Origin of the sequence: Streptomyces sp. Ru72, from assembly GCF_002920635.1 — a bacterium.
In the GTDB taxonomy this organism is placed as follows: Bacteria; Actinomycetota; Actinomycetes; order Streptomycetales; family Streptomycetaceae; genus Streptomyces.
Window position 1 is genome coordinate 1 of the sequence record NZ_PQSR01000021.1, and the last position, 57,671, is coordinate 57,671.

Here is a 57,671-nt window from a genome sequence, read left to right on the forward strand (position 1 = left end):
ACATTGCCGGCTGCTGATCCGACCGCAACCGGAGAAGCGGCGAACTCGCTTTCTACCGCTGCTTCTCACCGCGTCCGGTGCCGCTGTGCGACCTGGTCCGTGTGGCCGGGCGGCGCTGGACGGTGGAGGAGACGTTCCAGGCCGGAAAGGGCCTGGTCGGACTGGATGAGCATCAAGTCCGCCGCTGGGCGTCCTGGCACCGCTGGGTCACCCTCGCGATGCTCGCCCATGCCTTCCTGGCCGTCACCGCAGCCGCTGGACGCCGTAACCATCCCACGCCCGACGACCTGATCCCCTTGACCAGCAACGAGGTCCAGCACCTCTTCAGCGCGCTGATCAGCCCCGTCCACGACCTCGCGCACCGACTCCTCTGGTCACACTGGCGGCGGCAACACCAGGCCCGCGCCCGTGACTCTCACTATCGACGGCAAGCGGCCGCCCGACTATGAAGATCACGATCTACGGCTGGAGTACTAGAGCGACCGAAGAGCGTAGCCGAGGTCAGGGCCGTAGTTGCCCCAGCACTGGATATCACCGGTGTCGGACACAAGGTCACCGAGATACCAGTCGCCGTTGTCTGCCCGCACCGCGCAGAGCCCCTCCACATTGATCGCGCAGTCGGCTTGGAGAGGTTCGCCGTGCAGGGTGACGGTGCCGAGGGTGGTGAGAAACTGGGCTTGTGGGCAGCCGGTGACGCGCTGAATGTCAGCCATGGTCCAGGGTTCGGGGAGCCGCTCGTCGCGGGGCTCGGTAGCGGGGAGCAGTTCCACTACGGCATGGCCGAGGCGTGGCCGGATCCACTCACCGTCGCGTTCTGTGCCGAGCACACCGCCGAGGAAGGCCATCTCGAGTGTGCCGGTGGGCGTCTCCCAGCGGAACGGGACGCGGGAGATGTGCGAAGGGAAGTCCCTCTCGTCGGTGGTTCCCGGGCCGAACGACTGCTTGGGAGACGGTCCATCGTCGGTGTATCGGTGGGCGAAGAAAGCATTGATCCAGCCAGTGACTTTATCGCCGCCGGACGCCGACTCCCACTTGTAGAGCGAACGCCAGAACTCCTGGTCGACACCCCACCCCGAGGCCGTCGCGCCGATCGAGTCCAGCACCGGGTGCAAGGCGGCGAACCACGGCCGCAGGGCTTCGAACCATCCTTCCAGCTCCCGCACCCGACCCGCCAGCAGGCGCCAGTCTCGGTCCGTGCCCTCCAGCCGGATCCGGGGAATGCCGCAGAGCGAGGTCCATCGGAAGCGGTAGTACGGGCTGACCACGTCCATCAGCGCCACGAGTGCGGCCGTGGCGTCGGCGGAGGTGGTGGTCGAGAAGGCGGGCTGGAACAGATCGGCTACATCGTCGCCGATGCGGGCACGCAGGGGCTGTTGGACCAGGTTGATCGAGCGCTCCCAATCCAGCGGGGCCAGGTCGTCGCGGACGGCGATGGTCTGCCGGTGTCCCGGCGTTTCAGTGAAGAGTCCCGCGTATGTGGCGGAGTTGAGACGGACGTGGACGGCTACCTCGTGCACGACGGCGTACCAGAACAGGTCGGGGGAGAGGCTCAGTGGCAGGTGAGCCTTGAAGCACAGGTGGACGGCGCGCAGCAGGAGGCTGGAGGTGGGCTCCCTGGTCTTCGAAGCGTCGGTGGACCAGCCGACAAGGCGATCGGTGCTGCGGTGGTGGAAGCGCGCCTGGTCGCGGAGCACAGCCCGCAGGAAGCGCTCGTTGCCGAGTTCGGTGAGCTCGGAAGCGAGCCGAGCGGCCTCGGCGTCTTCAGCGAGCGGCAGGTCTATCTCGAAAGCCATCCGTACCCCCCGGAAACCATGATCTGCGCTGATCGTAGTGGCAGTTCAGGGCAGGATTGGGGACGCGGCACCCGTCTTCCGGATCTTCCGGTCACCCGAGCTTGCCCAGGGCCTCTTCCACGAGGGGCGGATGACGGGCCGGATGGGCGGGAGAGGCGGCGCCGCCAGTCGGGGACCGGGGCAGCGCACCGCCGGAAGGCGTCCGCTCCGGTCGCCGGACGGGCCCGCCGCCGACGGCTGCGCCGCAGTCGACGGCGGGCCCGGCAGCGCGGTGAAAGTGCTGCGGAGCTGGCGGACCGTGCCTGGCGGGCGCTACGGCAGCTTCACGAACGGCGCCAGGAAGGCGCGGGCGCCCGGGGTGTCCAGGCGGTATGACACGTTCGTCGCGTAGCACGGGCCGTCGCCGGTGATCGTGGTGGCCGCGAGCACACTCCGGCCGCCGATCACGGCGAAGTTGGGGCCGCCGGAGTCGCCGTAGCAAGCGCCGCCGTTGCCCTGGGGTGCGGTCATCGCCAGGCGGACCCATGCGTCGTTGAGGGCGTCGAAGGTGACAGGCGCCTTCATCCGGACGCCGCCGCCGGGGTGGGTCTGGCCGCCGGGGCCGCGCTGGGCCTCCTGGGTGCCGTATCCGGCGACGAACCAGTCGGTGGAGTTCAGCGCCTGCGGGCCGAGCGCGCCGAGCTGGTTGGCGGTGGGCAGCGTGGCCGGAGTGAAGGACCAGCGGGCCTTGACTTTGGCCGCGGGCAGCTCGATCACCGCGATGTCGTGCGGGTCGGAGGCGGGCCCGGGGTAGTCGGGATGGCTGTGGGCGGTGCCCTGGATGGCGATGGCGCCCGCCTGCGCGGCCGGATCGCCTGGATACTTCTTTGCGGCGGCGTCGAGGCCGGCCTGCACGTCCTGGTCCAGGGAGACGTAGAACTTCACGTTGTCGGGCCAGTCGGTGGTGCAGTGCGCGGCAGTCAGGAACGTGTCCGCGTCGATCATGGTTCCGGAGCAGACCCAGTCGACCCGGTCGGGTGTCGTGGGGTCGCCGTCGTCGTCCCAGGTCGCGACCAGCGCGCCGACCTCGGTGCGCTCGGGTGCGGGTGTCGCGTTATAGGAGTTGATGGCCGACGACGGCAGAGCGGTGGCCAGCACGGCGGCACAGGCTGCGGCGGTGACGGCGGACGCACGTAGGGCGGTCAAGAGAAACCCTTCTACCGATGGGACGGGGTGTTCTCCTGTGGGGGGTGGAGCAGCGCCAGTGAAGCGCCTTGGAGCGGTCGCGACAAGAGCACGCCCGCCTCTTCCAGGGTTTTCCCTCTGCGCGATGCACTGCGCGCCAGCCCGGCAGCCGACGCCCGCACGTCATACCCGAGCCAGAACCCAGTTTCTCGGGTAAGTACTCACATTCGTGACCGGCCGTGCACGGTATCTCGGCGGCAGTCCCGGCACGAGATCCGGCATTGGAGGACACTCCCGAAGCCGATTAGCCCGTTGCCGTCCGACGGCGTCAGGATCGCCGCGAACCGTTCCGCCACGTCCTCGAGGTGCGCAAGGGTCCGGTGGACTGTGTACGACGCCGTCTGTGGACTGTGGTGTTCCTTCGGCAAGCGGGAGGCCCACCCACCTTGTGGTCTTCACCGTGGTGGCTGTGCCACTTTCCGGGGAGCCGTTCCGAGTCGACCCGGGGAGACGTTTCACTGCGTCAGACAAGATCGATGTCAGTGACTTCGGATGTCACTCCCCACTGTCAGTGCCGGGTGGAAGACTGGCGGGCATGATCGAACCGAACCCGAAAGCGGACCTTCTCCGATACCTGCAAGAGGGGCGTGATGCCCTGGTCTGGAAGCTCGATGGGCTCTCCGAGTACGACATCCGCCGTCCGCTGACCCCCACGGGCACGAACCTGTTGGGGCTGGTCAAGCATGTGGCCGGCGTGGAACTGGCGTACTTCGGCGACACGTTCGGACGGCCGTTCTTCGACGAGGAGCCGCCGCCCTGGTGGTATACCGAGGAGCCGGAATCCAACTCGGACATGTGGGCCACTGCAGAGGAGTCACGGGAACAGATCGTCGGGCTGTATCGGCAGGCGTGGGAGCACTCCGACAGCACAATCGCGACGCTGCCGCTTGACGCGATGGGTCACGTCCCGTGGTGGCCGGAGGAACGACGAGAGGTGACACTGCACCACGTCCTGGTACGCGTGATCTCCGATACTCAGCGACACGCCGGCCACGCCGACATCGTGCGAGAGCTCATCGACGGATCCGTCGGATATTCGCAAGGCAAGGACAACATGTCACCAGGGGATCAGGCATGGTGGGAGGACCACCGGAACCGACTGGAGCGCGTGGCCCGGGAAGCAAACGGCTGATCTCGCCCTGCTGCTGACCCCCCTCTTCTGGCGGTGCTGCCGCCGCCTCCACCGACGTTACGGCGCAATGCCGAACACTTCCTGGCCTTCGTCGGCATCGCCGCAGCCCTCATCTGCCACCGTCGAATCAAGCCTCCTTCGGCGACGACCGGGAACCGGCCGTCCTCCAAAGCCAGGGACACGCGGGGCTCCTTGCCGATGTTTCTGACCTTGACGGAGCCGTGAACCAAACCGATCCACCACCGGGAGTTCTGGTAGACGAACCAGACAGGCGTGACGTGGGCAGAGCCATCCGGACGCACGGTGCACAGCCAGACGTTCTTTTCCTCGGCCGCCAAGCGCAGACGGACGGCTGGCCCTGGCTCGTTCAGAAGATCACTCACTCCACTATCGGACCGGCAGACGTGATGCGTCCGTGACGCATTTCGCGGTCGGTGCCCGCGAGGGCCTAGGTGCCGCCACGACGGGTGAGGAGGCGTTGGTGCCGCCGTGGTCGCCCCAGCCGGAAGCGCCGCAGGTGTCGTGGACCGCGACGCCGGTGGCCGGGCCGGCGACCGGCGACACGTCCGCGACGGTGCGGTGGGAGCAGCCCGTGTCCGACTGCCGGGAAGACTTGGCCTCGCCGGCGGAGCACCCGATGCCGTGCCGCCGGTGCTGTCGGTGCACCATGCCGGCTCGCTCCAGCCCCGGGAGGTGCCCGAGCGGACGAGCGAGGTGCCGACGACCGCCGTGACGTGCGGGGGAGGAGGCCGGGTATACGGTGCCGTAGCCGTCGTCCCCCGCGCTGACGCTGATGGACACGGGCGGGCGAGTTCCCTCGGGACGGGGCGGTTCAGCCGCTGAGGAGAACCGTCGCGTATCCACGGGCCGACGTCCCCGTGTGCGTCAGCACCCTGATCACCGGGGTCGCGCTCGGGGCCGGAGGGTTCCGCCGTGGCCGTGCCGCTACTTGAGCTCGGCGGCGGTGTAGAAGCCGCTCACGACGAGAACAAGCTTGTAGTTGGCCTTGTCGACGCTCGTCGGCTGCAGCAAGTAGGCGGGCACGGTCTTGACACCGTTGTTGTAGCCGTATCTGTTGTTTATCTGCAGCGGCTTCTTGTTGAGTATGTCGACGACCATGTCTGAGGCGGCCTGGGCGAGCTGGCGGACGTCCTTGTAAACGGTCTGCGACTGCTGACCCGCGATGATCGACTTCACCGAGGGCAGTTCGGCGTCCTGACCGGTGATGACCGGGAAGGGCTTGCTGCCGGAACCGTAGCCGTCCGACTTCAGCGCGGACAGGATGCCGATGGAGATGCCGTCGTACGGCGACAGGACCGCGTCGACCTTCTTGCTCCTGTACGACCTGGTGAGGATGCCGTTCATGCGCTTCTGCGCGGTCGGCCCGTCCCAGCGCAGGGTGGTGACCTGGTTGAGCGCGGTCTGGCCGGACTGGACGACCAACTGCTTGTTGTCCAGGTACGGCTGCAGGAGGTGCATCGCGCCGTCGAAGAAGTATTTGGTGTTGTTGTCGTCGGGAGAGCCGGCGAACAGCTCGATGTTGTACGGGCCCTTGCCGTGATCCAGGTCGAGTTTGTTGATGATGTAGGAGGCCTGGAGCCGGCCGACCTGATCGTTGTCGAAGGAGACGTAGTAGTCGACGTTCTTGGTTCCGAGGATGAGCCGGTCGTAGGAGATCACCGGGATGTGCGCGTCGGCAGCCTGTTGGAGCACGCCGTTCAGCGATTTGTTGTCGATGGCCGCGATGATGAGCGCATCGACGCCCTGCTTGATCAGGTTCTCGATCTGTGAGACCTGGGTGTCCGGGTCGTTCTCGCCGTAGACCAGCTTGCTCTCGTACCCCTTGGCCTTCAGGTCTTCGACCATGCTCTTGCCGTCGATGATCCAGCGCTCGGAGGACTGGGTCGGCATGGCGATGCCGATGGTGCCGCCCTTGGGGCTGCCCTCGCTGGTCTGGCCGGAGCCGCAGGCGGACAAGGTGAGGGCGAGGGAGGCGGCTCCGGCGATGGCGGCGAGGGCGGCTCTTCGGTTGTGCATGGGGATCGTTCCTTGTTCTTCTGGTCGTTGCGGAGGATGACGGCGTTATCGGATGCCGGTGGGGAGACGATGGAGCGGGGGACGGGCAGCCGGCGAGCAGGTCGAGAGCGCCTCAGTCGGGCCGAACCTGCTTCCGCGCGGTGTCAAGATTCCGGTCCCGCAGATGGTGCTGTACGGGTAGACACCACCTGGACGCCCTGGACAGGCCGAATCTCAGACAGAGCGGTGCGCCGTGGCTCGATCAGCTCGGCGACCTCGAAGATCCTTACGTAGCTGCCGCGTGAACAACCGGCGGGTCGCGGAGCCATGATGGCAGGTCAGGTAACCCGGCGCGTTGCTTGAGCTGCTGCTCGGACACCTCGGTGTCCCACAGATCGCCGATCAGTGTGTCGGTGCGGCCCTGCGTCCGGGCCTCTCCGAGGCTCGTGATTGCTTTGCCGGTGTGCACCTGTACGCACGTCAGGCTGCGCCACCGCGCATCAGTCGCGTGTGTGCTTATTCCAGTGATACGCAGGACACTTGCCTTTCAATCGTTCGGGATATCGACAGATGTTCGGAATGTTGGCTGGACACTAAGAGGGGGTGTGCGGGGTGTCAACGGGGCGAACAGGAACGGTTATGGAAAGGTGTTGGAGATCGCGTACGGTCCCCAACAGGACGACGATGCCCGTCGGTTCGGCCGTCGGCGCGCGGTCGCCGAAGCCGGCACCGCGCCCGCCCTGCCGCCGGCCCTGCTCGCCGACCACGGTCGACAAGTCGTTCGCGTACAGGCCGCCGGACGGCAACCGCATGTGCGCCGCCTACCGGGGCGAGGCCAAGCTCGACGCCCGCGACGCTACGTCGTCGCCGACACCGCCCGCCTGCGAAGAAGCCATGGTCAATGCCGGTTGCAACCGGTGGAGGCACCGTCAGCAGGCGCGGATCGTGGGAGTCGGCCTCGCGTATGTCGGGACCCGCTGTCTGGGCTACCTGCGCCGGTACCGCTACGGTACGCGCGTCTGCGCCGGAGGCTCGGGCGTGAATGCCGGCCGCGGCATCACGCTCGACACCACCTGCTTCACCAGCAGCAATCGCTCCACATCCCGCAGCCGCATGCGCCACGAACGTAGGCACAAGCAGCAGTGGATGCGCTACGGAGACCGGTTCGCCTACATGTGCCTCGGAGCAGGAAGCAATCCATGCCACAACCGTTGGGAACGCCGCGCCGGATGGAGGGACCGGGGGGAGGGGCACAACTGCTGAACCGGTCCCGGCCACTACCGAAGTGGATTCCCTTCGTGCTGCTCGGGTCGGTACTCGGCCTGGCTCTTCTCAGCGCTGTCGGTGTCCGGGTGTACGGGGTCCGCAACATGTCCGACCCTCAGACGCCCCTCCTCGTCGGTATCCGCGTCGACGGATCCCGCATCTCGGTCAAGGCACCCACCTGCCCCACGGACAAGGTCGGGACCGTCGAGGTGTACGACAGTGACTCCGACAAGCTGCTGTGGCGGGCAAGCGGACCGAAGACACCAGAGGACGAACAAGGAGCGGTCACGCTCTGGAAGGCAGACGATTTCTCGAAGGCGGGGCCAAAGGCACAGCCCAAGACCCTGCCGACGAACCTCGACATCTCCGTCACGTACACCGGCACCAAGGACGGGGCAGGAGACACATTCAACGTCCCCAGGGTCGAATCCGCGCACATCCCCGAAGAGCAGTACTGGACGTACGACGGTCCCAAGACGGCTGCACAGCTCGATGCGCAACTCAAGTGCGGCGACCGTACGTGACAAGGAGGCCGATACCGTAGGCAGCAGTCCGCAGCCGTCAGGACGCGGTGGAGCGCGGAACAAGTCGCCTCAAGCGCCACCGCGCGGTGGCGACGAGGTGCGGCAAACTCGCCGTCCGTTACGAGGCGACCGTGCTGGCCGCGGCCAGCAACGAGTCGCTGTGACCAGCACGGTGGAACGCGCCCTGACTCCGATTGTCGCGCGATGGTCCGAGATCGCGGTCGTGGCTCCCGCCGCGAAGCCGGAGCCCGTATGGGAGCGTTGACAGCTGGAGGTCGGACAGATCTGGGCCGTCGGTCTTCCGTGCTTTCTCAGCCGACGTGGAGGATACGAAAACGATCGGGTTCCGCCGGGTCCCGATCAACGACTTGGATCGGTGTCCAAGCCTGTTGCCACACATTGCTGCCCGGCGTGCGGGAGAACCGGATCGGCCCGCGGGTGCCCTCGACCGCCACGCGCGGCCATGACTCGGCGATGGCCGCCCGGTCCGTGCCGTGGGAACGCAGCACCTCGGCGAGGACGGTGACGGCGTCCCAGCCCTCGAAGGCGACGAAGGAGGGCGCTTCGCCCAGCCGCTCGCGGAGCTCCTTCCCGACGCGTTCGCCGAGCGGACCGAGGCGCTTGGGCAGGTAGCGCAGGAACGGGATCCCGGCGCCGTCCTCGCCCAGCGCCGCGGCCCATGCGGGGAACTCTGGTTGTCCGGCCGGAGCGCCGATCAGGATCTCCGCGAGCCGCCGGTCGCCCCGGAGGGCCCTGACGATCGGCACCGCCGGCTCCGGATGGCCGACCAGCAGGAGGAGCACCGTCGCGCCGTGGTCGACGAGAGCGTCGCACAGGGCCTCGGGGGTGAGCGCGTTCGTGTCGAGTTCGACGACGGTGCCGCCGCGGGGAGCGAGGTGGTCCCGCAGGACGCGGGTCCCGGACGCCCAGTAGACACTCGGCTGGGTCGCCACGGCGATCCGACTCCGGCCCGCGCCGAGGAGGAAGTCCGCGTAGATCCGCCAGCCGTGGGACTGGGCTGGGGCCAGGCGCGCGACCCACTCCGTCGGCTCCTCGGTGAGCGAGTCGAGCACCGCGGACGAGCAGAGGAACGGCACGCCGAGGGCGTCGGCCCGGGCGGCGGCGGCGCGGGCGACGACGCTGTGGTATTCGCCCGCCACGGCGGTCACGCCCAGGGCGGCCAGTTCCTCCACGGCCGCCGCGGCCCGCTCCGGGTCGGCCGCGGTGTCCCGGACCACCAGCTCCAGTGGTCTGCCGTCGATTCCGCCCTCGTCGTTGACCTCGCGAACGGCCAGGTCGAGTCCTGCGAGCAGGTGTCGGCCCGCCTCGACCCAGCCGGGCCGCGTCAGCGGCACGAGAGCGCCCAGACGGACGGACGACTCATCCATGTGCTCGGCTGCGGATGGCGAAGGTGGCATGTTCATCGGCTGGCGTCTCCCTTGGGACGATGCGGTCGCACTTCGCCGGATCGCGCGCCGGCCCGGGGCCGGCGGTTCGCGTTCGTCACGTCTCGCTGCGGCGGGCGCGCCCGGGTGATCATGTCGGTCATTGGATCCACGACCATCGCCCATAGGCAACCGACTGTTCGTCCGCCGAGCCGTCATGCTTCGTCGTCATCGGCACCCACGAACGAGCGCCTGTACCGCAGAAGGGTCACCTCTGAAACGTGCTTCTGGTACTGCAACGGCGTTTCTTCTGAGTGCTGGGCAGTTTTCAGGAGGTGGCCCGCGTTGCAGTACCAGGCGGGTCAGGGCGTGTATCCCACCCAGGAGTGAGCCGGGGTGGAGGAGTCACAGGTCCACTGGGTGGAGTCGGCTCCGTTGTCCAAGCTGCCGCCGTAGATCGTCAGGCACAGACCGCTGTTGCCGTTGACGAGCATCGAACCGCCGCCGGCGGCCCCGGTCACCCGAGTCCACTGCTGTGCGGTGCTGCCGTTGCACACCCACTGTGTGGCGTTGGCTCCGTTGGATGTGCTGGCACCGTAGATGGTCAGACAGCGGTCGCTCTGGAAGTTGCGGATCTCAGAGCCGTTCCAGTACCAGTCCTCACCCGAGTGGCCGTTGCAGTCCCACTGCACCACGGCTTGACCGACCTGTAGGCCGGATCGGAAGACATGGCGGCGATGGAACTGCTGCTGTCAGGAAGGTAGTGCAGCTTCAACTGCGCGACGGCGGCCGAGTCGACGGGAGCTATGGGGGTGGCGGCGTACGCCGTCCCTGCGCCGCCCGCGCACAGACCGGCGAGCAGTATCGCGCCGAACGCAGCGGACCTGAGCGAGCGCAACGCACGACGTATGGTAAAGCGATCAGCCTTTGTCACCTGACGGAGCTTAACGGTTTGGGTCAGCACGCCAAGCCCGTGAACCGGCACCGCAGTCGACGCCGAGGCAGGCGTCGCCCGGCCGCATCGTCCGGCCGTACGCTCCTCACAGGTCTTGTGTGCGCTACGGCCAAGGGGGAGCGTCGGCATGGACGTCGAGCCGGGTACCGGTCGTCCTTCGACCACCGGGGTGCGCGTGTTCCGGGAGCTCGGAGACGACTCGGACGAGATCGCTCTCGCTGGTGCTGTGACCGGGAAGGTTCGCCGGGTTGGCGGCTGGGGCGGTCGGATGGGCGGTCGCCCGGGCGGTCCGCATCATGGCGAGGGTGTCCACGTCGTTCGCCACAAGACGATCTTGGACGCCCTCGTTCTCGTCTCCGCAGGCACCCCTTGGGCCACACCACCAGGAGGAACCAGTGTCATACCCGCAACCGCTCACCCCCGAGGAGAAGCTCGCCGCCGCGAAGAAGCAGCTGAGCCTCCCGCGTATCGTCGTGATCTGCGGCTCTACCCGTTTCATGACCGAGATGACCGAGGCAGATCTGCGGGAGACCAAAGCCGGAAAGATTGTCGTCAAGCCGGGTTGCGATATGAAGTCGCCGCACGAACTTTGGTCTGATCCTGTCGAGGCCGAGGCGCTGAAGGTCCGACTCGACGATCTGCACCGGGCGAAGATCCGGCTCGCTGATGAGGTGCTCGTAGTCGGCGACTACATCGGAGACAGCACCCGAGCCGAAATCGCCTACGCCCGGTCGCTGGGCAAGCCCGTGCGGTTCACGCACCCCGAAGTCACCCCCGACGCCTGACCGCCCACCCCCACCGAAGCCAGGGCTCACCTCCGCGACCTCGCCACCAACCTTGCCCACCACTATGCGCCGTCACCAACGTCCTGACCCGCAACAGCTGATTGGGAGACGCGACGCGATCGCTTTGTCTCCTCCGAAATGGACAAGGCGCGCCCGGTGCGGCGTCATCGGCAGGTCGAGTCTCCCTTCGAACTCTTCATCGCGACGAACGCTGGTCGGGGTCCAGAGCCGGCAAGGTGCTCGGCTCGTGAAACTGGTACTGACTGAGCCGGTGATACTCACCGCCGGCTCGCAGTAGCTGCGTGTGCGTTCCCTTCTCCACGATCCGGCCGTCCTGCAGTACGACGATGACGTCGGCGTCGCGGATGGTGGAGAGCCGATGGGCGATCACCAGGCATGTGCGGCCATGCCGCAGCCGCGAGGTCGCCCGTTGCAGGAGGAGCTCGGTGCGGGCATCAACCGCACTGGTGGCCTCATCCAGGATCAGCACGGCTGGGTCAGCGATGAACGCGCGCGCGATGCAGATCAGCTGTCGCTCGCCCTCGCTCAGGCATCCGTCCGCACTGTCGACCACCGTGTCGTAGCCCTGTGGAAGAGCGTTCACGATGTGGCTGACACCACAGACCTGAGCGGCCTGCTCGACCTGCTCGAGTGTGGCATCCGGCCGCCCGTAGGCGATGTTGTCGCGAATGGTTCCGCCGAACAGCCACGGCTCTTGAGGAACAAGCCCGATCTCGGAGCGCAAAGCGTCCCGTGACGCCGAGGTGATGTCTGTGCCGTCGACGAGAATGTGTCCACTGCCAACGTCGTAGAACCGCATCAGCAGGTTCATCAGGGTCGTCTTCCCGGCGCCCGACGCGCCGACGATCGCCGCGGTCCGCCCCGGCTCGACGACCAGGTCGAGGTCCTTGATGGTCAGCTCGCGGTCGTAGCCGAACGATACGTGCTCGAACGTGATCCGGCGCGGCCGAACGACCGGCAGCCGTCCCTGGCTACCAGGGTCCTCCTCCGGCTCGTCGAGTAGGGCAAACACGCGGGCAGCCGACGCGATACCCGACTGGATTAGGTTGGACATCGAGGCGAGCGTTCCGAGTGGCTGTGAGTACTGCCTCGAGTACTGGACGAACGCAACGACTCCGCCCAGGGTCAGCTGCCCGCTGATCACACTGAAGGCACCGACGACGCAGAGCAGGACGTAACTCAGGTTGCCGATGAACAGCACCAGCGGGGCGATGAGGCCGGACACGACCTGCGCGAGATGGCTCGCCTTCTTCAACTCGGCGTTCCTGTTCGCGAACGTCTCGCGGAACGCGCCTTCGCGGTCAAACACGGTGACGAGTTCGTGGCCGGAGTAGGACTCCTCGATATGCGCGTTGAGTTCTCCGGTCAGTCGCCACTGGTCGCCGAATAGCCGTTGGCTTCGCTTCGCCACCGCGGTCCCGACGGCGAGGGTCAGCGGTATCGAGATCAACGCAAGCAGTGTCAGCAGTGGTGAGATGATCAGCATCATGGCCAGTACGCCGACGACGGTGAGCAGGGCGAAGAGCAACGCGGTCAGCGTCTGGCTAAGAGGTCCTAACAAAGGTGTTGGACGTGGCGGTAAGTGATGAGGCAGGTCGCGAGGCCGAGGAAGGCTTCGTGGATGTCGTCTCGCCGTTCCCATCGGATGCGCAGGCGACGGAAGCCGTGGAACCAGGAGATGGTGCGTTCGACCACCCAGCGGAAGACGCCCAGGCCGGAGCCGTGCGGTTGGCCGCGTTCGGCGATCACTGGACGGATGCCTCGCTGCCAGAGCAGTCGCCGGTACTTGTCGTGGTCGTAGCCGCGGTCGGCGAACAGCATGTCGGGCCGTCGTCTGGGCCGGCCCACGACGCCAGCCACGGCCGGGATCTTGTCCAGCAGTGGCAGCAGCTGGGTGACGTCGTTGCGGTTGCCGCCGGTCAGCGACACCGCGAGCGGGATGCCCTGCCCGTCGACAAGAATGTGGTGCTTGCTGCCCGGACGTGCTCGGTCGACCGGGCTGGGACCGCTTTTGGGCCCCTGCGGGCCGCCCGGACGTGGGAGGAGTCGATCACCGCCCGCGACCAGTCCAGCTTCTTCGCCGACCGCAGCTTCTTCAGCAGCACCACATGCAACTGGTCCCACACACCCGCCTCGTTCCACTCGGCCAGGCGCCTCCAGCAGGTCATGCCCGAGCCGAAGCCCAGCTCCTGGGGCAGGTACTCCCACTGGATCCCGGTGTGCAGCACGAACAGGATCCCGCACAACGCCTGCCGGTCCGGCACCCGCGGTCGGCCCGCCACCAGCTTCGGCCCCGGCTTGGGCAGCAACGGCTCGATGAGCGACCACAGTTCGTCCGACACAATCCACGGCCGTGACTGACGCTTCCCCACGACCCAACCAACGAGCAGACAAGCCGACAGTTACTTGATCAACAACTTCTGTTAGGACCTCTAAGCGAGGTCGCGATGTTATCGATGTCGTTGGTCATCCGTGACAGTAGCTCGCCGCGCGAAGAGCCGTTGAGGTAGCGGACCGGCAGCCGATTCAGCTTCTCCTCGACGTCGTAACGCAGAGTCTGCATGGTACGAGCGATCGCACTGTACTGGATATTCTGCTGGGAGAATCCCGCCAGGGTACCGAGGCAGAGCTCGGCGTCAGTGGCGTCCGGCCTGGCCAGCCGCAGATTGCTTGCGACCGTACCTCTGAAAAGCAGCGAACGTTGCGGAACGATCGCGAGCTGGCTGCGCAGCACAGTGGGATCGATGGTGCGCAGGTCAACGCCGTCCAGCCGGACGGATCCGGATGTTGCGTCCTGAAGTCTCGCGACGATCGACAGCAGGGTCGTCTTGCCGGCACCCATCGATCCGACGATCGCCACCGTGCTGCCGGGCTCAACCCGTAGGTCGATGCCGGACAGGACGTCAGCATCGGCGCCTGGGTACCGCAGCGCAACGCCGCGCAGCTCCAATTCACCGCGCATCGGGAACGGGCTGGCGGGTACGCCCGACGGCCGGAGCATGGGGGTGGAGTTGAGCACCGCCTGAATACGTTCCGCCGCGACCATCACGCTTGGCAACATCATCACCCCCGAGGCGGCCATCATGGCTGCCCCAAGGATCAGGCCCAGGTAAGTGACGTAGGCGGTCAGACCGCCGATCAGCAGATGTCCCGACTCGACCCGGTGGCCACCGAACCACACCACGGCCACGATCGACAGATCAGTGATCAGCATGACGGCCGGAACGAACGTCCCTCTCAGCCGCCCCATCGACCGGGTTGCCACCGTCAGCTCGTTGTTCACCTGCCCGAACCGCTCGGCCTCGAAGCGCTCGCGGGTGAACGCGCGAATCACCGTGAGACCCATCAGCTGCTCACGCAAGACCCGGTTGATCGCATCCAGGCGGTCCTGCATCCGGCGCGACACCCGTGTCATCCAGCGAAGGATCACCGCCAACGCGGCACCCAGTATGACAACTGCCACGACGATCAGAAAGGACAGGCCGGCATCCGCACGCAACGCCATATAGGCCCCGCCCAGCATCGTGATCGGTGCGGCGACCACCACTGTGCCGAAGGTGAGCAGGAGCGCCTGTATCTGCTGCACGTCGTCGGTGCTGCGAGTGATCAGCGTCGGCGTGCCGAAGTCCTGATGTTCCCGGCTGGAGAACGTGGCGATCTTGTCGTAGACGTCTGACCGCAGGTCGTGCGCAGCGTTTGTGGCTGCGCGCGTTCCAGCATAGGACGAGACCACCGCTGCCAGCAGCTGGACGATACTGACGACCACCATCCACCCGCCGGCCGTCCAGATGCGCCCGACGTCCGTGCGCAGGAGGCCGTTGTCGATCAGATCCGCATTGATCGTCGGCAGATACAAGGTGGCGGTGACGCTGACCAACTGGAAGACGATCACACCTGCGAACCACCTTCGATGCTTGGCAAGCTGAGCACGGACCAGACGCATCTGTCAACCTTTCGTAGGAGGTGCTCAGGCGATGACGAAGCTGGGGTGCAACAGTCCGGCGGGGTCGTACTTACGGGCAAGCTGCAGCAATCGGTCACGACGCTCGGCGTCGAACGGTTCTGCGGCGGTGCGTTGGTCGGGTCGTCCGAAAGTGAAGTTCGGCGAGCTGCCTACGGCGGTCCCGGACCAGCCGGCCAACAGTTCATCCTGCAGCGCCCGCGCACCTGCCACGTCCGACTTGGTTGTCGGGTCTACCACACCCACCACACACAGCAGGTACATCGCCTCGCGGTGGCTGACTGCGTTCGGCACCCTCGGCGGAGTGGACAGCGCCCCACCGAGATGACGAACCGAAATGATGGAGCGAACCGACCGGCCTGGCGCCGACGCGGCGATGGCGTCGCGGAGGCGTTCCTCGTCGACCGCCCGCAACAAGACGTTGTCGCCGACATACGCATGCGGCTGATCCGGTTCGCTGAAGACAATGTCGGACCGCGGGTACGGGATCTCCTGCAATCCGTCATACGCAGGTTTCAACGCCCGCAACGGGGCCACCAACTCGTCTGCCTCCGCAGCCGAACCCAGGTAAGCGATCTGGACATGGGCCATGTGCCGCTTGGAAACTTCAAGCGTGGTCATCGCCGAGGTCATCTCCGAGGGCATTGTCGCGGTCCAGTGCAACCAGGTTGAGACCACGTCCGGCGTCTCGCCCAGGTCGAACATCAGACCGCCCCCGACCAGCCTGGCGACCGGCATCAAAGCCATCTCCAGCGCGGTCACGATGCCGAAGCTCCCGCCACCGCCGCGGAGCGCCCAGAACAGATCCGGCTCCTCGTGTTCCGAAACCGTCAGCAGGGAGCCGTCGACGGTGACCAGCTCCAAGCGCGTGACATGGTCCGCGGCGAAGCCGTAGCGACGAGCCATCAGCCCGATGCCGCCGCCGAGCGTGTAGGAGACGGCGCCGACACCGGGCATGCTCCCGGACAGCGGTGCCAGATCGTAGCGTGCGGCGGCCTCGATCACGTCGCGCCACCGCGCTCCAGCGCCCACCCATGCGGTGCCGGCACCGGGGTCGACATCGACGCTGTCCATCCCACGCGTCGACACCAATACACCTTCACCGGCGAGCGGGTTGGCGAGTCCATGTCCTGTGGCCTGGACCGCGATCGGCATACATGACTCCGCGGCGTGCCGGACGGCCGCCACGACGTCGCCGGCGGCCCGTGCCGCCACCACGTGGGCTGGCTGATGTTGCTCCCGCAACTGGAAGCCGGCACGGTGCTCGTCGTACTCGGCAGACCCTGGGTGGTACGCCACCGGTGATTCGGCGTCGGTCGTGTTGGCACTCATCGCGAGCACCTTTCTGGATCGGGGTGTGCGTGCGCGCACCCACGGCGAACAGGCAGCTCGTAGGCACGCATCCACCAGCCTGACCGGGATATGCGCCGCATCGTGTCGCAATTCCTGAAAAGATCGGTGCGGACTGCTGGTGACCGCACACCCGGGCCGCCTCGGAGGCGTGACCATGCTTCCCGGGTCCGGGCTCGACCTCACGCGACTCACACCGGGCGAGCGTGACCATCTGTCGCTCACCGGGCTGGATGAGAAGCAACGTGCGGAGCTCAGCGCATCGGTCGAAAGCCGGCGCGTTCTCCAAGATCGCCGCCACACAGCCACGTCGAGTTCATGAGCTCCTGCCGCTCAGCGACGTAGTGCACGTGGACAGCCGTCCCTGGCATCAGGCACCAGCCTCCGGCACGACTCCGGCTTCGCTGATCGGCGCAGTGCGGCGAGGTCGCCGGCTACGGATCGAGTACGACAGCCCACGCGAGTCATGCCCACGCGACCTGGTCGTGGATCCCTACGGGGTGCTCCCCCAACGAGGGCAGGGCGTACGACGTCACACCACGCTCAGAGAACCCCCAGAGAATGCCCGCTCGCGGACACCACGTCCGGGAACAACGGCGCCGGTTCCATGCCGTGCCTGCTCCGGGAACAATGGCGCCGGTTCCATGCCGTGCCTGGAGCGCGGCACCACTCGCACCGCATCGGCAGCGTTTCCCGCGGGCCCGGCGTACGGTACGCCCATCGGCTCGCTGCAGGACCGACGTCCTTCGCGGTGGAATGCTCGCCGGTTGACCGTGTCTCAGGCCGACTCGACAGCCGGCGGTGCGACCGACTCCCGCACCATGAGATGGGTTCCCAGCACGACGTGGTCGATGTCCTGGCGCGCCGCGGGGTCCAGTTCCATGACGTGTCGGACGGCGGCCCGGCCGAGCTCCCGGTAGGGAACGTGCACGGTGGTCAGCCGGGGGGTCAGATCGATCGCCATCGGGATGTCGTCGTAGCCGACCACGGAGACGTCCTCGGGAACCCTCCTGCCCTGCTCGCGCAGGACCTGCATGCACCCTGCCGCGGTCATGTCGGAGGCGGCGAAGACGGCGGTGAACGCGACCTGGCGGGCGAGGACCTCCCGCATCGCGCGCACGCTTGCCGCGCGGCTGAAGTCGACGACCACCTGCAACGCGGGGTCCGGTTCGATGCCGAAGGAGGTCAGCGCCCGCAGGTACCCGGCGAACCGTGCCTCCGAGGTGGTGTATCCCTCTCCCTTGCCGACGAAGAGAATCCGCCGGTGGCCCTGCGAGAGGAGATGGGCGGTGGCCGCGTAGGCGCCCGCCTCGTTGTCGTAGTCGATGACGGTCACCGGCAGCGGCTCCCTGGGCGGTGGGCAGCCGCACAGCACCAGTCGGGAGCCGGCCGCGGCAAGGGATCGGGCGTAGGTCACCAGTCGGTCGTGCGTCTCTTCGTCGTTGTCGGTCCCGCCGATGAGGATCACCGCCTCGGCACCCTGCGCACGCATGAGGTCGATGACCTGCGACTGGCGCTCCTGGCTGCCATTCGTGGTGCAGACGACGCACAGCCGGCCGTGGCGGGCGGCCTCCTCCTCGACTCCGGCCGCGGCCTCGGCGAAGGACGGCCCCGTGATGTCGTGCAGGACGAAGGCGATGGTGCGGCTGGCACCCGCCTGCAGGGCCCTGGCCTGGGCGTTGACGACGTAGTCGAGCTGGCGGACCGCGCGCATCACCCGGTTCTTCGTGGTCACGGAGACCGGGTAGTTGCCGGCGAGGACACGCGAGACGGTGGCGTTCGACACGCCCGCCATCTGCGCGACGTCGCGCAGGGTCGCGCGGCGCTGCGGTCCCTCGTTCGTCCCGGGAAACGATTTCTTCGCGCCTTTGCCGCCGCGGACCGTCCTGTCGGCCCGCTCGCGGTCGCCGTTTGTCTTCGTCACACTCTGAACGTACTGCACAGCGAGCTCCACCTCGATCAGTACGGCCGCAATCCGGCCGGGGGCGGGGGTCCGCTCTGAGGGCGGCGGTCGCCGGCGCCGGACGGCGGGTGACGGCTGTCCGGGGGAATCGGCTGCATGCTTGCCAGCTCGTTCCGGGTTCCATAGTCTCGGACGTAGCAATCGTTTACCATCCTGCGCCTCTCCGTCACCCCCATCTACTGAGGGAAAACGTTACCTATGATCCTGCAGCAACGCCGTCGAGCCACCTCGGACATCCGCTGCACCCTCGCGATGTCACCCCCCGGCCTGGCGGACCATCTCTTTCCCGATGCCGTCCGGCGCCGCCTGGAGGAGGCCGTGAAGGTGTCCCCGCAGATCCTCACCGAGTTCGCGTCCCCGTCCTCGCGTGCCGAACTCGCCGACACCGACGTCCTGCTCACCGGGTGGGGGTGCCCCCCGCTGGACGCCGACGCCCTCGCCTGTGCCCCTCGGCTCGCTGCGGTGGTCAGCGCTGCAGGATCCGCCCTGCCGATGCCGAATGTCGATCCGGTGCTCACCAAACGGCTGCGGTTCGCCAACGCCGGTGCCGCCAACGCTGTTCCGGTAGCCGAGTACAGCGTTGCCATGATCCTGCTGGCCGGAAAGCGGATCTTCGAATCCGCCCGGCTGTACCGCGCGCGCAGGGACTTCATCGACCGCGAGGCGGTCTTCCCCGACGCGGGCAACTACCTACGGACGGTGGGGCTGATCGGCGCCTCACGCGTCGGCCGGCTCGTCATCGAGCGCCTGCGGCAGAGCACCGACCTCAGGATCCTCGTGGCGGACCCGTACCTGTCTGTCGAGGAGGCCGCACGTCTCGGCGTCCACCTGGTCGGCATCCACGAACTCATGCGGTCGGTCGACGTCGTCTCGGTGCATGCTCCGCTGCTGCCCGAGACGAGAGGCATGATCACGGCCGAACTGCTGGCGCTGCTGCCGGACGGTGCGACGGTGATCAACAGTGCGCGGGGGGCGGTGATCGACCAGGACGCGCTGCTCGCCGAACTCGCCGCAGGGCGCCTCAACGCGATCCTCGATGTCACCCACCCCGAGGTACTGCCCGCCGACCACCCGATCTACGACCTCGACAACGTCTTCCTCACTCCGCACATGGCCGGTTCCGTCGGCAACGAACTGCGCCGGATGGGAGAGCACGTGGTCGACGAGGTGATCAGGTTCGCACGCGGTGAGGACTTCGCGAACCCGGAGCACCCGCACACAGCGGGCGCTGCGGTAGCGGCGGCCGAGTGACGCCGCCGACGACTGAAGAAGAGGCAGGCGATGATCGAGATATTGGGTACGGCGCGCTGAGCCTGACTTCGGGACATCTCCCGAGGGGCACGTGCGTCCGCTCGGCCTGAACGGGGCGACCGAGAGCCGTGCAGCGCTCCCGCTCGTCGAGATGGAGGCCGCAGTTCACGGCCGGGTCGGGACCTCGGGCGAACGGTATGCCGACGCCGCGGTCGGGGCCCGGCTGCGCTACGAACACCATGGGGGCGAGGCCGGGCATCCGGCGATCTGGCAGTCCATCTGCATGGCCCCGAGACCGATCTGCGGGTAGCGGTCCGGCACCTGCTCACGGGGGAGTTGCCGGTGGTGCGGCGCAGGAGCGAGCGAGTTTCCCGGTCGCCGGTGACGATGTACGGGGCGAGCGAGCCGATCAGCGGGTGGTGTGCTGTTTGCGGTAGCGGGTGTCGTCATGGAGGAACGTCGCCTCCATCGAGTCGATCAGGTTCGTGCTCTCCCGCAGTTCGGGCTGTCACGTGGTGCGCAGGCTGCTCGTCTCCCACGCAGAGTTCGACGCGGTGTTCGCGCCCACCGGCATCGTTGCGGCCGGACGCGATACAGGCGCTGCCTGAGGAGGGCGTCCAGGTGCCCCACGACGTGGCCGTCGCGGGCCACGACGACATCACGACGACGCTCGACATGTACCCGGCACTCACCACGGTCCACGTTCCGCACGAGGAGCTCGGCCGTGCCGCGGTACGCCTGGCCCTGCACGCCGGGGAGTTCGCCGAGAGCCGGCACCAGGTCCTCGGCGCACAAGTCGTCGTCCAGGACTCGACCCGGACCTCCGGACGATGACCCGCCCGGCCTGCGCAAGGCGTGCCGAGTCCGGTGTGGGTTTGCAGAAAACGATCTCTACAGCAGCTTGCTCCGGACCCGGTCTTTGCAGATGCGGACCGGGTCCGATGCGGGCAGATGGTGCCTCTTAACTGAGAATTTTCGCGACTGACATCTTGCTTCGGCAGGCGGCGAGCACCTAGCTTCCGTAGAGAGCGATTTCTACGATGTTCCGGCGCGCACGGCCGGACAGCCGATCGGGCCGTCATTCATGCCCGCACTCCTGGGAGGGTTTTCATGAACCGCAAGAAGGTCGTGCTGGCCTCCGCCACCGCGATGGCGTTGTCCGTGGCCCTGGTCGCCTGTGGCGGTGGAGGCGATGGCGGTAGCGACTCCGGCGCAAAGGGCCCGGTCACCATCAAGTGGTGGACCTGGGACGAGGCGCTGACCACCGAGCCGGTTGCCGCCAAGTTCAACGCGACCCACAAGGACATCAAGATCCAGGTGGTCAGCCAGGTCGACAACCCGGGAGCGATGGCCAACCTCCGCAACGCCGTCGCCTCGGGCAAGGACGTCCCGTGCCTGGTCAAGAACGGCGCGGAGGTCCCGGGCCTGGTCGGTGAGGGACTGCTCGCCGACATCACCCAGTACCTGGAGCCTTACGTCAAGCAGGGGCTCTTCATCCCGGCAGCGGTTCCCGCCGTCCAGGCCGGGGGCAGGGACTACGCGATCCCGACCGGCTTCAACCCCTCGTTCATGGTGATCAACCGGAAGGTCTACGACCGGTACGGCATCAAGCCCCCCAAGACCTGGGACGACGTGATCGCGGCCGGCAAGGAATTCAAGAAGCACGGCATCTACGTGATGAACCTGGCCGGCGAAGACCCGTCGACCCTGGTCAACCTGGTCCAGCAGGCCGGCGGCTCCTGGTACAAGCAGGACGGAGACAAGTGGAAGGTGAACTTCCTGTCCCCTGAGTCTCTCAAGGCCGGGAACATCATCCAGCAACTGGTGGACAACGGCATAGTCGCCAACCAGACGTACACCGACCGGCCGGCACTCATCAGCTACTTCGACTCCGGCAAGATGGTCTCCCTGCCGACCCAGACCTGGCAGCTGACCAAGTACGAACTGAACTACAAGAAGACGCTGGGGGACTGGGAGCCGATCGACCTCCCGCAGTTCTCCGACGCGACATCGTTCACCACACAGGCGCACAACGCCAACAGCGGCCTGCTCGTGCCGAAGGGCTGTGCCCACCTGAAGGAGGCCACGGAGGCAGGTGTCTGGCTGAACACCTCCAAGGACGCGATCAACGCCTCGTACCGGAAGGACACCAAGCAGTACACCTGGCCCGGCGCGATTCCGGACCCGTCGCCGTGGGTGGACTCCGTCGTCCCCCCCAAGCTCTTCGGGCCGTACCGGTCCAAGGCGAAGCCCGTGATCCTCAAGGCGGTCGCCAGCGCCAAGGACTCCTGGGTGGTCGGGCCGAACTACACCGGCGTGTTCGCCGAACTCCAGGACCAGTGGGCGAAGATCGTCACCAAGAAGATCACAGTCCAGCAGGCGCTCGAGCACATGCAGACGTACACCGTTGCCGACCTGAAGTCCAAGCACATCAACGTCGAAGGCTGACAGCATGACCGTCGTCGAGCAGCAGCCGCCCCGCACGCCGCGTCTGCATTGGCGCAGAGTGATGGCGCTCAAGGGCGCCTCCCTCACCGTGCCGTTCTTCCTCGGGTTCGGGCTCTTCACCGTGACGCCGATCGTCATGGCGCTCAGGAAGAGCCTGTACCAGGAGCAGAGCTCAGGACTGGGATTCGGGGGCAAGACCGTCGAGTTCGTCGGACTCGACAACTTCACCAAGGGGCTCCAGGACTCGCACTTCTGGGGCGCCATGGGCAGGGTCGCCCTCTTCGGGGCGATCAGCATCCCGCTGATCCAACTGGCCGCCGTCGGACTCGCGCTGCTCCTCGACGCGGCGGCGCAACGAGTCGCCAACCGATTCCGGATCGCCCTCCTCATCCCCTACATGATCCCGGGCATCGTCGCGACGCTCATCTGGATCTACATCTACAGCCCGGCTGTAGGGCCCCTGACACCATTCTTCAAACACCTCGGAATCAGCGCCGACTTCTACAGCGGTTCCATGATCTGGATCTCCATCGGCAATCTGATCGCATGGAGCAGCATCGGCTTCAACATGCTCATCGTGTACTCCGCGCTGCGGGCGCTGCCGGCCGAGATCTATGACAGCGCCCGCATCGACGGGGCATCGGAGTGGCGTATCGCGTGGTCGATCAAGGTGCCGCTGATCCGCAGATCCCTGGTGCTGACCAGTGTGCTCAGCATCATCGGAACCTTGCAGATATTCAGCGATCCCGTGCTGTTCCGGTCGATGACGCCTGAAACAGTCACCCGTGACTTCACCCCGATCATGGACATCTACGACTGGGCCTTCAGCCAGGGCGAGTTCAACTACGCAGCCGCCCTGTCGATCATCCTCGCGGTCGTCGTCGGCACCGCCTCGGCGATCTTCTACCGGCTCACGAACAAGGCGCCCACCTCATGACAACGACCATGCACAGGACGAACGACCGTGCCGTCGCACCGAAGCCGGCCGGCAGAGGGCCAGTCCGGCGGCGCAGCGAGGTCGGTCAGCCCCACCAGGCCACCCGTACCAAAGCACTCGTCATCACCGGCCTGGTTCTCTTCCTGATCTACTCGCTTGCCCCTGTCTGGTGGCTGATCGTCTCGGCGACCAAGAGCCAGCGGGACCTCTACACCACCAACGGCCTGTGGTTCTCGAGCATCCACCTCTGGACCAACCTGCGGCAGCTGTTCACCTACCAGGACGGCATCTTCCTCACCTGGATGCGGAACACGCTGATCTACGGGTTCCTGGGCACCGCAGGTATGACCCTGATCTGTGTGGCCTGCGGCTACGCCCTCGCCATGTACGAGTTCAAGGGCCGCGGATTCCTGATGGGCTGCATCATCGGGTCGTTCCTGATCCCGGGTGCCCTGCTGACCATTCCCTCGTTCCTGCTCTTCACCGACCTGAACCTCGTCGACACCTCGTCGGCCATCATTCTCCCGAGCTTCTTCAACGCCTTTTCCGTCTACCTCGCCAAGGTGTACGCGGAGGGAGCCATCCCGCCCGAGCTGCTGGAGGCGGCACGTATCGACGGCGCGGGGGAGTACCGGATCTTCTTCACGATCGGCGCCCGCCTGATGTCCACCGGCGGGGCGACCATCTTCATCCTCGGCTTCGTCGGCATGTGGAACTCGTTCTTCGGGCCACTGGTCTTCCTGCGCAGCAGCACCAAGTGGACGGTCATGCTCGGCCTGTATTCCTGGCTGAAGGTGAAGACGGACAGCTCGGTCGACCTCACCGGCATGGTCGTGGTCGGATCGATCATCTCGCTGATCCCGATGGTGATCCTCATGGTCTCGATGCAGCGCTACTGGCGTTCGGGAGTCACGCTCGGCAGCCTCAAGTGACCCCGAGTCCGCCCGGGCCGGCTACGACCTGATCGTCTCGACGGCACTCGCTCCTTCGAGCGGAGAAGGGTTCGACGACCGGTGGTTGAAAGGCCGGCCGCGCGCGGATCCTCCGGTGTCCTGTCCGACCTCGCCGGACCGGCTGCATCCAGTACCCATGCCCCGAACGGCAGGACATCCCCTTCGTAAGGGTCGACCCATTGCCTGATTCGCCGCAGCACGTGCCGACGCGTTCGTCCCACGCGTCGACACGCGCGCGCTCGCCGCAGGGCTCCTGCTCGCACCGAACTTCTCCTTTGAATCCTTGACCCAAGGAAGAAGGTGCTCTCTGTGAATCCGACTCCAGCCGCCGCAGGCGCTCGCGTCCGAAGACTCGGCGCGTTCGCAGCAGCGCTCCTGCTCGTCACCGGACTCCTCATCGCGGTGTCCCGTCCGGCCGCCGCCCAGGAGCCCGGCACGTGCACCGTGACGTTCCGGTCCACTGTCAGCGCGCAGGGGTTCGTCCACCCCGGCGTCGGCCTGACCGAGCCGATCCTGGAGAACGCCCGTCGGCAGATCGCCGCGGGCGCGGAACCCTGGACCTCGTCCTTGCGGGCGATGCGCCGGTCGGCGGCGGCCGGGACCGGGGTGACGTCGTCCAACCGGAGCAGCGCCGACCCGACCAAGCCCGCCTCGGACGCGTTCAACAGCCAGGGCTTCAACGGCCGCTTCATCGCCGACGGCCTGAAGTCCTACACGCAGGCGATCCTCTACGTGCTCACCGGTGAGGAGGTCTACCGCAAGAACGCCCTCGCCATCATCCGCATCTGGGAGCAGATGGACCCCGCCAAGTACGAGTACTTCACCGACTCGCACATCCACACCGGCATACCCCTCAACCGCATGGTCTCCGCCGCCGAGCTGCTGCGCTACACCTCGTGCGCCGACGAGGCGTACCCCTGGACCGACGCGGACACGCGGGCGTTCACCGACAACCTTGTCGTCCCGGTCATCGAGACCTTTCAGAACGACAACAACCACTTCATGAACCAGCACACCTACCCGCTCATGGGCGCGATGGCCGGCTCGATCTTCATGGACGACACCGCCCTCTACAAGCGGTCGGTCGAATGGTTCACCGTCAACGCCACCGCGAAGGACCAGGGCTTCAACGGCTCGATCGCGCGGCTGTTCCGATGGGTCGACACCGACGACGCCACCGGAAAGCCGATCAAGGACCCGCACGTCCAGCACGCCGAGATGGGACGCGACCAGGCCCACGGCGGCGGCGACCTCACCAACGCGGCGATCATCTCCCGCATGCTCCTGGCACAGGGGACCAAGGTCGACCCCGTCGCCGGCACCGTCTCCGAGGCCCCGAACGCAGTCGGCCCCTACGAGTTCCTCGACAACCGGATCCTCGCCGCCGCCGACTACTTCTGGCGATACATGCTCGGCTACGACACCCCGTGGACTCCGATGGCCTACGCCATTTCGCCCGACGGCACCATCCGCGACACCTACAACCACATCTCGTACGGCTACCGCGGGCGCTACAACACCGCGAGCTTCTGGGACATCTACTACTACTACGCGTTCACCCGCGGCGAGGACGTCAAGAAACTCGCGCCGTACTTCGCCGAGGCGTACGCCAAGCGCAACGGCCCCCTCTACTACTACGGCGGCGGCCTCAACAACGCGTGGGACAACGTGGACGGCGGCGGCGACTCGTGGCTCTTCGCGCCGGCCTCGGCGGCCGGGCAAACCGTCCCGCCGCTGCCCGACAGCCCGACGATTCTGGAGGTCGAGAACAAGTACACCCGCCTTTCCGGCGACGTCGAGAAGAGAACCGACGGCGACACCGGCTACGTGCGGATGTCGACCTCAGGCCACGGCTCCGAGATCGCCTACCTCAGCGGCTCGAGCAAGAAGCAGCTCCTCGCCTTCCGGGTCCGCACCGACGGCGAAGTCCGGCTGCGCCTCGACCGCCACGACGACCGCACGATCCTTGTGCCGAACACCGGCGGCGCATGGCGGTACGTCATGTACCCCCACTCCATCGGCGACATCCTGTTCATCCAGGCCACCGGCAACGGGACCATCGACATCGATCACATCGACACCAACGCCGCCGCCGAACTGACACCCCCGACCTTCGACGACACCTCCACCGCGCGCATCGTCGACTGGAAGGGCGCGACCGCCACCGCCGACCTCTCCGCGCACTACAACGGCACCGGCAATCTCGCCTACACGGCCCGGGGACTGCCCACCGGGGCGACCCTCGACGCCTCCACCGGCCAACTGACCTGGACGCCCACCGCAGCCGGCTCCACCGTCGTCACCGTGACTGTCTCCGACGGCACTACGGTGGCGAGCCACCACGTCGTACTCGCCGCCGCCCACAACCGCTCCGACGCGCTCACGCTCGCGCAGCAAGGCCACGACGCCGACGCCGAGTACGTCTCCGACACCAGGACCGCCTACGACCAGGCGCTCACCGCTGCCGAGGCCTTGCGCACGAAGGGAAGCGACGACGAGTACCTCGCGGCGCTGGCCCACCTCGTGACGGCGGTCGACGGTCTCACCCTCGTCTCCCCGCACACGGCCGTGGACGGCAGTCTCGACTACCCCTCGCTCGTGGTCGCCTCCACGGCCGGGGCCAACATCGGCAACCTCGTCGACGGCGACAACCAGTCGGGAACCGTGTACAGCCAGGCGGTCAACCTCTCCCACACCTTCGACTTCGGGCCCGACTTCCGGGTGTCGGCGACCCGCTTCGGATTCCAGAGCAACATCTTCGCCGACCGGCTCGCGAACTCCACCGTCTACGGCTCGGACGACGGCAAGAACTGGACCCGGCTGACCCCGGGCGTGACCCAGTTCACCCAGGACTTCAACACGCTCGCCGTCGACCCGGCTCTGCGCAACGCGCAATTCCGCTACCTCAAGGTCCAGATGCTCAAACCCCTGCCCGACGTGCTCTACGGCATCGTCCGCAACGTGTTCGAGATGACCGAGTTCCACATCTACGGCGAACGGCACGAGAGCGGCAACCTGGTCGAGGCGACCTCGATCGCCTCGCCCCAGGCCATCGCGGGCAAGATCATGACGGGTGACACAGTCGACGTCTCGGTCACCGCGAAGAAGCCGATCCAACAGGTCACCGTCACCGTCCAAGGCGTGACGGCGAAGGCGAACACGGCGGACGGCGTCAACTGGACCGCATCGGTCGAACTCGACAACGTGCCACCGGGCGACATCCAGGTCGCGGTCGACTACCTCGACGCCGACGGCAAGGCCGGGCCGACCGCCTACGGCACCACAGACGGATCGAAGCTCTACATCGCGGGCGACCCCGCGCACTTCATCGACGTGGCCAAGCTGGCCACCGTCACCGCCTCCGACAAACAGTGGCCGGGCAACGGACTGGGCGCCGACGAGGTCGGCTACCTGCTCTTCGACCGCGCTGCCGACACGTACGGCGACCTGAACAGCGGAGCAGGCGCGTACTACGTCATCGACTTCGGCGCGCACGCGACCGTACGGCCCGAGGAGGTTCTGATCCTGCCTCGGGCCAGCCACCCGCAGCGGGCCAACGGCACCGTCGTGCAGGGGTCGAACGACGCCCAGACCTGGACCGACCTCACCAAGCCACTCACCGGGGCCGCCGCGAACGCCTGGAGCGACCAGCCCACCTCGGGCGGAGACCACTACCGGTACCTGCGGATCTACAACGCCTCGAGCTGGTACGGCAACCTCTCCGAGGTCGAACTCTACGGCGACGTCAAGCACGACGCGTGATCCGAAGGCGCGCACGCGCGCACACTCCCACCCCGACCCCTGCAATCCCGCTACGGAGGGCGTTCCATGACCCCGAACACCCCGACGAGCAGGCGGCTTGCCTTGTTCAGCCCGGGCGAGGGCCGTCTGACCCCGAGGGCGAGCGCCCGCAGCGACGCCCGGACGATCGATCTGGACGGTCGCTGGCGGTTCCGGCTCAGTCCGTCACTGGGCGAGATGACCCAAGGCTTCCAGGAGTCAGGGTTCGACGACTCGGTGTGGGACCACGTGCGTGTTCCCGGCATGTGGCAGATGGAAGGCCTGCGTGACGAGAACGGAGACCTCCTGGACGCGGGCCGAGGGCGCTTCGGCCTGCCCGCCTACACCAACGTGGTCTATCCCTTCCCGGTGGATCCGCCGCACCCGCCGGAGGACAACCCCACCGGCGAGTACCGCCGGGAGTTCGTCGTCGACTCCGTCGCTCCCGGGCCGCGCTGGGTGCTGCGGTTCGAGGGGGTGGACTCGCACTTCACGGTCTGGCTGAACGGCACGGAGCTCGGCTGGGCGACCGGCAGCCGGCTGCCCGCCGAGTTCGACGCGACCGAGGCGCTTCAGCCGGGCCGAAACGTTCTTGCCGTCCGGGTCCACCAGTGGTCCGCCGGCAGCTACCTCGAAGACCAGGACATGTGGTGGCTCTCCGGCATCTTCCGCTCCGTCCAGCTGATCGAGCGGCCCGCGGGAGCGATCGGCGACCACTTCGTGCACGCGGACTTCGACCACCGCACCGGCGAGGGCCTGCTCCTGGTCGAGTGCGACGTTCCCGCCGTGGTGGACATCCCCGAACTCGGCGTCATAAGCCTGCCCACCGGCGAACCGCAGAGGATCGCCCACGTCGAGCCCTGGACGGCCGAGACGCCCCGGCTGTACGCGGGCACGCTCCGGTCCGAGGGGGAGACGCTCACCCTCGCCGTCGGATTCCGCACCGTCCGGGTCGTCGACGGGACCATCACCGTCAACGGCTCGCCCATCCGCTTCCGGGGCGTCAACCGGCACGAATGGCACCCGAAGACCGGCCGCACCCTCGATCCGGAGACCATGCGAGCCGACGTTCTGCTGATGAAGCGGCACAACATCAACGCGGTCCGTACCAGCCACTACCCGCCCGACGCCCGGTTCCTCGACCTGTGCGACGAGTACGGCCTGTGGGTGATCGACGAATGCGACCTGGAGACGCACGGCTTCGGCCCGCTCGGCTGGAAGGACAACCCCTCCGCCGACGACCGCTGGCGCGACGCCTTCCTGGACCGGGTCCAGCGGATGGTCGAACGCGACAAGAACCATCCCAGCGTCGTCATGTGGTCGATGGGCAACGAAGCCGGCGAAGGGGACAACATCCGGGCGATGGCCGAGTGGACCCGCCGCCGCGACCCGGACCGGCTCATCCACTACGAGGGCGACTACGACAGCCCCTACGTGGACGTGTACAGCAGGATGTACGCGAGCCCCGACGAGGTCGCCCTCATCGGGATGCACGCCGAGCCCCGCACCGCCGACGCCGCGGCCGACTCGCACCGCCGGCGGCTGCCGTTCATCCTCTGCGAGTACGCGCACGCGATGGGCAACGGCCCCGGCGGCCTGTCCGAGTACGAGGAGCTGTTCGACCGGTATCCCCGGCTGCACGGCGGCTTCGTATGGGAGTGGATCGACCACGGCATCCTCCAGAAGACCACCGAGGGCCCGAACGCCGGCCGGCCCTTCTACGCTTACGGGGGCGACTTCGGCGAGGTGGTCCACGACGGCAACTTCATCGCGGACGGCCTGCTCTTCCCCGACCGCACGCCCTCGCCGGGCCTCGTCGCGTACAAGGCCGTCATCGCCCCCGTCCGCATGCGACTGCAGCACACGTCGAACCGGCTGACCCTGCTGATCCGCAACGACTTCGACTTCCTCGACACCTCGCTCCTCGCCTTCGACTGGCGCATGGAAGCCGACGGCGTCCCGCTGGCGGACGGCGTCCTGGACCTGCCACCGGTCCCGGCCCGCGCGAGCCATGAGGTGGTCCTCGACGAAACCGTCACCACGGACCCGCAGGCCGGCGGCGAGCAGGTCCTGACGGTGCGCGCCGTACTGGCCAAGGACTACGGAGGCGTCCCGGCCGGACACGAGATCGCCTTCACGCAGCTGATCCTTACGACGCCCGAGGAACCGCGCCGCGAGCCGGTCGCCCTGCGCCCGCAGCGCACGACGGGAGGATGGACACTGGGCGAGGCGACCTTCAACGCCCTCGGTGCACTCGTCCAGCTCGGCGACCTGGCACTGGTCGGCCCCCGACTCGACCTGTGGCGAGCCCCCACGGACAACGACCGCGGCGGCAACGGACAGGCACGGGTGTGGAGAGAACTGGGCCTGCACCGGCTCGTGCACCGCACCATCGGCTGCGCCGTCGACGGCGAGCGGCTGGTCGTCGACACCGTCAGCCGGGCCGCCGGTCAGGACGGAGGCATACAGGGACGCTGGACGTGGACCGCGTACGCCTCCGGTGCCTTGGAGCTGAAGCTGGACCTGACCCCGGTCGGCCGGCTCGACACCGGCCTCGGGGATCCGCGTCACGGAGCCGGGCCGCAGCGGTCGGCCACCCTGCCGAAACTCGGGATCCGGCTCGGCCTTCCGGGTGGCGCGGCGAGCCTCGACTGGTACGGGTACGGGCCCGGCGAGTCCTACCGCGACAGCAGGCAGGCCGTCCGCCTCGGCAGGTTCCACGCCACCGTGGAGGAACTGCAGACCCCCTACGTGCGGCCCCAGGAGAACGGCAACCGCAGCGGCGTACGCGAAGCGGAGATCCGCTGGGCCGACGGCCAGGTGCTGCACCTCTCCGCCCCCACCGGCGTCGACCTGTCCCTGCGGCCGTGGACGGCCGAGGCCATGGACGCGGCACGGCACAGCAGCGACCTCGTCCCGGACGGCACACTCTGGCTCACCCTCGACCTGGCCCACCACGGACTCGGAAGCGCCTCCTGCGGCCCGGACGCCCTGCCCCAGCACCGCCTCCACCCCCACTCGGCGACCCTCACCGTGCGTCTGGGCACCGGTGATGCGGAAGGGGGACTGGCGTCAGCCGTAAGGCACTGATCAACCGGGCTGCCCCCGAGCGTGCGGGATCCGCCCTGGGGGGAGGCCGGCTTCCGCGCCGGCCGCGGCGCGTACCGCCGCACACCTTCATCGCCGGCATCTCCACCTCAGGCATCAGGTAACCCGCGTTCCCCACCGGGGGCCCTCGTACGCTGATTGCGCGCCCGGGGTCAAGCACGCCTCCACTCCTACCTGTTCGCCTCCCAGGACGTCCCTGCGCCGAAGGAACTCCACCTGGGAAGATCAGAGTCGGCAGGACCACGTCCCTGACGGGCCCGTACGCCGACAGCACGGGAAACACCGATGTGCAACGCCTGGCCCACGCTCACGCGCTCTGTGGAAAGGACCTCCATGAGCCCCCGTACCGCCGATGCTGTTCCCACCCGCCCGGCCCGCTTCACCCTCGACCCCTCCTTCACCGTCGGCGAGGTCGACCCCCGTCTCTTCGGTTCCTTCGTCGAACACCTCGGCCGCTGCGTCTACACCGGAATCTTCGAGCCGGACCATCCCTCGGCCGACGAGGCGGGCATCCGTACGGACGTACTGGAGCTGATCCGCGAGCTCGGCGTCACCACGATCCGTTACCCCGGCGGCAACTTCGTCTCCGGCTACAAGTGGGAGGACTCGGTCGGCCCGGTCGAGGACCGCCCACGCCGCCTCGACCTCGCCTGGCGGTCGACCGAGACCAACCGCTTCGGCCTGTCCGAGTACATCGCCTTCCTGAAGAAGATCGGCCCCCAGGCCGAGCCCATGATGGCGATCAACCTCGGCACGCGCGGCGTCGCCGAGGCCCTGGAACTCCAGGAGTACGCCAACCATCCGGAGGGCACGGCCCTGTCGGACCTGCGCAGAGCGCACGGCGACAAGGACCCCTTCGGCATCCGGCTGTGGTGCCTCGGCAACGAGATGGACGGCCCCTGGCAGACGGGCCACAAGACCGCCGCGGAATACGGTCGCATCGCCGCCGAGACGGCCCGCGCCATGCGCCAGATCGACCCGTCCGTGGAACTGGTCGCCTGCGGCTCCTCCGGCCAGTGGATGTCCACCTTCGCCGCGTGGGAGGCGACGGTGCTGCAGGAGACGTACGACCTCGTGGACTACATCTCCCTGCACGCCTACTACGAGCCCCGGGACGGCGATCTCGAGTCCTTCCTCGCCTCCGCCGTCGACATGGAGTCCTTCATCGAGAACGTCGTCGCCACCTGCGACCACGTGGGTGCGAGGCTGAAGTCGAAGAAGAAGATCAATCTGTCCTTCGACGAGTGGAACGTCTGGTACGCCGCGGAGTGGCACGGGATAGAGAACTCCGACTCGCGGGACTGGGCGCAGGCACCCCGTCTGCTGGAGAACAACTACAGCGTCCTGGACGCCGTCGTCTTCGGCTCCCTGCTGATCGCGCTGCTCCGCCACGCGGACCGGGTGACCGTCGCCTGCCTCGCTCAGCTCGTCAATGTGATCGCCCCGATCATGACCGAGCCGGGTGGCCCGGCCTGGCGGCAGACGACGTTCTTCCCCTTCGCGCAGGCATCGAAGTACGGCCGCGGGCAGGTCCTCGACGTGCGGGTGGACTCGCCGACGTACGAGACGGAGAAGTACGGCGAGGCAGACCTTTTGCACGCCACGGCCGTGCGCGCCGAGGACGGCTCGGTCACCGTGTTCGCCGTCAACCGCAGCCGCACCCAATCCCTTCCCCTGCAAGTCACCTTGAACGGCCTCGGGTTGACGTCGGTCGTCGAGCACAGCGCCCTCGCGGACGCCGACCCCGACGCCCGCAACACCCTCACCCATCCGCAACGCGTGACCCCGCACCAGGTCTCCGGGACCACCCTGAGCGACGGCACCCTCAGCGCTGTCCTCGAACCGCTGTCCTGGAACGTGATCCGGCTCGCCGAGGGACTGTCTCGGGTGTGATCGCCCCGAATCGCCCGCGAGGGTGCAGACTTCAGCCAGCGTCGGGCCCGCACCGCTGGACCATCGAACGCACCACGGCCTGGCTCGCCGGATGCTGACGCCTGCGCCGGTGCCAAGAACGCGGGGCCGGCCCTTTCCTGGCCTTCGCCGGCATCGCCTGCACCCTCATCTGCTGTCGCAGGCTCACCCAGGGCGACGACTTCTAGGAGGCGTCGGCGTAGGCGAGATGGTCGCCGCAGATGGTGCAGCGGAAAAGCATGGCGGTCGCCCCCTCGCCCAGGTGCGTCAGGAAGTTCTCAAGCTGGTGCTCGTCGCGCAAACCGTCGATGCGCATGTCGACGCGCAGCTGGTCGAGGGCTTCCGGATGCGCCGCCAACTCGCCGTAGCCGACTTCGCCCACGAACGCGGCCGCGTCCTGGCAGTGGACGAGCCAGTGCGGATCCTGCCAGGCGTGGAAGCCAGGGGTGCGGCGGGTGACCTCGTGCAAGACATCCTCGCTGACGCCGTCAAGCCCGTAGGAGTCGGTGAATTCACCCGCGAAGCGTTCAGCCGCGCTTCCATCCGCGATGCACCACGGGCAGAAACGTCCGTCGACATCGTGCGCGGTGTAGAAGGTGGCCGTGTAGATCCAGCCGGTGTCGCGCCCGCAGCAAGCGCACGTCTCGGCGGAGGCGCGGATGGACCCACTTGCGACAGGGTCTGGGTGGTACCGGAAGAAGGGCAGGCTGGTGCTCATCGCCGCTTGCCGATCTGCACCGCGGTAGCCCTGCCCACTGTTCCTATGGAGGGCAGTCTGTCTCGATGACGGTTTACGATCAAGCGGCGACGTCGGACGTCTGTTGGCCCGGCCGATCGGGATGACTTGTAAGGCGGGGCGATGCTTATGGCGTTGCTGGGCCTCAAGGACGGTGTCGGCCATGGCTCGGATGGCGGCCCGCTCGGCGCCGGGACGTGCTTTTGCGGCGCCCGTCGGGACGGGGGCTGCCGGCGCTCGCCCGGGGAGCGGTGCGGCCCCCAAGGGTCGGTCACCGCAGGTCACCGGAGCGGCTCGGAAGGCCTCTAGGATCCGGTTGATCACCTTACTGGGGAGGGGACATGACCGAGGGCCGGGAAACGGGAGCGGTCGCCGAGAGGCCGGTGGAGTTGGCATACCGGCCGACCGTCGGCGAATTGGCGTCCGCGCTGCGGGCACGCGCGAGGAGCACCGGCGCGGGACGCTTTCAGCGCGGGCTGCTGGTCTGGACGGTGGCGGTCACGATCGTCGGCGCCCTGCTGTCGTCGGCCGGCTCCGGTCACCGGGACACACCGTGGCTGCTGTATGCGGGGGTGGCGGTCTTCGTCGCCTTCATGGCTGCGGTGCCGTGGTTGCAGGCCCGCCGCCTCCACCGGCTCGCCGAACGGCAGGGGGACATCTGCGGGGCAGTCGACGACACCGGGATCCGGCTCACCACCGCGCACAGCTCGGCCAGCCGCGACTGGCACCTCTACTCGCGCTATGTCGAGACGCCGGAGCTGTTCGTGCTCCTCACCGCCGACAAGTCCACCGTCGGCTTCGTCGTCCTGCCCAAGCGTGCCGTGGCGGATCGGGAGGAGGTGGACCGGCTCCGGGCGGTCCTCGACCGGCGGCTCATGCGCGTGGACGCCGGCGAGGCGCCCGGAACTCCGCGGAGCCGGGGCCGGGCCGTCGGCCGCGGGGTCGGCTCCGTTGGGCTGTTGCTGCTGGGACTGCTGCTGTTCTTCTTCGCCTTCGCCGCCGTCCACCAGGCCGCGCACCCGGACCGTTTCCCCGGGCTGCACAACAACACCGCCCCGATGTCGGCCGTCATGCTGGGGCTGGGCGCGCTCGCCGTCGCCGGGGCTTGGTGGCTCGTACGGCGGATGACGGCCATGCGGGCCGTGACCGCCGCGCTCGCCGTCCTCGTCCTGCTGGCCGGTGGCGCAGCCCTGTACCGCGTTGGGCCGATGCTCCACTGCTGGGGCTCGGACCGGATCGCCCGCGAGCCTGACGGGGCCTACGTCTGCTACGACTTCTGAGCGGGCCACGGTTTTCGGGCGGGCTCGGAAATCATCGCTCGGCGGCGGGCCGCAGAAGCCTTGGTCCAGGGCCAGGCGTGTCTGAGGTCTTGCCGAACCGTGACGTCATCGGCCCTTTGCTGCCCTCACGGCAGGCCGGGGGAGCAGTCAGGCCCGAAAGGTGCGACACCCCGGCGCCCGCAGTCCATGCGCTGGTCGCGAGCTGCGAGAACCTGCGCCCGGGACGCCGCGGCCGCAGGAAGCGCCCACGGCCGGCAGCCCCGGAATCGCAGCGGCCCACCATGCTCGTCGGCCCGCCTCACGCAGGACGGACCGACGAGCGCTTCCGCAGGGCCGCCGCCGATCGCGTGTCAGCGGACGTCGACGAAGTCGCCCCCGGCGGTGGCGGGAGCAGCGGTGGAGGTGCCCGCGAAGGTGTAGCGCCAGTAGCCGTCCTCCGATGCCGTCACGGCGGTCTTCAGATTTCCGTAGCTGTCCGTCGCGACCGTCTTCACGGTCGTGTACGTGGACGCCCCCGCCTTGCGGAACTGCAACTGCGCCTTCTGGCCGGCGTATCCGTGATAGCCGCCGAGCGTCTCCCAGTCCGTACGGGAGAGCTTGCCCGTGACGGTGAGCGGCTTGCCCCTTGTCACCGGCTCGGGAGTCGCGTTGGCCGTCAGGAGCGCGTCGCGCAGCACGGGTAGCGTCTTGGCGGCATGCAGATCGATGTGTCCGGTGCCGTCCGCCGACTCGGCCCAGGCAGCGAACTTCCAGGTGTCGGCGAGGGAGTTGCGGCCGAGGGTCCAGCGCGGGTGGATGTAGGCGAACTGGGCCTCGCAGGTGGCCGTGGTCGCGTTGACCTTGGTGCAGGTCGCTCGCCAGGGGCTGTAGAGAACGGCGTCGGGGGTGGCGTACGAGCCCCGGTACAGGTACATGTCGCCGCCGGCGATTCCCGACGGGTCGGTGGCGGTGAACTTCGCCTTGAATTCCTGGAGCGGCTGGTCGGACAGCTCCACCGGCTTGCCGCCGTTCACCACGATGTTGGAGATGCGGGTCGAGCCCACCACCTCGTCGCCCTGCGGAACCGGCCCTGCGAACGCCCGCTCGACGGTGCGGCTGAGGCTGCCGCCCAGGTCGTCGACGGCAGTGACGCGCAGGGTGACGAAGGAGGCAGTGGCGGGAACGTCCAGCGTCGCCGAGCCGTCGACGGCGACGGGCAGATCGGTCCAGGTCGCGCCGTCGTCCGTGGAGTAAGCCAGGCCCGAAGTCCTGGTGTTCGTCTGCGCCGCGTCCGCGTTGCGGGTGGTGACGCTTGCGTCGATCCGGACCGGCCCGGCGGCGGCGCGACCCGCCGCATCGAGCCCGGAGACCCTCACCTCGGTGTCGATCAAGGGGAGCTCTTTGCCTTCGGCGTATCCCGCCCGGAACGTCCATTCGCTGCGTATCCCCGTGGACAGCCGGGAGTAGGGGACGCGGCGGTGGACGGTCTGGTCGAGGGTGTACGTCTGGGGCGACGTCGACACTCCTCGGAGTACGCGGCGATCCCGCTGCTACCCGCGGAGCCGGGTGCGGGCGGGATCGGGTCAAGGTGAGCCGGTACGATACGGTTCGGCAGCGATACGGCGAATCAGCCAGGCTCAGTCGCCACGGACGCGGGCGTGCAGATGCATGTCGTGTCGGCCATCGTCATGCACGGCGGCGCTGCGCCTGGTGCCTTCCAGGAGGTAGCCGGACTTGGTGGCGACTCCGCATGAGGCTTGGTTGCGGGTCGAGTGGTCCAGCTCCAGCCGGTGGAAGCCGACTTCGTCGAGGGCCCAGGTGGTAAGCGCCAAGAGGGCGCGCGTGGCCACACCAGCACCGCGGGCGGCCGGGAGCACCCAGTAGGCCGTGCCGGCTGTGCCGTCGTCGAAGTCCAGACCGCGGAGGGCGATCCGGCCGAGCACCTCGACGCCATCGCGGGTGATCGCCCAGTGGCCGCCCCTCTCGTGCTTCCAGTCCTGGCGGTATGCGTCGAACCATTCGCGCACCTGGGACTCGGTGGCGGGCCGACGTGTGTGCCAGCGGCGGACTTCATCGTCGTGGTAAGCAGAAAGGAACGCTGGCGCGTCGGCTTCTTCCCAGGGGCGAAGCAACAACCCCCCGGTGGTGGGGAGCACGGGTTGGGGGGAACTGCCGAGCAAGCCGCAGGCGATGACGGGCGGCGTCGACAAAGCGCGGGTCATACACCATGATCGCCCGACGCTGGTCACCCACGTCAACAAAGAGTCGCTCGTTGGGGATGAGGGCCTGGACGGCGTTGGGCTGGATCTCCTGTGCGACAGCGGCCGGGCGACGGCATCACGCCGATGTCTTACCCGTTCCCTCGCCGGGCGAGGAGCAGCGCAACGTCGTCGTCCGGTTCCCGGTTCAAGGCGTCGAGTAGGACGTCGCAGGTCTCCTCCAGGGGGAGCCGGGTGCCGCCCAACAGCCCGAGCAGGTCCTGAAGTCCGACGTCGATGGATACTTCGCGCCGTTCCACCAAACCGTCCGTGAACAGCGCGAGCAGCGTTCCCTCCGCCAGTTCCCGCTCCTCGGTGCTGAACGGCACGCCGCCCACCCCGAGCGGCACCCCGCTGGATATGTCAGGGAATTCGGCTCTCCCGGCCGGGTCCACCAGCACCGGCGGCAGATGGCCTGCGAGGGAGAGCTCGCATCGGCCGTGCCGTGGGTCGCAGACCACGTAGAGGCAGGTGGCCATCGAGTCGGAGTCGCCGAGTGAGGCTGTGATGTCGTCGAGGTGGTACAGCAGTTCGGCCGGGGGCAGGTCGAGTCGGGCGAGGGCGCGGGTGGCTGTACGGAGCTGGCCCATGATCGCCGCGGCGTGCACCCCTTTGCCCATGACATCCCCGACGACGAGGCCGAGCTTGCCGCGTCTCAGTGGCAGCACGTCGAACCAGTCGCCGCCGACCTCGCTGACCGCGGGCAGGTATCGGCAGGCGACCTCGATGCCGTCGTAGTCAGGTGGCTCCTGGGGGAGCAGACTGCGCTGGAGGGTGAGCGCGGTGCTGCGCTCGCGCCCGTACAGCCTGGCGTTGTCGATACAGACGGCGGCGCGCGCGGCCAGTTCGGTGGCGAGCGTGAGGTCTTGGTCGTCGAACGGCCGGGCGTTCACCGTGCGGTAGAGGCTGAGTGTGCCCAGTACCTCGCCACGGGCCATCAGGGGGGCGGACAGATAGGAGTGGACCCCGGCTTGCCGGAGCGTCTCGGCGGCGGAATCGTCCCGGGCGATACGCCGCATCGTCGAGCCGCTCACCCGCTGCAGCAGGATCGGCCGCCTCTCTTGCACACTCTGGGTGATCACCCGTGACGCACTGTATGACGCCAGCTCGCCGACCGGATCAGCGGCCCCGATCGCATCGGTGGGATAGCCCGCCGCGACGGCGAGCGCCCGGAATACGAGCGAGCCCTCGACCTGCAGTGCGGCCGTGGTGCCGCCCAGACCGGCCACCGAGTCGAGTACGTCGACGGCCGCGAGGTCGGCGAGCTCCGGCACAGCCGTCCCCGCCAGTTCACGCGCAGTCTGACGCAGGTCCAGCGTGGTGCCGATGCACATACCGGCGTCGGCTATCACCGCCAGCCTCTCTCGCGCTTTGGCGATCTCGGCCGCAGTCCGCTGCCGCTCGGAGACATCCAGCACCGCGATCGCCAGGCCCAGTACCCGCCCGTTCGCATCCTCGAGCCGGTGGTACGACTCCGAGTAGGTGTGATCCTCGCTGTCCGCAGCCGTCCGGCCGATCGTCTGCTGATCCAGCAGCGGCTCACCGGTCTGAAGGACCCGCCGCATCCGCGACTCGATGGCTTCGACATCCAGCGCCGGGAGAACCTCGCCGACGCGGCGGCCAAGCACCGCCTCCTCGGGCACACCATTGATCCGCTCCAGTGACGGATTGACGCGCACCCAACGCAGGTCGGTGTCGAACACCGCGATACCCACCGGCGACTGGCGGACCAGGATGTGGGACAGGGCCAGGTCCCACTCCACGTTCCGTACGGTGTCGGCGTCGGTGCCGAGGCCCAGGGCGTAAACATCACCGCCGGCATCGCGCAACTGCATGGTGCGAAACTCCACCATGCGCGTCGAGCCATCCTTGTGCCGCACCGGAAAGACTCCCGCCCAGCTCCCACCCGCACGCACGCGCTCGAACAGCTCGCGCGCCCGTGCCCGGTTCTCCGGTGCCAGCAGCAGCCCGCCCGCGTTCCGCCCCAGTGCTTCAGCAGCGGAGAAGCCCAGCAACCGCTCGGCCTCGGGGCTCCACAGAGCGATCCGCCCGTCACTGTCCACGACCACGGCGGAGACTCGCAACAGATCCAGCAGCCCGCCGGGCGCAGCCATGCCGTCCCCCCAGTCCTTCCCGGTCCGGGACTCTCGCTCAGGCATACCAGCCGCTCCTTCCGGCGGCAGCGCCGGAATCGTGGCCCATCCGCGGGTCTCCTTGCCAGTCATACCCCTCCCTGGGGAACACCGCACGCCACGGCCGTCCGGGACCGGCTGACCACCGGTGCATGTCGCTCAGCACCAGTGGCGCCATAGCCATTGGCGGCAGGCACGTGAATCGCTGTGACGCACGGTTGCGTGTTGTGGCTGGTGTGGCGTGCTTCCCGATTGCTGGCATAAGCAGCGACGACCGAGGAAGGCCCTGCTCCTGCATCGCGTCGGGGAGGCGAGCCTTGAGGCCCGCGTTCCCGCGGCTCAGGAACCACTCGACGGTGCAGGCCCCTTGCACCGGATCGATGCACAGGGTCAGGCCGTCGTTCGCGGACCACGAGTTGCGTCCAGGACACGATGGAACCGGATATGAAGGGCAGTGCCGGTGCGCCGATGAGCAGGGAAGTGCTGGTCCTCGCCTGCCAGGCCCGGCTCCCGCAGCGCGGCACCGAGCGGGCCGACCGCATGGAGCCCAACCTGGGCGTGGCCTACCGCGTCGACCTGGACGTGGCGGCGGGCGCTGGAACATCACCGGAACTTTCACGCGGGACGGGGATGTCTTGCTCGGTCCAGATGCATTTGCCGTCCCGGAGGTAGCGGGCGCCCCAGCGTTTGGAGAGGGCGGCGACGAGTTGAAGGCCGCGGCCGCCCTCGTCTGTGTAGGCGGCGTGGCGGATGCGCGGGGTGCTGAGGCTGCCGTCGTATACCTCGCAGGTCAGGCAGCGGCTGCGCAGCAGGCGCAGGTGGATGGGGCCCTTGGCGTGCCGGATCACGTTGCCGATCAGCTCGCTGACCAGCAGCTCGGTCGTGATCGCGAGATCGTCCAGTCCCCAGGCGGCCAGTTTCGTGCGGACGAATTCGCGGGCCTGGCCGGCCGCGCGGGGATCCTCCGGGAGGGTGCAGGAGGCGACATCACCGGCGTCGATGGCCCGGGTGTGGGCGATCAGCAGTGCTGCGTCGTCGTTCGTCCGGGCATGGTCGGGCAGCAGGGCCGAGACCACCGTGTCGCACAGGTCGTCGAGGTGCTGGACGTCGTCGGCCTCGTCCCGTGCCATGAAGGTGGGCACCGCATGCCGGGCGAGGATCTGTTGCAGTCGGGCCAGTCCTCGGTCGACGCCCTGGGAAGCGGATTCGACGAGCCCGTCGGTGCACAGGACGAGCAGGCTCTCCTCAGGCAGAAGCAGTTCGTGCGTTTCGAACGGTGGCTCGGCGGCCCCGAGTGGCGGGTCGGCGGCCAGGTCGGGCCTGTGGACGGTGCCATCGGGACGGACGACGACCGGCGGGGGATGACCGGCCAGGGAGAACGTGCATATCCGGGTGATCGGGTCGAAGACGGCGTAGAGGCACGTGGCGTAGGAGTCCTCGCCCAGGTCACTGACCAGGTCGTTGAGCCGGCTGAGTAGCTCGTCGGGGGGAATGTCCAGGTCGGCGAGGGTGCGCACCGCGGTGCGCAGCTGGCCCATGGTGGCCGCTTCCGGAATGCCGTGTCCCATGACGTCGCCGATCACCATGGCGACCCTGTCCGCGGACAGCGGGATCACGTCGTACCAGTCGCCACCGACCTGTTCGCCCCGGCCCGCGGGCAGGTAGCGGGCGGCGGCGCAGGCGGCAGGCAGGCGGGGCAGTGTCCGGGGAAGCAGGCCACGCTGCAGCCCCTGCGCCCGGGCGTGCTCCACGTCGTACAACCGGGCGCGCCCCAGCGACTGGCCGGCCAGACCGCTCAGCGCGGTCAGCAGCGTGCGCTCCTCGTCGCTGAAGGAACGCGGCTGGGCGAAAGACACCAGACACATGCCGATGGGGCGTCCGGACGCGATCATGGGGAGGAACGCCCACGCGTTCTTCTTGGCCGCCGACGGGATGTGCGCCAGCGTGGGATAACGCCGGCAGTACTCTGCGGCTGATTCGATGAACCGGGGAGTACGGGTCCCCAGCACGTCGGTGGCCACGGGGTAGTCGGCTACGGGGATCCCGTCGAGCATGCTGAGGAATTCCTGCGTGTATCCGGAGGAGCCGACCACACGCTGTCGGCCGCCTTCGAAGACCCAGAATATGAGGCCGTCCGCGCCGAATGGGGGCAGGACGTGCGCCGCGACGGCCTGTACGACTTCCCGCGAGGTGAGCGCCTCGGCGAGTGCCGAGGTCAGCTTGCCCATCCGCACCGTCTGCTCGGAGCCGGCCGCCGAACCGCGGACGGGCAGCCTGCCAGGCAGGTCCTCCAGGCATGCAGCGGCCCATTGCGCCACAGAATTCAGAAAGGATCGCTGCACCTCATCCGGCTCGCCGGCCCCTCCCATGATCACGGAGAGCACGCCTATCGGCCCGTCGGCACCGAGAAGGGGCACCGCTGCCGTGCCGGTTGCCTGCATGCCCAGGCTGTCGCCGCCCACCCAGACGTACTCACCGCTGCGTATGGCACGTGCGGGCGCCACGTCCTGCCGATCGGAGAGATCCGCCCACGCCTCGGCGCTCTCCGCAGCCAACCCGCTGGCCGCAACCAGATGCAGTCGGCCGGCCGCAGGATCGCACCAGTGCAGGAACGCGCCGCGGCCTTCCAGACACTCCGTGGCCTTGAGGGCCAGCGTCAGCGTCTCAGCGCCTCGCAGTGCTTTGTACGAGGCGGCCCGAAAGCCCAGCCCTGACTGCTGTGGGTGACTCCCGGCTCTGGCTGCCGCAGGTGCCAACTCGTCTCCTGCTCACTCTTGGGTCACGGGCCTGCACATGCAGCGACGGGAATCCCCGCAAATCAGGCAAACTCCACTAAATGTTAGCTTGCCGCCCGTCCGTATCCGTCCGCAGCCCATGCACCGCAGGCGTCATCCGATGTCCGTGATGCCGACCATGACGGATCGGGTTCAGCTTCCGCGGCCCGGGAGATCGGCGGGTAGAGGCGCCACGGCGTCGGTGACGTCCACGCGCAGACGCCCGGTCGACGGGTCGTAGACGAGCCGGGGTCGGAAACCCCGGCCCGGCATGCCGCCGGGGTGGACGGCGTTGGCGGCGAGCTCCGCGATGACGTTTCGGCACGCTCCGTGACGTTCTGCGGAACGCCCCCAGTGCCGCAGCTCCAGGTTCCTCCGGCCTGGGATGCGGGGCGTGCCGTCAAGGCCGTACCCGTTGCGGGTCAGTGCGCGAGCGCGTCGGGGAAGCCGAACGTCGCGACCAGCGCGGGATCGTGGAATTCGATCACGCGAAAGACGCCGCTGGCGGTGGGGGCCAGTACCACGGCGCCGTCGGCTCGGAGCGCGCCGTCACCATCCCGGGGTACTCGGCCGCTGACAGGCGACGGCTGAGCGAACCCCAGTGCTCAAGGAACCCGACATCCTCGTAACGGGCGGCCGACCAGACACGTGCGGGAGCCGCCGAGAAGTCACTCGATGAGACACATTGCGAGTGTCCGGAGAACCATCCCACCTCGGCTCCGCGGCCCAATTCGTGGAAAGCGCAGGGCTGTCCACGGCCACGGTGGGCATCGGCTCGGGCAACGACCAGGTCGTGCGGTGATGCCTTCCCCGCCGACGAGTTTGCGCGGCCTTCGCCGGTAGGGAGTCACACCGGGGTCCGGCAGGTCCATGAGCGCGAGTTTGGCCGGGTCGACCACGGCGGTGATCTCGGTGATGTGGCCGTCGGAGACAGTGAAGGCCAGGAGGGAAGGCGGGGTGCCGTCCCCGCTCCAGGAGATGACGGCGGGGCGGCCGTTGACGGTCGCCGCACGTCCTCGTGCTGCGCTGCCGGCCACTCGCGCGCGGGTGGCGACTTCGGTGGCCCCGAGAGTGATGAACGTGCCGTTCGGGGTGTGGACGGTGAACTTCACTTCGGGGTGGAGAACCTGCAGCAGCTGCTCGAATCGGCCGTCGGAGCCGCGGTGAGGAAGGCCTGGACCACCTGCCGGTCTCCTGGCGGGACGGACGCAGCCACGCCTCTGCTGTCGAGTAGGCCCGCGTTGCCGCGCGGGTCGGAAGGCACGCCCGTGCTCAGCGTAGTGAACGCCGACGGCACCATCGCCCAGTAGTGTTCCCGTGCCGGCGGGAACAGCCGATCCGGCCAGCGCTGTTGCACCGCTCGGGGGACCGGCGCCGCGCGTGCCCTCAAGTCCGTTGTGCACCCGGTCATCCGATATCGGGGCGACCGCTTATACAACCGGCGCAGATTGAGAATGCGGCGATTTCACAGGAGGACTGTTTCATGAATGACCGGCCCTTGACGCTGATGGCCGTGCACGCTCACCCCGACGATGAGGCCACTGGAACGGGAGGTGTCCTCGCGCGGTACGCGGCGGAGGGCATCCGCACGGTCCTGGTGACGTGTACCGACGGCAGGTGCGGTGACGGACCGGGCGGTGTCAAGCCGGGCGAGCCCGGGCACGATCCGGCAGCCGTCGCCTTGATGCGGCGTCAAGAACTCGAGTCCAGCTGCGATATTCTGAAGGTCGGTCACCTGGAGATGCTGGACTACGCCGACTCCGGGATGATGGGCTGGCCGGCCAACGACGCCCCCGGATCCTTCTGGCGGACACCCGTGGAGGAGGGGGCTGCCCGACTCGCGGAACTCTTGCGCCGCCACCAACCCGATGTGGTCGTCACCTACGACGAGAACGGCTTCTACGGTCACCCCGACCACATCCAGGCACACCGCATCACGATGGCTGCGCTGGCGATGACCGCGCCGATACCGAAGGTGTACTGGACGACGGCGCCCCGCTCGATGATGCAGCGGTTCGGGGAGGTCATGCGCGAGTTCGGTGCGGACTGGCAGGAGGCGGATCCCGCCGAGGCCGCCGCGCTGGCCGAGATCGGACTTCCCGACGAGGAGATCACCACCTGGGTGGACACCACCGCGTTCGGCGGTCAGAAGTTCGACGCGTTGGCCGCGCACGCCAGCCAGGGCGAGAACATCTTCTTCCTCAAGATGGGCCAGAAGAGGTTCACCGAGCTGATGGGCGTCGAGACCTTCGTACGGGTCCAGGACACCACCGGTGCGGCCGTGCCCGAGAACGACCTCTTCGCCGGACTGCGCTGATCCGCCGACCTTCTGGGGTCCGCTCCGGCGTCCGTTGAGCATCAGGGTATCCCTGCTCGGTGACGTGGCGGTTGCGAGGACACCACCCCCTAGGGTCTGTTGCCAAAGTGGATCTTTGTTGAAGCCGTCGAGCGCGGAGTCGACGTCGGACTTGGGGATGGCCTCCTCGTAGATGGGCGTACGGACGACAACGGGAGCGACCGCGTTGACCCGGATGCCGTGCGGGGCGAGTTCCATGGCAGGTGCTCGGTGAGGGAGTGCAGTGCCGCCTTGGCCATCGAGTACGCCGAGGACGGGGTGGCGGCGATGGCCTGGTGGGCCCACATGGAGCCGATGTTGACGATGGATCCCTTGATGCCGCGGGCGATCATGTTGCCGGCGACGGTCTGGGTGAGGAAGGAGAAGGCCCGTTGAGGGCCTGGTAGCGGTCGTAGTCGGCGTACGGGTGGTCCACGAAGGGCTTCGGGGCGAACACGCCGGCCGCGTTGACCAGGAGGGCGGCGTCGGCGTGGTCCTTGGCCAGGTCGGCGCGCAGCCGCTCGACGGCGTCGGCGTCGTTGAGATCGGCGGCCAGCGCGGTGACACGGCCGGAGTCCGCCAGAGCGGCCGTGGCGTCCTCGGCGCCGGAGGGGGTCCGGCCGGTGACGACGACGCTGCCGGCGGCGTCGAGGACGTGCCGGGCGATGGCCAGGCCCATGCCGCTGGTGCCACCCATGATGCGGCCTTCTTGCCGGTGAGGTCGGGGGTGGTGCGGGACATGCTGTGCTCCTGGTGAGAGGCGTTCGAGGGAAAAGGCGCCCTGCCCCAGCCGACGTCCGGCCGGACGACCTGAAACTGGGAGGGCCCTGTGAGACGGCAGCCACAGGTCGAGCCCGTGGAAGCGGAAGCGGCGGCGGATGCGGCTCCCCCGGGGGAGCCGGACGGCGCCGTGTGGAACGTGCCGGCTCCGGTGGTCGATGTTCGCTGCACTTGACGGTGGCAGCGTCAACCGGTGCACGGGCCCGGTCGTGGCGGATTCGTCTACTGCGACTGTGCGAACGGCCCGAGGCAGGTCAGACGGTCTCGTAGATCCGCCCCGCGGGGTCGGCGGACGGCGGTGTCGACAGGCCGCCGCCGACAGCGACTGCAGCGAGTCCCCTGAGGCTTGTTGCGAACCCCCTGGGTCACCATGGGCGGACTGTGCGGTGCCCCTGGTCCGGTCGGAGGCTTCCCGGGACACCGCTGTCTGCGCATGTCCGGAACAGTGCTGTCCTCACGATCATCCACGGTGTGGATGAGCCGGATACGAGATTCGGATCGCTCGAGGGATGGCAGCGGGGCGCCGGGCAGCCCATAGTCGTCCCGATCCGCACGCGGCTGTCCACATCAGCGGCCGACGTGAGGCCATCTCCAGCATGCCGTGCGCTGCAGCGCCCATACAGGCATGCGTGCTTTCGTACGCCGTCCCATGGAGTCGCCATGCCTGGTTCCGTCCCGCCGTCTGCCACCGCGGTCGACGATGCCGCGTCGTCGCCCGTCGCTGTCTCCGGCCCGGCCCATCTACTGCGCGTGACCCTGCTGATGGCGGGCAGCTGTCTGCCGATCCTCGGGGCGGTGCTGATCGCACCGGTGCTGCCGAAGATGCAGGACCACTTCGAGTCGTCCCCGGGGGCCAAGGCGCTGGTTCCCCTCGCGCTGACCGTCCCGGCGCTGGCGCTGGCGGTGCTGGCCCCGTTCGCCGGGGTGATCGTCGACCGGCTGGGCCGCAAGCGCCTGCTGATCGTGACGACTCTCCTGTACGCCGTGTTCGGGACGGCACCGCTCTATCTGAACTCCCTCGGCGCCATCATCGCCAGCCGCGCCCTGGTCGGCGTCGCCGAGGCCGCCATCATGACGTGCTGCACCACGCTGATCGGCGACTACTACAGCGGTCCGCGGCGGGTGAAGTACCTCGCCCTGCAGACCATGTGCGCCTCGGCGTCGGCCACCGTCTTCTTCGTGGTCGGTGGGGCCGCCGGGTCGGCGGGCTGGCGGGTGCCCTTCTGGGCCTACGCCGTGAGCCTGCTGCTCGCCCCGCTGATGGCGACCGCTCTGCCCAACCCGACGGCCCGCGCGACCGCCGACGAGGTCCCGGTAGGGGCGGAGACCCGCCGCCCGTTCCTGTGGCGGCGAATGGCGGGCATCTGCGCCCTCACCGTCTTCGGAGCCATCGTCTTCTACACCGTCCCGGTGGAGATGTCGTACCTGCTCGACGATCTCGGGGTGGAGAACTCCGGTGTCATCGGCCTGGCCACCGCGGTCTCGAGCGCCGCCACCGTGGGAGGAGCCGTCACCTTCGCCCGGCTGAGGCGCTCCCCGGCTCCGATGTTGCCCGCCGTCCTCGCGCTCTGTGCGGCCGGCTTCGGGGTGATGTTCCTGGCGGGCAACGCCCCGCTGCTGGTCGTCGGGGCCGTGATCAACTGCGTGGGCACCGGCATGCTGCTGCCCGCCCTTCTCACCAGTGCCATGTCCCGGCTGGCGTTCGAGGACCGCGGCCGCGGCACGGGACTGTGGATGGCGGCCTTCTTCGGCGGTGAGTTCCTCTGCCCGCTCGTACTGCTGGCCGTGGAGTCGGCGGTCGGAAGTCTGGCCGGAGCGGTGGCCGTGCTGGGGCTGGCCGCCGCCCTCCTTGCGGCGGGTCTCTTCGCGGTCCGCCGCCACGTCGGTGCCGTCGACTCCCGGCCGCTGCCGGAGCGGACGGCCTGACGGACGTACGCTCCATCGGGACTGCCACGATGTGCCGGACCGCGGCCGCCGCGCCATCGTGGCCAGTCGTGTCAGCGCGGCGGAGTCGCATGCGACTCGTCCCCGCGCCCCTTGGAGGCGTCGCCGTCGCCGTCGGCCGTCAACGTCGCCCCCACCTCCGCCGCCTTCTGCCGCAGCCAGATGTGGGCCGCGTCCTGGGCGTGCACGGGGTGCCACCACATCGCCTCCTGCACCGGTACGGCCTCGAACGGGCAGGGCAGGACGCGTACCGCGGCGGCGCGGACCGCTTTGCGGGCGAGGCGTTCCTGGATCATCGCGATCCGGTTGGTGCCCTCGATCATGTGGGGCAGCAGCTGGAAGGTCTGTACGGAGACCTCGACCCGAGGGCTGATGCCGATCATGCTGAGTTGGCGCGCGGCCGGGGCGTCGTAGGGACGCTGGTAGACGGCCCAGGGCAGCCGGGCCAGATGGTCGAGGGTGAGCTCGTCGCCGACCTCGGGGTGGTCGTCGGCGATCAGACACAGCCAGCGGTCGCTGAAGAGGTCGACCGCGGGCAGACCGTCGATGACGCCGTGCGGCATCAGCAGTCCGTCGACGGTGCTCAGTACGGTCGCGGTGTTCTCCACGACGGAGGGCGCCGGGTGCTGGAAGGCGAGCCGGATCCCGGGTGCCTCGCGGTGCAGGGCGCGGGCGAGGGCGGCCCCGAACACGGCTGCGCCGTAGTCCGAGGCGAGCAGTGTGAACTCGCGGGCCTCGGCCGTCGGATCGAAGTCGGCCTGGCTGGCGAAGACCCGCTCCAGCAGGTCGCACGCGGTGGCGCTGCGGTCGCGCAGGGCGGCGCCGAGGGGGGTCAGTTCGTAGGAGTTTCCGGTCCGGGCGAGCAATTCGTCGTCGAAATGGCGGCGCAGCCGGGACAGCGCCGCGCTCATCGCGGGCTGGCTGAGTCCGATGCGCTCGCCGGCCCGGGTGACGTTGCGTTCCTCCAGTAGCGCGCGGAGGGCGACGACCAGGTTGAGGTCGAGTCGGGACAGGTTCACCGGGCACCACCTGGACGGAGAGAGGTATTCGTGGCGTGGATGCGCGTCATCCACAGGATTCATTTCCGCGATCTGAGGATCCAGGTCAGAGTAGACCGCAACTCAGCGGGAGGAAATCTCATGGCAACGCTCGCGCAACCCGCCGGCCCCTTCGCGCTCGGCACGCTCTCCGCGCCTGACGGGAAACGGTTCCCCGGTCTGGTGGTCCAGGACCGGGTGCTGGACCTGAGCCAGGTTCTGGCCTGGGAGCCTGCCGATGTGCGTTCCGTGCTGGAACGGTGGGAGGAGACCCTTCCCGTTCTGCACACCCTCGCGGGCGAAGCCGCCCTGGAGTGGCAGCGGATCGACAGTCTGAGGGTGCATGCCCCGGTGGAGCCCCGGCAGATCTTCCAGTCCGGCGCCAACTACCGACAGCACGTCATCGACCTCGAGGTGGCCCACCGCTCCCCGGACGACCCGCGCACGGTCGAGGAGGCGCGACAGGAGATCGCCGCGGTGATGGACCGGCGGGCGGCAGAGGACCTGCCGTACGTCTTCATCGGCCTGCCGAGCGCGATCACCGGACCGTACGACGACGTCGTCCTGCCCGTCTGTGCCGAACAGCCGGACTGGGAACTGGAGTTGGCAGCCGTCATCGCCAAGCCCGCCTACCGGGTTTCCGTGGGGGAGGCCCTGGAGTACGTCGCCGGGTACACGATCGCCAACGACCTCACCGACCGGGCCACCGTCTTCCGCCGGGACATGAAGGCCATCGGCACGGACTGGCTGCGCAGCAAGAACGCCCCCGGCTTCACGCCGCTCGGCCCGTGGATCGTCCCCGCCGGGTCGATCGCGGACCCGGGTGAACTCCGGGTGACGCTGAAGCTCAACGACAGGACCATGCAGGACGAGTCGACCAAGGACATGCTCTTCGGCATCGCCCGGCTGGTGTCGTACATCTCGCAGACCGCCCGGCTGCTGCCGGGGGATCTGGTACTCACGGGCTCCCCGGCCGGCAACGGCATCCACTGGGGGCGGCTGCTGCGTGACGGGGATGTCATGGAGGGCTCGATCACGGGGCTGGGCGTCCAGCGCACCCGCTGTGTCGCCGAGGAGGCAGACGCGTGATCGACCGTACGGATCCCGAGGGCGCGGTCGCCGAGGCCGCCAAGAAGTACTCCAACTGGGGCCGCTGGGGTGAGGACGACGTCCTCGGCACCCTCAACTTCCTTGACGAGGCCAAGCGGCGCGAGGGCGCGGCGCTCGTGCGCCGGGGCGTGAGTTTCTCGCTCTCGCAGCGGTTCGACATGAACGGGCCGCAGAAGGGCTGGCGCCGCCGCACCAACCCCGTGCACACCATGCTCGACACCGGCACCGACGCGGCCCTGGGCAACCAGGGCTTCCCGCATGGCATCGGCGGCGCCGACGACATGATCGCGATGCCGTTGCAGTGCTCCACGCAGTGGGACGGGCTCGGGCACATCTTCGATCACGGCAAGGCGTGGAACGGGCGGGCGGCGGAGAAGGTCGTCACCTCCGACGGCGACCTCGTCACCGGCATCGAGCACATGGCGCCGTACGTCGCCGGACGGGGGGTGCTGCTGGATGTGGGCCGAGTCCTCGGCACGGACGGCGAGCTGCCGGACGCGTTCGCGATCACCGAGGACCACCTGACGGCAACGGCCGGAGCCCACAGGGTGAGCGTCGGACGCGGGGACATCGTCCTCGTCCGCACCGGGCAGCTCGCCCGCTCCAGGCGCGAGGGCTGGGGCGACTACGCCGGCGGGCCCGCGCCCGGCCTGTCCTTCACCACGGCCGGCTGGCTGCATCGCACCGAGATAGCCGCCATCGCCACCGACACCTGGGGCTTCGAGGTACGGCCCAACGAGTTCCACCACGCCTTCCAGCCATTGCACCAGGTCGCCATCCCCAACATGGGCCTGTTGATCGGCGAGATGTGGGACCTCGACGCCCTCGCCACGGACTGCGCGGACGACGGCGTGTACGAGTTCTGGCTCACCGCCGCGCCCCTGCCCATCACCGGCGCCGTCGGCTCACCCGTCAACCCGATCGCCGTCAAATAGCCGCAGAACCGGCCGGACACGTCCTCCCCGGACAGCAGCGGCGCATCCGGCCCCGCCCGCTCCACCCGCCGACGGGTGGAGCACCACAGCCCCTGGCCCGCCCTCCCGGCGGGCGAGCCGCCCCGCCGCCCGAAGCCGCGCGGCCCAACCTCGGGAGGTATCCCCGACATGGCAGACAGCCCTACACGCAGAGTCCTCGTCATCGGCGGCGGCGCCTCCGGCAACGCCGTGACCGTTCTGCTGCGCCGGGCCGGCATCACCGTCGACCTGATCGAGGCCAAGCCCGACTGGAACGCCACCACCGGCTCCGGCATCACCCTCCAGGGCAACGCCCTGCGCGTGCTGCGCGAACTGGGCGTCTGGGAGCAGGTGAGCGCATCCGGCTTCGCCTTCGGCACGCTGGGCATCACCACCCCGGACGGCACCCTGCTGCACCTCGCCGAGGACATCAGGACCGGGGGCGACGACCTGCCCGCCACCCTCGGTATGCAGCGCCCCCGGCTCCAGCAGATAGCCATCGACGCGGTCCGCGCCTCCGGCGCCACCGTGCGCCTGGGCACCACCGCCGAGACGTTGAAACAGGACACCGACGGTGTCTCGGTGCGCTTCAGCGACGGCACCGAAGGCCGCTACGACCTGGTGATCGGCGCCGACGGCCTCAACTCCGCCACCCGTACCGCGATCGGCATCGCCGACAGGCCCGAGCCTACGGGCATGGCCATCTGGCGCGTCGCCGCCCCGCGCCCCGAGGGCGTGGAGCGCAGCGACCTCGCCTACGGCGGCCCGGCCTACATCGCCGGCTACACCCCCACCAGCGAGAAGACCATCTACGCCTTCGTCGTCGAGGGATGCCGCGAACGCACCTCCATCGACCCGGCCACCTACGCCGACGAGATGCGCCGCCTGGCGCAGGCCTACGGCGGAGCCTGGCCGGAGATCACCCAGCACATCACCGACCCGGCGAAGGTCAACTACACCTGGTTCCACCGGCTGCTGGTGGAGGGCTCCTGGCATCGCGGCAGGGTCGTGCTGATCGGCGACGCAGCCCACTGCTGCCCGCCCACCATGGCCCAGGGCGCCGCCATGTCCCTGGAGGACGCCCTCGTCCTCGCCGAACTGCTCACCAGCGGACGGGACTGGGACGGCGAGCTGCTCCAGAGCTACTACGAACGCCGCATTCATCGAGTGCGGACCGTCGTCGAGGCGTCCGTGCAGATCGGCCAGTGGCAGCTGGACGGTGTGCGGGACGCCGATCTCCCCGGGCTGATCGGCCGCACGATGAACCTCCTCAAGGAATTGCCGTGACAGTACCTACCGTGGACGTGCACGCGCATGTCCTGCTGCCCGAGGTCGACGCCCTGGTGGCGGACCTGCCGGGACTGGCCGGGGCCCGTGCCCTCGACGCCCGCCGCAACGGCCCGGCGGCCCTCGCCGTCAACGGTCCCATGGTCCGCGAGCGCGCCCCGAGGATGACCGACGTCACCGCACGGCTGGCCGCGATGGACGCCCAGGGGGTGGACGTGCAGCTGGTCAGCCCGTCCCCCTCGCACTACCACTACTGGGCGGACGAGGAGACGGCCGAGAAGGTCTTCCGGCGCGCCAACGAGGCGACGGCCGCCCACTGCGCCCAGGCTCCCGGACGGCTGCACGGACTCGGCCTCGTCCCCCTGCAACACCCCGAGCAGGCCGTGCGCGCCCTCGAACATGCCCTGGAACAAGGGCTGTTGGGCGTCGAGATCTCCAGCCACGCCCCCGGCCGCGAGCTCTCGGACCCGGCGTACGCGCCCTTCTGGTCACGCGCCGAGGAGACGGGCGCCGTCCTCTTCCTGCACCCCTTCGGCTGCACGCTCGACGAGCGCCTGGACCGCTGGTACCTGTCCAACGTCGTCGGCCAGCCGGTGGAGAACGCGGTCGCGCTGTCGCACCTGATCTTCTCCGGCGTACTGGACCGGCATCCGGGGCTGAAGCTGATCGCCGCCCACGGCGGCGGCTACCTGCCCACCCACATCGGCCGCTCCGACCACGCGTGGTCCGCCCGGTCGGACGCGGGCGCCGGCTGCGCCCATCCGCCCAGCAGCTACCTGGGGCGCCTGTACTTCGACTCCCTCGTCCACGACCCGCACGTCCTGCGGGAACTCGTCCGGGCCGCGGGCGCCGACCGCGTCCTGCTCGGTTCCGACTACGCCTTCGACATGGGCACCGACGACCCCGTCGCCGCCCTGCGCGCCGCCCGGCTGCCCGACCCGGACTTCCACGCCATACGCGGCGCGAACGCGGCCGCGCTTCTCGACCTCGCCTGAGGAGGCCCCCACATGCCCAACCGCTTGCTCACCCACCTGCGGCACGTCGACCTCGCCGTGCCCGACTACGACAAGCAGCTCGACTTCTACTCCGGCGTCTGGGGCCTGAGCAAGGTCGCCGAGGACTCCGGCATCTCCTTCCTGGCCGCCGAGGGCAGCCCTGAGCAGTACGTCGTCCGGCTGCGCAAGGCCGAGGAGAAGCGCCTCGACCTCGTCTCCTACGGCGCCGCGAGCACCGCCGACGTGGACACGCTCGCCGAACGACTCCTCGCGGGCGGAGTGCGGTTGATCTCCCAGCCGGGAAAGGTGGAGACGCCCGGCGGCGGTTACGGCTTCCGCTTCTTCGACGTCGACGGGCGCACCCTCGAGGTCTCCGCCGACGTCGAGGTACGGCAGCACCGCAAGATCGAGGAGAAGGAGTCGATCCCGGTCAAGCTGTCGCACGTCGTGCTGAACTCCCCGAATCTGGACAGGACCAAGGCGTGGTACGAGGAGCACCTCGGCTTCCGGCTGTCCGACACACTCGGCCATCCGCACATCGGCGACGTCATGCACTTCATGCGGATCAGCAACCAGCACCACTCCATGGCCATCGCCAGGGGACCGCACACCTCGCTGCACCACATCTCCTTCGAGATGCGCGGCATCGACGAGTACATGCGCGGCTCCGGGCGCGTGATGCGCGCCGGCTTCAAGAAGATCTGGGGGCCGGGCCGGCACATGGCCGGCGACAACACCTTCACCTACTTCCTCGACCCGCACGGCAACACCGTCGAGTACACGACGGAGTTGGAGCTGCTGGACGAGGACACCTGGCACCCGCACGTCTACGACTTCTCCAAGCCCGAGGTCACCGACCAGTGGGGCACCGCCAACCCCATGAACGAACTGGTCACCAAGGAATCCTTCAACGACGTCGACCGCGGAGTGTTCGTCGCCCCGCCGGTCTGACCGGCGAAGCCCTCAGACCCCGGGGGCGCGGTGGCCCTGTCAACGCCCTGACTCCCACGCCGCGCCCCCGGCCTTCGTACCCACCCCCTCACACCACCAGCGGACAGCCGACAGCCGACAGGAAACCGCCATGCGTTTCGCCGCGTACGAGTACCGAGACCGCCGCCACGTGGCCGTCGTCGAAGAGGACGGCACGCTCTACCCACTCCCCGGTGTCGGCTCCCTGACCGGCCTGCTGGCCCAGGGCGGCGGCCTGCCCGAGCTGCTGGAGGCGGGCTCCGTCACGCTGGACATCCCGGCCGGCCCCCATGTCTCCGAGGTACGGCTGCTGCCCCCGCTCCAGCCGCCCACCGTGCGGGACTTCGTCACCTTCGAGGAGCACGTCGAGGGTGTACGACGGTCGGTGGACGGCACCGCAGGCGTACCGGAGCAGTGGTACGCGGCCCCGACCTTCTACTTCACCAACCCCTACGCGGTGTACGGCCCGCACGACGACATCCCCGTGCCGCCCGGCTCGACCGTGCTCGACTTCGAACTCGAAGTGGCCGCCGTGATCGGCAAGGAGGGCCGCGACCTCACGCCCGAGCAGGCCCGCGACCACATCATCGGCTACACGGTCCTCAACGACTGGTCGGCACGCGACCTGCAGTCCGCCGAGATGAGAGTGGGCCTCGGCCCGTGCAAGGGCAAGGACACCGCCACCACACTGGGCCCGTACCTGGTCACCGCGGACGAACTGGAGAAGTACCGGGACGAGGACGGCTTCCTGCGGCTCGGGCTCACCGCCTCCGTCAACGGCGAGACCGTCGGCACGGACCTTCTCTCCCACATGAGCTGGACGTTCGAGGAGATGGTCGCCTACGCCTCGCGTGGGACCGTCGTCCGCCCCGGCGACGTCCTAGGCTCCGGCACCTGCGGCAACGGCGGCTGCCTCGCCGAACTGTGGGGCGTACGCGGCCGGCAGGACCCACCCCCGCTGAAGCCCGGCGACACGGTCACCCTCACCGTCGAGGGCATCGGCAGCGTCTCCAACACGGTCGTCGCCGGAGCCGCCCCGATCCCGCTGCCGACCGGCCGCCGCCGCTCCTGGGAGCGGCCGTGACCGACCTCCGCCCCAAGAGGCTCCTCGGCAAGATCGTCGTGGTCACCGGCGCCGCCCGCGGCCAGGGCGCCGCCGAGGCCGAGGCGCTGACCCGCGAGGGCGCCCGGGTCATCGCCACCGACGTGACCGAGGCACCTGGCTGCCGTCGGCTCGACGTCACCAGCGAGAAGGACTGGGCCGAACTCGCCGCCGAACTCGGGGAGTCGTACGGACAGGTGCACGGCCTGGTCAACAACGCCGGTGTCACCTGGCGTGTCCGCCTCGACGCCGTACGCCCCGAGGACATGGCCCGCGTCCACGCGGTCAACGTCACCGGACCGCTCCTGGGCATCCAGCACCTGGCACCGCTGATGCGCACGGGGGCATCCATCGTGAACGTCGGCTCCTCGGCGGCACTGACCGCCCACTACCCGGTCGCCTACACCGCCAGCAAATGGGCACTGCGCGGCCTGTCGGCCACCGCCGCCATGGAACTGGGGCCACGCGGCATCCGCGTGAACACCGTCCACCCCGGCTTCATCGAGACCGAGATGACCGCCTCAGCCGCGCCCGCCTTCCGCGAGGCCAACATCGCCGGGACACCACTCGGCCGCACCGGAACCGTCGACGACGTCACCCCGCTCGTCAGCTTCCTTCTCTCCGACGAGTCGTCCTTCATCACCGGAGCCGAGATCCCCGTGGACGGCGGCCTCACCGCGCACGGCGGCGCCAAGCCGATCTCGGACGCGGTACGCAACTAGCAGCTGTCCGGCCGATCACAGTCGTGGGCGGTCCGGCATGATGCCGGGGCGAGCATCATCGTCGAGTTCTTCGCGGCTCCGGACGGTCCAGGCCCTCATCTCCAGCACCACCTCCCACCAGGCGGGCGACCGGGCTCTGCCACGGTGTCTCGCCCTGGAGTTCCCTCTCTTCGGCCCCCTTTGGTGCGGGTGCCGGCGGTGGATCAGTACGGGCGCCGGCCGCATGTCGGTGCGCGCGGACGATGGTGGAGTCAACCGGGACGTCCCAGTCGATCTCGCCCGCCTCGTCGGCCGCGGCCCGGACCTGCTGGAGCAGACGTTCCCAGTCGTTCAGGTCGTCGCCCGTACCGCGTCGCGGATGAGTTCGGCGACGTCTGTGGGGTGGGAGAGGGGGACGGCGTGTGCGGCGTCACCGATTGCGAGGAGTGTCGCTTCGGCTCGTCTGGCGCAGAAGCGCACGGCTTCGGGGCTGATGGCCGGGTCGGCGCCGGCCAGCAGCATCCAGGACGGTCGCGTTTTCCATGCTGCGGCCGGTGCGGACTCGGTGCAGGCCGTGGCGGCCACGGGACGCTGGGCCACGGCCATGACCTGGGTGAGGGCGGCGGGGAGGTCCGCGAAGACGGCTTGGAACGCTTCGGTGCTGATGGTGAGTTCGGTTGAGGGCCGGCCTGTGCAGAGCGGGTGGGAGATCTCTTCGAGGTGGTCGGCCAGGGTGGAGGAGGTGGGGAAGCGCCTTTGCAGGTCGCGCACGCTTTCTCCTTCGTCCGGGGCGTATGCCGCGATGTAAACCAGTCCGACCACGTTCGGCGCCGTGCCGGCGGCGGAGATGACGGTGCCGCCGTACGCGTGGCCGACGAGGACGACGGGGCCGTCGATCTGCGTGGCGACGGAGGAGATGTACGAGGCATCGGCTGCCAGGCCCCTGAGGGGGTTGGCAGCGGCTATCACCGGGATGGCATGGTGCTGCAGATGTGCGATGACGCGGAACCAGATGCTCGCGTCGGTGAAGGCCCCGTGGAGAAGAAGGGCGGTAGGAGTCGTGACCACGTCACTCCTTGGCGTGGGTGGGGGGAACAGCACCTGCAGGTGGCATGACCGGCGGGCGGCGAGTCCGGGCTTTCCGGGTGGTCAAGGTTCAGCGGCGACCGGCGGGCGCAGCGCAGACAGTGAGGCGTGCCGCTGCCCCGTTGATGGGGAGCCGACAGGCGCGGCCGCCTCGCTGCGGCGACTTCAGGCTGGGATCTGACGGCGCTGCCGATGCTCTGTCCGCGCACCGATCGGTTCCTGGCGGGCGGCTAGGAGCGTCACCATCGTGCGCAGCATGGACGTTCCTCATGATCCCGATCGCAGTGGGCTACAGCTGTCGGGAGGTGCGCCACTCGGTGGGGGAGACGCCGTACTGAACGCGGAACGCTCTGCTGAAGTGAGAGGCGCTGGCGAAACCGTACTGATGTGCCACGACGGCGATCGTCCTGTTCTTGTGGCGGGTCATGTCGCGTCGGCTCGCCTCCAGCCGGCGCTGCCGGATGAAGCCGCTCACCGTGGTGCTTTCGCCTTCGAAGAGCTTGTGAAGGTAGCGCGGCGAGATGTGATGGGCGCGGGCGATCATCGCAGGGCAGAGCGCGGGATCGGTGAGGTGCTCGTCGATGAACGTCTGGATGCGTCCCAGCAGGGCACGGCTGCCCCCGCCCGGAGGTCCCGCGGGTGCGCTGCCGAGCCGTTCGTCCATGAGCGTGGCGAGCAGGTTCAGCGTGGTGTGGGCCACCTGCTCCCGGGTGCGCGAGGAAAGCGTGCCGGCCTTGTCGACGAGCCTGGTGATGAATGGAGACATCAGTGTCCCCACCGGTGTGCCGGGGCCGAGGGTGGTGGCTGTGATGTCGGCTGTCTGCTGCTCGCTCAGTCCCAGATCACGTCGGCGCAGGACGAGAGAACGAGCCTGGAACGACTGCGGGATGTCCAGGCGGAGCGGGCGCGCCGTGTCGTAGACGACGACGTCTCCCGGCCCGAACGTGTTGCTCCGGCCGTCCTGCTCGACCCTGGCCACACCGGTCACCAGCACGTTGACGACCACGTGCTCCTGTTCCACCACGGTGGCGATGTGCCGGGAGCTGCGCCGTACGGACAGTCGGTCGCCGGTCACGGTGACAGTTCGCAGGGGTCCGAGCGGTGTGGCGCGGAGCGTGCCCGAGTACGCCACGTCCGGGACGGAGAGATCCACGGTTCCGAAGGTCCGGGACCAGGCGTCGCGCCAGTAGCAATGCCGCTCCGCACCGGGCGGCAGGGCGTCGGTGGTGTAGAAGCTGTCCGCGCCGTCGCGCGTGTGAGGGACAGACGGAAGCAGAGGCATGAAGTCGTCTCCTTTCCTTTCAGACGATCTTCACGACACGCGCATACCGTGGGCTTCACACGATCCGCACTGATTGAGGAAGCGGTTGTGGGATACGAAGCGATTACTGAGCGTGTTCCCGCTGGTCGGCCAGTTGAGCGAGTTCGACGCGCGACGTGATGCCGAGCT

The 57,671-nt window shown here is 68.5% G+C and carries 45 protein-coding genes and 1 pseudogene (1 of these 46 running past the window's edge); 23 read left to right on the forward strand and 23 right to left on the reverse strand.

Annotated features, from left to right (window positions below; translation table 11 throughout):
- Positions 1 to 23: 23 nt before the first annotated feature.
- Positions 24 to 449, forward strand: a pseudogene (locus C3488_RS12910) (IS701 family transposase); the annotation flags it as partial.
- Between the two features lie 24 nt (positions 450 to 473).
- Here the strand turns inward: C3488_RS12910 and C3488_RS12915 are convergent.
- Together C3488_RS12915 and C3488_RS12920 are read right to left on the reverse strand one after the other, a co-directional pair.
- Entirely contained in the window at positions 474 to 1,793 is a 1,320-nt protein-coding gene (locus C3488_RS12915; RefSeq protein ID WP_103839544.1) for a DUF4419 domain-containing protein, read from the reverse strand.
- Between the two features lie 312 nt (positions 1,794 to 2,105).
- On the reverse strand, positions 2,106 to 2,978 hold the full coding sequence (locus C3488_RS12920; RefSeq protein ID WP_103839545.1) for a trypsin-like serine protease: 873 nt from the start codon (positions 2,976 to 2,978) through the stop codon (positions 2,106 to 2,108).
- Between the two features lie 574 nt (positions 2,979 to 3,552).
- On the opposite strand from C3488_RS12920, the gene C3488_RS12930 reads away from it, so the two are divergent.
- On the forward strand, positions 3,553 to 4,149 hold the full coding sequence (locus tag C3488_RS12930) for a DinB family protein (RefSeq protein WP_103839546.1): 597 nt from the start codon (positions 3,553 to 3,555) through the stop codon (positions 4,147 to 4,149).
- On the opposite strand, the gene C3488_RS42545 is transcribed toward C3488_RS12930, so the two are convergent.
- From C3488_RS42545 to chvE, 3 genes are all read right to left on the reverse strand, one after another.
- A complete protein-coding gene (locus C3488_RS42545; RefSeq protein ID WP_374955413.1) occupies positions 4,086 to 4,532 on the reverse strand; it encodes a pyridoxamine 5'-phosphate oxidase family protein in 447 nt (148 codons plus the stop codon). The two genes, C3488_RS12930 and C3488_RS42545, sit on opposite strands and share 64 nt — an antisense overlap.
- A 4-nt stretch (positions 4,533 to 4,536) precedes the next feature.
- Positions 4,537 to 4,950, reverse strand: a complete 414-nt coding sequence (locus C3488_RS12940; protein ID WP_103839547.1) for a hypothetical protein — start codon at positions 4,948 to 4,950, stop codon at positions 4,537 to 4,539.
- 144 nt (positions 4,951 to 5,094) lie between these two features.
- A complete protein-coding gene (chvE, locus tag C3488_RS12945; RefSeq protein WP_103839548.1) occupies positions 5,095 to 6,186 on the reverse strand; it encodes a multiple monosaccharide ABC transporter substrate-binding protein in 1,092 nt (363 codons plus the stop codon).
- Positions 6,187 to 6,975: 789 nt separating this feature from the next.
- Here chvE and C3488_RS12950 point away from each other — a divergent pair.
- Both C3488_RS12950 and C3488_RS12955 read left to right on the forward strand, forming a co-directional pair.
- Positions 6,976 to 7,428, forward strand: coding sequence for a hypothetical protein (locus C3488_RS12950; RefSeq protein WP_146067857.1), 453 nt, complete (start codon positions 6,976 to 6,978; stop codon positions 7,426 to 7,428).
- Positions 7,429 to 7,463: 35 nt separating this feature from the next.
- Positions 7,464 to 7,955 (forward strand): hypothetical protein, encoded by a 492-nt coding sequence (locus tag C3488_RS12955; protein WP_103839550.1) that lies wholly within the window; start codon positions 7,464 to 7,466, stop codon positions 7,953 to 7,955.
- A 311-nt stretch (positions 7,956 to 8,266) separates the two neighbouring features.
- Here C3488_RS12955 and C3488_RS12965 read toward each other — a convergent pair whose 3' ends face one another.
- Positions 8,267 to 9,379 (reverse strand): ABC transporter substrate-binding protein, encoded by a 1,113-nt coding sequence (locus C3488_RS12965; protein ID WP_103839551.1) that lies wholly within the window; start codon positions 9,377 to 9,379, stop codon positions 8,267 to 8,269.
- A gap of 323 nt (positions 9,380 to 9,702) precedes the next feature.
- On the reverse strand, positions 9,703 to 10,035 hold the full coding sequence (locus tag C3488_RS12970; RefSeq protein WP_103839552.1) for an RICIN domain-containing protein: 333 nt from the start codon (positions 10,033 to 10,035) through the stop codon (positions 9,703 to 9,705).
- 655 nt (positions 10,036 to 10,690) lie between these two features.
- Between C3488_RS12970 and C3488_RS12980 the strand changes: the two genes are divergently transcribed.
- On the forward strand, positions 10,691 to 11,080 hold the full coding sequence (locus C3488_RS12980; RefSeq protein WP_103839554.1) for a hypothetical protein: 390 nt from the start codon (positions 10,691 to 10,693) through the stop codon (positions 11,078 to 11,080).
- A gap of 196 nt (positions 11,081 to 11,276) precedes the next feature.
- Here the strand turns inward: C3488_RS12980 and C3488_RS12985 are convergent, their stop codons facing one another.
- The 5 genes from C3488_RS12985 to C3488_RS13010 all read right to left on the reverse strand — a co-directional run bounded on the left by C3488_RS12985 (position 11,277) and on the right by C3488_RS13010 (position 18,336).
- Positions 11,277 to 12,743, reverse strand: a complete 1,467-nt coding sequence (locus C3488_RS12985; RefSeq protein ID WP_103839555.1) for an ABC transporter ATP-binding protein — start codon at positions 12,741 to 12,743, stop codon at positions 11,277 to 11,279.
- Positions 12,656 to 13,473, reverse strand: a protein-coding gene (locus tag C3488_RS12990; protein WP_258053390.1) for an IS5 family transposase whose coding sequence is annotated in 2 segments (ribosomal slippage) — positions 12,656 to 13,122 and positions 13,122 to 13,473 — 819 coding nt in all. Because the reading frame shifts where the segments join, the coding sequence is not laid out codon by codon here. The genes C3488_RS12985 and C3488_RS12990 overlap by 88 nt, the downstream gene beginning before the upstream one ends.
- Before the next feature lie 38 nt (positions 13,474 to 13,511).
- Positions 13,512 to 14,993 (reverse strand): ABC transporter ATP-binding protein, encoded by a 1,482-nt coding sequence (locus C3488_RS12995; protein WP_181138996.1) that lies wholly within the window; start codon positions 14,991 to 14,993, stop codon positions 13,512 to 13,514.
- A gap of 75 nt (positions 14,994 to 15,068) precedes the next feature.
- Positions 15,069 to 16,394: an FAD-binding oxidoreductase gene (locus C3488_RS13000; protein ID WP_103839557.1), complete on the reverse strand. Its 1,326-nt coding sequence runs from the start codon at positions 16,392 to 16,394 to the stop codon at positions 15,069 to 15,071.
- A 796-nt stretch (positions 16,395 to 17,190) separates the two neighbouring features.
- Positions 17,191 to 18,336, reverse strand: coding sequence for a LacI family DNA-binding transcriptional regulator (locus C3488_RS13010; RefSeq protein ID WP_103839611.1), 1,146 nt, complete (start codon positions 18,334 to 18,336; stop codon positions 17,191 to 17,193).
- A 237-nt stretch (positions 18,337 to 18,573) separates the two neighbouring features.
- Here C3488_RS13010 and C3488_RS13015 point away from each other — a divergent pair, with 237 nt between their 5' ends.
- From C3488_RS13015 to C3488_RS13055, 8 genes are all read left to right on the forward strand, one after another.
- A complete protein-coding gene (locus C3488_RS13015) occupies positions 18,574 to 19,626 on the forward strand; it encodes a hydroxyacid dehydrogenase (RefSeq protein WP_103839558.1) in 1,053 nt (350 codons plus the stop codon).
- Between the two features lie 621 nt (positions 19,627 to 20,247).
- The gene (locus C3488_RS41515; RefSeq protein ID WP_258053391.1) at positions 20,248 to 20,460 is read left to right on the forward strand and encodes a substrate-binding domain-containing protein; all 213 of its coding nucleotides are present in this window, start codon (positions 20,248 to 20,250) and stop codon (positions 20,458 to 20,460) included.
- Between the two features lie 276 nt (positions 20,461 to 20,736).
- Positions 20,737 to 22,074, forward strand: a complete 1,338-nt coding sequence (locus C3488_RS13030) for an ABC transporter substrate-binding protein (RefSeq protein WP_103839560.1) — start codon at positions 20,737 to 20,739, stop codon at positions 22,072 to 22,074.
- A gap of 4 nt (positions 22,075 to 22,078) precedes the next feature.
- Positions 22,079 to 23,011, forward strand: a complete 933-nt coding sequence (locus C3488_RS13035; protein ID WP_258053392.1) for a carbohydrate ABC transporter permease — start codon at positions 22,079 to 22,081, stop codon at positions 23,009 to 23,011.
- Positions 23,008 to 23,943, forward strand: a complete 936-nt coding sequence (locus tag C3488_RS13040; RefSeq protein ID WP_258053393.1) for a carbohydrate ABC transporter permease — start codon at positions 23,008 to 23,010, stop codon at positions 23,941 to 23,943. Before C3488_RS13035 ends, C3488_RS13040 begins: the two co-directional genes overlap by 4 nt.
- Positions 23,944 to 24,273: 330 nt before the next feature.
- Complete coding sequence (locus C3488_RS13045; RefSeq protein WP_103839562.1) at positions 24,274 to 27,726, forward strand: putative Ig domain-containing protein; 3,453 nt, start codon at positions 24,274 to 24,276, stop codon at positions 27,724 to 27,726.
- Positions 27,727 to 27,792: 66 nt separating this feature from the next.
- The gene (locus C3488_RS13050) at positions 27,793 to 30,834 is read left to right on the forward strand and encodes a glycoside hydrolase family 2 TIM barrel-domain containing protein (RefSeq protein WP_103839563.1); all 3,042 of its coding nucleotides are present in this window, start codon (positions 27,793 to 27,795) and stop codon (positions 30,832 to 30,834) included.
- A gap of 351 nt (positions 30,835 to 31,185) precedes the next feature.
- Positions 31,186 to 32,745, forward strand: a complete 1,560-nt coding sequence (locus tag C3488_RS13055; RefSeq protein WP_103839564.1) for an alpha-N-arabinofuranosidase — start codon at positions 31,186 to 31,188, stop codon at positions 32,743 to 32,745.
- Between the two features lie 202 nt (positions 32,746 to 32,947).
- Here C3488_RS13055 and C3488_RS13065 read toward each other — a convergent pair whose 3' ends face one another.
- On the reverse strand, positions 32,948 to 33,664 hold the full coding sequence (locus C3488_RS13065) for a CbrC family protein (protein ID WP_258053394.1): 717 nt from the start codon (positions 33,662 to 33,664) through the stop codon (positions 32,948 to 32,950).
- Positions 33,665 to 33,840: 176 nt separating this feature from the next.
- On the opposite strand from C3488_RS13065, the gene C3488_RS13070 reads away from it, so the two are divergent.
- Positions 33,841 to 34,779 carry a YcxB family protein gene (locus C3488_RS13070; protein WP_103839566.1) on the forward strand — a complete coding sequence of 313 codons (939 nt, stop codon included), beginning with the start codon at positions 33,841 to 33,843 and terminating at the stop codon, positions 34,777 to 34,779.
- Between the two features lie 350 nt (positions 34,780 to 35,129).
- On the opposite strand, the gene C3488_RS13075 is transcribed toward C3488_RS13070, so the two are convergent.
- The 4 genes from C3488_RS13075 to C3488_RS13090 form a co-directional block, all read right to left on the reverse strand.
- Complete coding sequence (locus C3488_RS13075; RefSeq protein ID WP_103839567.1) at positions 35,130 to 36,281, reverse strand: hypothetical protein; 1,152 nt, start codon at positions 36,279 to 36,281, stop codon at positions 35,130 to 35,132.
- Between the two features lie 114 nt (positions 36,282 to 36,395).
- Positions 36,396 to 36,980 carry a GNAT family N-acetyltransferase gene (locus C3488_RS13080; protein ID WP_103839568.1) on the reverse strand — a complete coding sequence of 195 codons (585 nt, stop codon included), beginning with the start codon at positions 36,978 to 36,980 and terminating at the stop codon, positions 36,396 to 36,398.
- A 128-nt stretch (positions 36,981 to 37,108) separates the two neighbouring features.
- Complete coding sequence (locus C3488_RS13085; RefSeq protein WP_103839569.1) at positions 37,109 to 39,175, reverse strand: SpoIIE family protein phosphatase; 2,067 nt, start codon at positions 39,173 to 39,175, stop codon at positions 37,109 to 37,111.
- A 536-nt stretch (positions 39,176 to 39,711) separates the two neighbouring features.
- The gene (locus tag C3488_RS13090) at positions 39,712 to 41,652 is read right to left on the reverse strand and encodes a SpoIIE family protein phosphatase (protein WP_258053395.1); all 1,941 of its coding nucleotides are present in this window, start codon (positions 41,650 to 41,652) and stop codon (positions 39,712 to 39,714) included.
- Between the two features lie 1,753 nt (positions 41,653 to 43,405).
- Between C3488_RS13090 and C3488_RS13105 the strand changes: the two genes are divergently transcribed.
- Positions 43,406 to 44,239, forward strand: coding sequence for a PIG-L family deacetylase (locus C3488_RS13105; RefSeq protein WP_103839571.1), 834 nt, complete (start codon positions 43,406 to 43,408; stop codon positions 44,237 to 44,239).
- 89 nt (positions 44,240 to 44,328) lie between these two features.
- Here the strand turns inward: C3488_RS13105 and C3488_RS42550 are convergent, their stop codons facing one another.
- A complete protein-coding gene (locus C3488_RS42550) occupies positions 44,329 to 44,610 on the reverse strand; it encodes a hypothetical protein (RefSeq protein ID WP_219822310.1) in 282 nt (93 codons plus the stop codon).
- Positions 44,607 to 44,954 carry an SDR family oxidoreductase gene (locus C3488_RS41055; protein WP_219822311.1) on the reverse strand — a complete coding sequence of 116 codons (348 nt, stop codon included), beginning with the start codon at positions 44,952 to 44,954 and terminating at the stop codon, positions 44,607 to 44,609. Before C3488_RS41055 ends, C3488_RS42550 begins: the two co-directional genes overlap by 4 nt.
- Positions 44,955 to 45,697: 743 nt before the next feature.
- Between C3488_RS41055 and C3488_RS13115 the strand changes: the two genes are divergently transcribed.
- A complete protein-coding gene (locus C3488_RS13115) occupies positions 45,698 to 46,963 on the forward strand; it encodes an MFS transporter (protein ID WP_103839572.1) in 1,266 nt (421 codons plus the stop codon).
- A gap of 71 nt (positions 46,964 to 47,034) precedes the next feature.
- On the opposite strand, the gene C3488_RS13120 is transcribed toward C3488_RS13115, so the two are convergent.
- Positions 47,035 to 48,000 (reverse strand): LysR family transcriptional regulator, encoded by a 966-nt coding sequence (locus C3488_RS13120; RefSeq protein ID WP_103839573.1) that lies wholly within the window; start codon positions 47,998 to 48,000, stop codon positions 47,035 to 47,037.
- A 120-nt stretch (positions 48,001 to 48,120) separates the two neighbouring features.
- Here C3488_RS13120 and C3488_RS13125 point away from each other — a divergent pair, with 120 nt between their 5' ends.
- The 7 genes from C3488_RS13125 to C3488_RS13155 all read left to right on the forward strand — a co-directional run bounded on the left by C3488_RS13125 (position 48,121) and on the right by C3488_RS13155 (position 55,156).
- Positions 48,121 to 49,107, forward strand: coding sequence for a fumarylacetoacetate hydrolase family protein (locus C3488_RS13125; protein ID WP_103839574.1), 987 nt, complete (start codon positions 48,121 to 48,123; stop codon positions 49,105 to 49,107).
- Complete coding sequence (locus C3488_RS13130; protein WP_103839614.1) at positions 49,107 to 50,063, forward strand: cyclase family protein; 957 nt, start codon at positions 49,107 to 49,109, stop codon at positions 50,061 to 50,063. Before C3488_RS13125 ends, C3488_RS13130 begins: the two co-directional genes overlap by 1 nt.
- Positions 50,064 to 50,231: 168 nt before the next feature.
- A complete protein-coding gene (locus C3488_RS13135) occupies positions 50,232 to 51,368 on the forward strand; it encodes an FAD-dependent oxidoreductase (protein WP_103839575.1) in 1,137 nt (378 codons plus the stop codon).
- Positions 51,365 to 52,363, forward strand: a complete 999-nt coding sequence (locus C3488_RS13140; RefSeq protein WP_103839576.1) for an amidohydrolase family protein — start codon at positions 51,365 to 51,367, stop codon at positions 52,361 to 52,363. The genes C3488_RS13135 and C3488_RS13140 overlap by 4 nt, the downstream gene beginning before the upstream one ends.
- 12 nt (positions 52,364 to 52,375) lie before the next feature.
- Positions 52,376 to 53,314, forward strand: coding sequence for a VOC family protein (locus tag C3488_RS13145; protein WP_103839577.1), 939 nt, complete (start codon positions 52,376 to 52,378; stop codon positions 53,312 to 53,314).
- A 130-nt stretch (positions 53,315 to 53,444) separates the two neighbouring features.
- Entirely contained in the window at positions 53,445 to 54,416 is a 972-nt protein-coding gene (locus C3488_RS13150) for a fumarylacetoacetate hydrolase family protein (RefSeq protein WP_103839578.1), read from the forward strand.
- Positions 54,413 to 55,156 carry an SDR family NAD(P)-dependent oxidoreductase gene (locus C3488_RS13155; RefSeq protein ID WP_103839579.1) on the forward strand — a complete coding sequence of 248 codons (744 nt, stop codon included), beginning with the start codon at positions 54,413 to 54,415 and terminating at the stop codon, positions 55,154 to 55,156. The genes C3488_RS13150 and C3488_RS13155 overlap by 4 nt, the downstream gene beginning before the upstream one ends.
- A gap of 330 nt (positions 55,157 to 55,486) precedes the next feature.
- Here C3488_RS13155 and C3488_RS13160 read toward each other — a convergent pair whose 3' ends face one another.
- The 3 genes from C3488_RS13160 to C3488_RS13170 form a co-directional block, all read right to left on the reverse strand.
- Positions 55,487 to 56,203, reverse strand: a complete 717-nt coding sequence (locus C3488_RS13160; protein ID WP_103839580.1) for an alpha/beta fold hydrolase — start codon at positions 56,201 to 56,203, stop codon at positions 55,487 to 55,489.
- Positions 56,204 to 56,510: 307 nt separating this feature from the next.
- Complete coding sequence (locus tag C3488_RS13165) at positions 56,511 to 57,503, reverse strand: helix-turn-helix domain-containing protein (protein WP_103839581.1); 993 nt, start codon at positions 57,501 to 57,503, stop codon at positions 56,511 to 56,513.
- A gap of 103 nt (positions 57,504 to 57,606) precedes the next feature.
- Positions 57,607 to 57,671 carry the final stretch of a LuxR family transcriptional regulator gene (locus C3488_RS13170; protein WP_103839582.1) on the reverse strand. The gene runs 2,782 nt beyond the window's last position, so 65 of the gene's 2,847 nt are visible here — the last part of the coding sequence; the start codon falls outside the window, past its right edge — the gene reads right to left on this strand; the stop codon is at positions 57,607 to 57,609.

Coding starts and splice junctions, on each gene's coding strand:
- C3488_RS12915 (WP_103839544.1), bottom strand. CDS start 1,793: ATGGCTTTCGAGATAGACCTGCCGCTCGCTGAAGACGCCGAGGCCGCT.
- C3488_RS12930 (WP_103839546.1), top strand. CDS start 3,553: ATGATCGAACCGAACCCGAAAGCGGACCTTCTCCGATACCTGCAAGAG.
- chvE (WP_103839548.1), bottom strand. CDS start 6,186: ATGCACAACCGAAGAGCCGCCCTCGCCGCCATCGCCGGAGCCGCCTCC.
- C3488_RS12950 (WP_146067857.1), top strand. CDS start 6,976: ATGTGCGCCGCCTACCGGGGCGAGGCCAAGCTCGACGCCCGCGACGCT.
- C3488_RS12965 (WP_103839551.1), bottom strand. CDS start 9,379: ATGAACATGCCACCTTCGCCATCCGCAGCCGAGCACATGGATGAGTCG.
- C3488_RS12985 (WP_103839555.1), bottom strand. CDS start 12,743: ATGGGAACGGCGAGACGACATCCACGAAGCCTTCCTCGGCCTCGCGAC.
- C3488_RS13000 (WP_103839557.1), bottom strand. CDS start 16,394: ATGAGTGCCAACACGACCGACGCCGAATCACCGGTGGCGTACCACCCA.
- C3488_RS13015 (WP_103839558.1), top strand. CDS start 18,574: ATGATCCTGCAGCAACGCCGTCGAGCCACCTCGGACATCCGCTGCACC.
- C3488_RS13030 (WP_103839560.1), top strand. CDS start 20,737: ATGAACCGCAAGAAGGTCGTGCTGGCCTCCGCCACCGCGATGGCGTTG.
- C3488_RS13035 (WP_258053392.1), top strand. CDS start 22,079: ATGACCGTCGTCGAGCAGCAGCCGCCCCGCACGCCGCGTCTGCATTGG.
- C3488_RS13040 (WP_258053393.1), top strand. CDS start 23,008: ATGACAACGACCATGCACAGGACGAACGACCGTGCCGTCGCACCGAAG.
- C3488_RS13050 (WP_103839563.1), top strand. CDS start 27,793: ATGACCCCGAACACCCCGACGAGCAGGCGGCTTGCCTTGTTCAGCCCG.
- C3488_RS13055 (WP_103839564.1), top strand. CDS start 31,186: ATGAGCCCCCGTACCGCCGATGCTGTTCCCACCCGCCCGGCCCGCTTC.
- C3488_RS13065 (WP_258053394.1), bottom strand. CDS start 33,664: ATGGCCGACACCGTCCTTGAGGCCCAGCAACGCCATAAGCATCGCCCC.
- C3488_RS13070 (WP_103839566.1), top strand. CDS start 33,841: ATGACCGAGGGCCGGGAAACGGGAGCGGTCGCCGAGAGGCCGGTGGAG.
- C3488_RS13080 (WP_103839568.1), bottom strand. CDS start 36,980: ATGACCCGCGCTTTGTCGACGCCGCCCGTCATCGCCTGCGGCTTGCTC.
- C3488_RS13085 (WP_103839569.1), bottom strand. CDS start 39,175: ATGCCTGAGCGAGAGTCCCGGACCGGGAAGGACTGGGGGGACGGCATG.
- C3488_RS13105 (WP_103839571.1), top strand. CDS start 43,406: ATGAATGACCGGCCCTTGACGCTGATGGCCGTGCACGCTCACCCCGAC.
- C3488_RS42550 (WP_219822310.1), bottom strand. CDS start 44,610: ATGATCGCCCGCGGCATCAAGGGATCCATCGTCAACATCGGCTCCATG.
- C3488_RS41055 (WP_219822311.1), bottom strand. CDS start 44,954: ATGGGTGGCACCAGCGGCATGGGCCTGGCCATCGCCCGGCACGTCCTC.
- C3488_RS13115 (WP_103839572.1), top strand. CDS start 45,698: ATGCCTGGTTCCGTCCCGCCGTCTGCCACCGCGGTCGACGATGCCGCG.
- C3488_RS13125 (WP_103839574.1), top strand. CDS start 48,121: ATGGCAACGCTCGCGCAACCCGCCGGCCCCTTCGCGCTCGGCACGCTC.
- C3488_RS13135 (WP_103839575.1), top strand. CDS start 50,232: ATGGCAGACAGCCCTACACGCAGAGTCCTCGTCATCGGCGGCGGCGCC.
- C3488_RS13145 (WP_103839577.1), top strand. CDS start 52,376: ATGCCCAACCGCTTGCTCACCCACCTGCGGCACGTCGACCTCGCCGTG.
- C3488_RS13150 (WP_103839578.1), top strand. CDS start 53,445: ATGCGTTTCGCCGCGTACGAGTACCGAGACCGCCGCCACGTGGCCGTC.
- C3488_RS13165 (WP_103839581.1), bottom strand. CDS start 57,503: ATGCCTCTGCTTCCGTCTGTCCCTCACACGCGCGACGGCGCGGACAGC.